The following is a 55,535-nucleotide window of genomic DNA, read 5'->3' as shown; positions in this document are numbered from 1 at the left end:
AACACCGATTTGCCCGACGCACCAACCCTCGACGCGCCGCTGTGTGCACACGCACATTGTTTCCCCAGGTCGCGAGCACGCGAAAAAGACCCCGCTCACCCGGAAGACGGGCAGAGCGGAGTCTTTTCACGCGGAAGGATTACTTCGGTGCGACGAACGGCTGATTGATCGTCGTGAAGTACTGGATCGCGGCGCCGATGGCGACCGGGGCGGTGATCAGGATCTGACCCGCGAGGGTGCCGAGCGCGCCGACGGCGATGATGCCGCCGAGGCAGCCGATGGCCGCCGCCGGGATGAACGCGCCGAACAGGCCGACGATCGCGGCGGAGGCGACGGTCGCGCCCGCGATGCCGCCGAGCACGCAACCGATGGCGCCGCCCGCCAGGCCGCCGACGAGCGTGCCGATGGTCGCACCGGCGGCGATCGTGCTGGTCAGACGGGTCCAAGCGGCGACCTCACGGTCGTACTCGGTCTTCCACGGCGCCTTGTCCTCGTACGGCAGAGCGACCGGCTTGTAGACCGCGTGTTCCCGGTCGAACACCGGCGTCAGCGTCGCGGTGCGACCGGAAATGGCTGCGGCGATCGGGAATTCGAAGTCGTCGAGCTGAAACCGCAGCGGCTGCGCGGCGAGCACGGTACCGTTGGAGGCCTTCACCTCGAGCACCTCGTTCTCGACCACCAGCGAGCCCGCGTCGATTTCGATGATCGACTGGGTATCGGTCGCGTGCGCGGTGAAATTGATTGCGCTTTCCGCGTTTTCTTCTGCCGGGGCGGCACCGGACGTACCAGCGGCCACTCCGGTCGCAATGGTCACCAGCGCCGCCACCACGGCGAGCTTCCTCATCCTCATGTCCTGCAATCCCTCATCTCAGGTGGAGCCGTACCAGCCAAAAGCATCGGGCACCGACTCTGCGATAACGAGGAAAAAACGCAGGGCGATTTCAAATAGGCAACCGGGGAGTTACGGTCACCGGACTACTTCGCTTTGGCTGCCGCTTTCGCCTGCTTCTTGAATTCCCTTACCTGCGCGAGGGATTCGGCGTCGGTAACGTCGGCAACCGAACGGCGCGAGCCCTCGTCGCCGTACGCGCCCGCCGCCGCGCGCCAGCCTTCCGGCCGCACGCCACGTTGCTTGCCCAGCAGGGCCAGGAAGATTTTCGCCTTCTGCTCGCCGTAGCCGGGGAGGTCCCGCAGGCGGCGCAGCACCTCCTTGCCGTCCGGGTCTCCCGCGGTCCAGATGTTCTCGGCCTTGCCGTCGTAGTGCTCGATGACGTAGCGAGCCAGCTCCTGGGCGCGCCGGGCCATGGACCGCCCGTAGCGGTGGATCGCGGGCGGGGTCGCGGCGAGATCCTCGAACTCCTGCGGATCGGCCTCGGCGATGCGCTGGATGTCGAAGCCGCCCATCCGGTCGGCGATCTTCTTCGGGCCGCGGAAGGCGTGCTCCATCGGATATTGCTGGTCCAGCAGCATGCCGAGCAGCGTGGCGAAATGGTCCTCGGTGAGTAGCCGATCCGCCTCGGCGTCCTGCGCCAGGCACAGCGTGCGCGTCACTGTCCCGCCTCTCCGTCTATTCGGGCAGTACCAGACTAGTCATCGACCATAGTGACCCACCTCACATCCCCTACGCGCGGGTAGATGACCTGCCGCGTAGGCTCCAGGCCATGCCTCAGACGACGGCGACACCGACCAAGACGACGGCAACGGCCAGGGATGGACACGGGCCCATGAACACCTACGCATTGCGCCCCGATCGGTTCGACCGAGCGGGTCAGGATCAGCTCGTCGACGTGCGCGACCTACAGGCCGCGCTGCCCGGTATCCGCCGCTTGCGCACCTGGGCGCACGAAGCGCTCGCGCTGCGGCCGGGCGAACACGCCGTGGACATCGGCTCCGGCACCGGGTCGGAGGTCATCACCTTCGCCGAAGCGGTCGGCCCGAACGGCAGCGCGGTCGGCGTCGAGCCGGACCCGCAGCTGCTCGCCTCCGCCGAGCGCCGTGCCGCTCAGGCCGGCTCGACGGCCAAATTCCACTCGGGGGATGCCTACGGCGTGCCGTTCGGCGCGGACTGCTTCGACGCCGTTCTGTGCGAGCGCGTCTTCCAGCACCTCACCGCCCCCGCCCGCGCGGCCAACGAGATCGCCCGCGTGCTGCGTCCCGGCGGACGCGTGGTCGTGGTGGACAGCGATTGGGGCACGGCGATCGTGCACCCCGGTGACCGGCGGGTTGTCCGCGAGGTGATCGACACACTCGTGTCGGCGACCACCAATCCGCTGTCGGGCCGTCGCCTGCCCGGCCTGCTCACCAAGGCGGGCCTGGTGGTCGACGACATCGGCTCGGAGGCCCTGGTGCAGGACCGCAGCGTGGGCGCGGGCTCGCTGATCACCAGGATCTCGGCGATGGCGGTCGCGCGCGGCGCGATCACCGAAACGGAACGCGATCAACTGCTCGCCGACCTCGACGCGGGCGCCGCCAACGGCGACATCCATCTCTCGGTGACGATGTTCGCCGTCCTCGCGCACAAACCGCGCTGACCCGGCCGATGGCCGTCGACGTGCTGACCGACGTCGTGATCAACCGATCGCGCGAACTGGTCGCCGCGTATTCGGCCGATCCGGGGCACGCTCCGGCCTGGTACTCGCGCATCCACAGCGTCACGTGGGAAACGGAGCCGCCGCTGCGCGTGGGCTCGCGGATGACGTTCGTCGCCCACTTTCTCGGCGGCAGGCTCACCTATACCTACGAGGTGGCCGACTACGCGCCCGGCCTGCGGCTGGTGATGCGTGCCGTGACAGGTCCGTTTCCGATGGAGACCACCTACACCTGGGCCGATACGTCCGAAGGCGGTACCCGCATGACGCTGCGCAACCAGGGCGAGCCGAGGGGCCTGCGAAGGCTGGCCGCGCCCGTGCTGGAAGCAGCGATCCGGCGGGCGAATCGCGCGGACCTGGCGAGGTTGAAGGAACTGCTGGAGACCGGGTAAGCGTCGGGCCTCGGTCAGGGTCCCGTTCGCGGCGCGGTTTCCGTCAGTGCTGCCAGCTGTGCGCGCGTCGCAGCACGGCTCGAAGCGGGCTCTTCGGCAGCGCAGCCAGCCGTCCCGCCTCGATCGGAACACTGTCTCCTTCGTTTCGGCCGCGCCTCCGGCGTTCGATACAGACGGGAACGCCCGGCACGAAATCCATGCCGGGCGATCAATCGTCGGGGTCTGCTCCTACTTGCCGAGCAGCCTCTCGGTGGCCGCCAGCAGCACGCACGTGGCCAGCCCGTCCATCGCCTTCTCCAGCTCGGGCAGCTTCGGGAAGCTCGGCGCGATCCGGATGTTCTTGTCCTCCGGATCGTTCCGGTACGGGAAGGCCGAACCGGCCGCGGTGAGCGCGATGCCCGCCTCCTTGGCGAGGGCGATCACCCGCGCCGCGGTGCCCTCGAGCACGTCGAGGCTGATGAAGTAGCCGCCCTTGGGCTCGGTCCAGGAGGCCACCTTGGAGGCGCCGAGGCGGTCCTCGAGGATCTTCAGCACCAGGGCGAACTTCGGCTCCAGGATGGCGCGGTGCTTCTGCATGTGCGCGCGCACGCCGTCGGCATCGCGGAAGAAGCGCAGGTGGCGCAGCTGGTTGATCTTGTCCGGGCCGATGCTCTTCTTCGAGGCGTGGCTCAGATACCAGTCCAGGTTCGCGGTGGAACCGCCGATGAAGCTCACGCCCGCGCCCGCGAAGGTGATCTTCGAGGTGGAAGCGAACACCAACGGGCGGTTCGGATTTCCGGCGGCGGCGGCCAGCCCGAGCACGTCGATCACCGGGGCCGCGGTGTCGGTGAGCGGGTGCACCGCATACGCGTTGTCCCAGAACAACCGGAAGTCGGGCGCTGCGGCGGGCATCGAAACGAGTTCGCGGACAACCTCTTCGGAGAAGACGACGCCGGTCGGGTTGGAGTAGTTCGGCACCGCCCACAGACCCTTGATCCGCGGATCGCTCGCCAGCAGCTCGGCGATGGCGTGGGTGTCCGGGCCGTCGTGGCGCATCGGGATCGGGATCATCTCGAAGCCGAGCGCCTCGGTGATCGCGAAGTGCCGGTCATAACCGGGGGCGGGGCACAGGAACTTCAGCGTGTCCTCGGCGGCCCAGCGGCGCTCGGAATCATTCGTGCCGTACAGCATCGCGTAAGTGATCACGTCGTGCATCAGCTCGAGGCTGGCGTTGTTGCCCGCGAGCAGGTTGTCCACCGGGATGCCGAGCAGCTCGCCGAAGATCGCGCGCAGTTCCGGGAGACCGTGCAGGCCACCGTAGTTGCGGCAGTCGGTGCCGGTGCCGTCACGGAAATCGCCGTCGCCGGGCAGGCGCAGCAGTTCGGCGGACAGGTCGAGTTGCTCCGGCGAAGGTTTCCCCCGGGTCAGGTCCAGCGTGAGCTTCTCGGTCTTGAGCGTCGCGTAGTTCGCGGTCTGGGTGTCGTGCTCGAGCACGAGCTCCTCATGGCTCATCAAACCGATCTGCGTTTGCCGGGGCATCCTGGGCAGCCTTTCAAGCAGCGAGGGGACGATGGGTTTGGCCGGACCGATGTGCGGCGGCGACCGAACAGTTGTCCGCGCAGACGCACGTGCACCCGCGGACGGTGTTCACGTTACCCGTGCAGCGGCCGGAATTGGAGGCGTTATCCGAGGGCGGGATGCAGAGGCGAAACCGAACCGCGCCCGCACCGGCCGGGCACCGCACGAGGCCAATGAAAGGGGACCCCGCGCACCCGGCAGAGCCCGTTGACCCTTGCTGCCTTCCGGCCCTGGGGGGATTCACAGGATGCGCGCCGCGCGGGATCCGTCGGCCAGTGTAGCGCCTCCGGCCCGCAAACCCATCTTCCGGGTCCACCACCCCCGATCGACCAGGCACTTCCCCCACGTCACCCCACCTATTTGGCGACCGGCCGGGGGCTACCGGTATGCTGCTCCACGGAGGATTCGCCTAGTGGCCTATGGCGCTCGCCTGGAACGCGGGTTGGGTTAACGCCCTCAGGGGTTCAAATCCCCTATCCTCCGCCGAAGAAAGGCCTGGTCAGGACGGTTTTACTCCGTTCTGACCAGGTCTTTTCTCATCGGTGGCCGAACGCATCGAAGAGATGTCGGCTCGGTCGTAGCGCCGCTGGAGGGTGACCCGGCGGGCAGATGCCGACTCCGTGACCTGCGTCGGTCAGCCTGTCCGACGAATAACGCGCCCCCACCTCCATTGATTCGGGCGCGGGCCGAATCGCTGTATCCGGTGTGCCGGCCTACTTCTCCAGCTTCTCCAACATCCACGTGCCGAGGGCGTACATGTCGTCGGCGGGGATGGTGCGCGTGTGGTGCAGGGGCGGGGTTATCCAGCGGAACCGACGCCACCCAATGGCCGGACGGATGACCCAACCGCCGTATTCGCGGTGAGGATGCCACTGGCCCTCACCGGTATAGCCGGGCTCGCGGGATTCACGCCGGAACCAGGCGTGCATGTGGCGGCGCAACAGAAACCAGCGAGTGGACCATGTCGGAGGGCCGCTAGTGATAACGAGCAGCTTCATCGGAGTGAACCTAGCACTGGAGGATGGCGGGCACGGTTTCTTCGCGCCGGCCATACTGCGTTGCAAGTGGTCGAGCAAACCGCGTCCGACCGTGTCGCGAAGAAGCTGGCGGGGGTGTACAACCGCACCGGGCAGTTCGTGACGGTGGGCGCGGTGGTCGAGCTCGCGCGTGAACGTGGTGTGCCGGTCGATGTCGTGTGGCCGAACGGCGCCGCACGGGACTGACACCGGTCGAGCTTTCAGATTCCCCTCGGGTTGCCGGACGAGCCCAGTTCGTCCGATCTGGGCTGTGCGACTGCCCATTCCGGTGGAATGATCTTCTCCGTGACTCAGTGGCTCCCGCTCTTCGGTTCTCTCATCGTTGCCATTGCGGCATTGGTCGGCGTGCTGGTCAACAACCGCACGAACCGTGCGGCGCTCACCGCCGCGGACGAGCGGAACCGGGTCACCTTGGACGCGGCGCAGCGCAATGTGGAGTCGACCAACGCGGCGGCCGAGCGGCGCGAGCACGACAAGTGGCGGCGGGAATCGGTGCTGACCGCGGTCTCGTCCGTGCTGTCCATCTCGAGCGACGTCCGCCAGCAGTTGCTGCATTGCGAACTCTGGGAGGCCGACGAGCTCGATGAGATCGATACGGAGATCCGGCAGATCATCACCGGCTCGCGAGGCTACATCAGCAACCTGCGCGTCGTGTCGCATCGCAAGATCCCCAATCGCTGCGAGGACCTGATGCGCACGCTCACCGCGGCGCTCAACATCAGTTTGCAGCGCCGCCGGATCGAATTCGACGGCGAGGCCACCGCCGAAGAGATCACCGAGATCCAGGCGCTGTGGTCGCGGGCGATCGAGAACACCGTCGAGGAGGAGCGCTCGGTCATCAACGCAACCCGGCTCGAACTGGATATCAAGATCTCCGCCGAAGTGCACCAGGCCGCGCCGCAGCCGGCCCTCGCCCGTTCTTGACCGGCGGGCTCGTCACACCGATGGCGACGCCGGAGCGGAGTCGACCCGCGTGAGGTGCGCTTCGAGCAGCGCGGCACGCAGGTGGGCGGCGTAGGCGTCGAGGTCGGGCAGCACCGCCGGGTCGGCGTGCAGGGAGATGGTGACGGTGTCGCCGAGTCCGTGCACGCCGTGGGTGAGATGCATGACGGAACCGAGGGCCGGGAACCCGGCCGTGAACCGTACCGCGCCGCCACCGAACGAAAGATCGGCTGGACCACGGTCGACACTCGAGACGACGGTGTGGCCCGCGATCGAGTCGGGCACGGCGTCGAGGGGGTAGCGATCCACGTCGCGGCGCAGCAGCGGGGCCGGCATGGCCGCGGTGACCCGGCCCTGCGCGGACAGCAGCGGGTGCTGGGCGCGGACGCGCCGGTCGGCGAGCGCCGCGGCGATCTTGTCGGCGCGCAGGCGCAGATCGGGCTCGTCGATGAACAGGTCGACGCCGAGACCGCGATAGTTGTTGCGTGCGCGGCCGGCTTCGGGAAGCGCCATCGGCACCTGCGCACCGAGCCGCTCCACCGGCTCGCCCACCTCGGCCAGGTAGCGGGCGAGCGCCAGCGACACCGCGGTCAAGACGACCACCGTGACGGTGCGGCCGGGCACCCGCAGGTCGGCGGAGGGGAACACCAGCATTCGAGCTTCGTGCCGCGAGATGCCTTGCGGTGAAGACCGATTCAGCACACTCGGCGGGAAACCGGCTGCGGGTGGCGGCACTTCACCCGATTCGGTCAGTTCCGCGAGCCGCCACTGCGCCCGTAATGCCTGGTAGCCGCGCACCGCGGTCGCCGCCACCCGGACCGGCGTGCGCAGCACACCCACCGCCGAGTCGACCAGCACCCCGGCCGCCGACACCGCCTCACCGATCGTTCGCGCCCGTGCCGTGACCTCCGGCCGCCGCGCGAGGGTCTCCAGCCGCGATCCGGGCGCGGTCCTGGCGTCCGCCGCCGAACCCGCCGCTTCGGGCGCCGCCGACGCCATCCGGCTTCCGTCTTCGACCGCGGGAGTCTCCGAGAACAGCGCACGCGCGATCGCTGAGGACCGCCGCCCATCGGCCAGGGCATGGGACATCTGGAGCACCGCCACCAGCGCGGGCTCGCCGCCCAGCCCCGGCGCGTCGGCGATGGCACGGAACACGTGCAGCCGCCACGGGTGCACGGCGGCATCGACTCCGGTGCCGAGCAGATCGCCGAGGACCTCCAGCAAGCACGACCAACTGCGCTCCGGCAGTTCGTGTTCCACGAATTGCTCGGCGCCGAATTCGCATCGGGTCCACATCGGGTAATCGATGTCCGCGGGCAGTTCGCGCAGCCGGACCCCAAGGTCGTCGATCCGCGCGCTCCGTTCGGCGACGGCGGCGCGCAGTTCAACCGTGGGCAGTCCACGATCGGCGAAGCAATACAACAGAAAAAGGTCGTTGCGCGTACGTTCGGACAACCAATACATCGTCGCGTCCTGCGGTGCCATCGCGCTCACAGGTAAAACGATATCGACTCGGGCCGGATCGCCTCCGGCGGGCCGGAGCAATGTGAATGATCTTGTTCCACAATTCCGTCCGGAAAATCCCATCGATTCCGCCACGCAGCTCTGCTACCGTCTGTAGTAGGAACGGATACCACTCACCCAGGCGGGGTGTCGGCCATGGCTATAGATCTAGCTCGCAGAATCGCCAACCAAGCCGATGAGGCGGACGAGCGATATAAGGCCGCCGCGTTCGTCAAGCGGTCGATCAACAAGGTGTTCCCCACGCATTGGTCGTTCCTGCTCGGCGAGATCGCGCTCTACAGCTTCATCATCCTGCTGCTGTCGGGCGTCTACCTGACACTGTTCTTCGACCCGTCCATGACGGAGGTCGTCTACAACGGCTCCTACCAGCCGATGCGCGGCGTGACCATGTCCCGGGCGTACGAGACGGCGCTGAATCTGTCCTTCGAGGTTCGTGGCGGCCTGTTCGTGCGGCAGGTGCATCACTGGGCGGCGCTGCTGTTCGCGACCTCGATCATCGTGCACCTGTTCCGTATCTTCTTCACCGGCGCGTTCCGCAAGCCGCGTGAGGCGAACTGGGTGCTCGGTTCACTGCTGCTGATCCTGGCGATGTTCGAGGGCTTCTTCGGTTACTCGCTGCCCGACGACCTGCTCTCGGGCACCGGCCTGCGGGCCGCGTTCTCCGGTATCACGATCTCGATCCCGATCATCGGCACCTGGCTGCACTGGCTGATGTTCGGCGGCGACTTCCCCGGCGACATCATCATTCCGCGGCTCTACATCGCGCACGTGCTGCTGTTCCCCGGCATCATCCTGGCGTTGATCGCCGCGCACGTGGCGCTGGTGTGGTACCAGAAGCACACCCAGTTCCCCGGCCCAGGCCGCACGGAGAACAACGTGGTCGGCGCCCGGATCGTGCCGGTGTTCGCCGCCGACCAAGGCGCGTACTTCGCCTTCACCCTCGGCATCGTGGGCCTGCTCGGCGGCATCTTCCAGATCAATCCGATCTGGAACCTGGGTCCGTACAACCCGTCGCAGGTGTCGGCGGGTTCGCAGCCGGACTTCTACATGATGTGGACCGACGGCATGGCGCGATTGATGCCGCCGTGGGAGCTGTACCTGGGCCGTTACACCGTGCCCGCCGTCTTCTGGGTCGCCGTGATCATGGGGCTGGTCTTCGTCGTCCTCATCGCCTATCCCTGGATCGAGAAGCGGCTCACCGGCGACATCGGCGCGCACCACAACCTGCTGCAACGTCCCCGCGACGTGCCCGTTCGCACGGCCATCGGCGCGATGGCCATCGCGTTCTACACGGTGCTCACGCTGTCGTGCGTCAACGACATCATCGCGTACAAGTTCCACATCTCGCTCAACGCGACGACCTGGGCCGGACGCATCGGCCTGCTGCTCGCGCCCCCGATCGCCTATTTCCTGGCCTACCGCATCTGCATCGGCCTGCAGCGCAGCGACCGGGCCGTGCTCGACCACGGGGTGGAGACCGGCGTGCTCGTGCGCCTGCCGCACGGCGAGTACATAGAGGTCCACCAGCCGCTCGGCCCGGTGGACAAGCATGGCCACCCGGTTCCGCTGGAGTACCAGGGCGCGCCCGTGCCGAAGAAGATGAGCAAGCTGGGCGCGGCGGGCAAGCCGGGCACCGGCAGCTTCCTGCGCGCGGATCCGCGGGACGAGAGCGCGAAGCACTTCGAGATCGAGCACGAAGAGGAACGCAAGCAACTCGCGGTGCTGCGCAAGGTTCAGGAACGGGCGAACGGCGACGGAAACGGTTCCGCCCACTGAACATTCGGCACCCGACCCGCCCGGAAAACCGCGAAGGCCCCGAGTCCGATACGACCCGGGGCCCGCTTTGCCTTGTTCAGGCGATTCCGGAGCAGTTCAGCCGCACCGGAATGCTCCCGTCGAGACCCCCACTAGGAATGCATCCCACTCACCCGGCGCAAACGCCAAGACCGGACCACGTCCACTGGCTTTGGTGTCACGAACCGCGACACGGCCGTCGACGAGAAAAGCTACTTCCACACACGCTCCATCCGGACCGCTGTATGTGCTCTTGCGCCATACAGCGCCCGTCCAACCAACCTCCACGGTACTAGCTCCTTTGCTGCGTCGAGAGCGAGATTTCTCCTGACATCGTTCCAGCTAGCAGCGGTATCCGACTGGAAAGCCGAATCCCGTGGTGCACCTTTTGCCGGAGCCCACTTTCCCGGTGCGTCGATATCGCACATCGAGTTCGAGAGGAAATTAACCTCGCGCGGGGCCCGTCCCCGCGCGGTAACACTAGCAGGTCCTTCGAAAGTTTGCCCGGCTCTTGCCTATTCAATCATCGCAACCACACACGTTTGCGAAGCAGCAGGGTTGCGGGAACATTGCCGACCCTAGGTATTCATTCCAAACACTGGCGTACCACAATGTTTTTAACGGATGTGATTGCTCTGTTATCGGCCGACAATTCCCCTCCGGCCGAGGGCAGCGTCGACGGCGGCACAGCGGCCGTGCATGATGGAACCTATGGCCGAACGCGATCGAGACGACGCAGGTCGCGCCCGTAATGCCCGTCCGCGCGACCGCCTTGGGCGTCCGCTGCCTCCCGGCAGTACCGGAGTTGCCCGAATTCCGGATGATCTCGATCTTCCGCCCCAGCAAACCTTGACCTTCGCCCAGCAACTGCTGGACGAGGGACTCGCATTCAATGCACACGAGGTTTTAGAGGCCGCATGGAAGAACGGATCGTTCGCCGAGCGGATGCTGTGGCAGGCGCTCGCGCAGTTCGCTGTCGGTCTGACGCACATACAGCGCGGAAATCCCAAAGGGGCGCGTACACTGCTCGCCCGCGCAGTGTCGCGGATGACGGCATACCGACCGGAGAGCGGGCGGGCGCCCTACGATATCGACCTACCCGGATTGATCGCCCACGCCGAAGCTCTGCTCGCGACGCTGGAAGCGGGCGGCGAACCGGCGGACGCCGACCTGCGGCCGCGTCTGCGCGGCTGATCGCCTCGCTTCTACCATGGCCGGGGTGCGCTTCTCATCGTCCATCAGACGAGCCCGTGCCTGAGCCGGGTGCGGGCCGGTATGCGCCGAGCCCGTCCGGGGACCTGCATCTCGGCAATCTCCGCACCGCACTGCTTGCCTGGGCATTCGCTCGTTCCACCGGCCGCCGCTTCCTGCTCCGGATCGATGACCTGGATCGAGTGCGGCCCGGTGCGGAGCAGCGGCAGCTCGACGATCTCGCCGCGATCGGCGTGGATTGGGACGGGCCCGTGGTACGACAGTCCGATCGGTTGCCGCAGTACGAGGCGGCCATCGAACGCCTCACCGCCGCCGGGCTCACCTACGAATGCTTCTGCACGCGAAGGGAGATACAGAAAGCAGCGACGGCGCCGCACGGACCGATGGGCGCCTATCCCGGAACCTGCCGCACCCTGATTCCCTTGGAGCGCGAGCGGTTGCGCGCGCAGGGCCGCCCGGCCGCACTCCGGCTGCGCGCCAAGGCCACCGAGTTCGAGGTGTACGACCAGTTGCACGGTCGCTACCGGGGCCCGGTCGACGACGTGGTGCTACGGCGCGGTGACGGCATCCCCGCCTACAACCTCGCCGTCGTGGTGGACGACGCGGCGCAGGGCGTCGACCAAGTGGTTCGCGGCGACGACCTGCTGCCATCGACCCCGCGACAGGCATACCTCGCGACGCTGCTCGATCTGCCTGTACCGCACTATGCCCACGTGCCGCTGGTGCTCAATTCGGAGGGGCGGCGGCTGGCGAAACGGGATGGGGCGGTGACACTCCGCGAACGATTGGCGCTCGGCAACACGCCGGAGGAAGTAGTCTCGGCACTGGCCGCTTCGCTCGGCTTCACCGCGACATCGTCGTCCGAGCTACTCGAGCGTTTCGACACCCGGCGGCTACCCCGTGAACCGTCGGTATTCGACGTGGACGGGTTGTTGCGAAGCAGCCCATGTCCGTAACGTACGCATCGTCCAACTACTGATCAATCGACGAGGACAAACAACTATGACAAGCGGTGGGTACGACCCCAACCAGTATCCGCAGGGCGGGCAGCCGTACGGCCAGCCGTACCCCCAGGGGGGCGACCAGTACGGCCAGCAGCAGCCGCAATACGGGCAACAGCCCCAGTACGGCCAACAGCAGCCGCAATACGGGCAACAGCCCCAGTACGGCCAGCAGCAGCCGCAATACGGACAGCAGCCGCAATACGGACAGCAGCCGCAGTACGGCCAGCAGCCCCAGTACGGGCAGGAGCCGCTCGGCCAGTACCCGCAGCAGCCCGGTTTCAACAGCTACGGCGGTCAGCCGGGTGACCTCGGCACTCGTATCGGCGCGCGTGTCATCGACGCGCTCATCCTCTACATCCCCTACATCATCCTGTACACCCTGGTCAACAACTCGCTGGGCCTGACCATCGGTCTCAGCGTGGTGTGGACTTTGGTCCAGCTCGGCTACTTCGTCGGCATGGAGACCTCGCAGGGCACCACGCTCGGTAAGAAGATCCTCGGTCTGAAGGTGCTCGCTCCGGGCGGCGCCGCGAAGATCGACCCGGCTACGTCGTTGAAGCGCAACATCTTCGTCGCGGCCAACATCATCCCGTGCCTCGGCGGCCTCATCTCGCTGATTATGGCGATCTACATCATGGTCACCATCTCGCAGGACCCGAACAAGCAGGGCTGGCACGACAAGTTCGCCGGCGGCACCCAGGTCGTGAAGGCCTGATCCGCCGCGGCGGCACGAACAAACAGGGGCGCACCCAATCGGGTGCGCCCCTGTTGCTTTCGAAGAACCGCGCCGCTACGCGCTGGTCGTCCCCGCGATGATCACGACGACGAACCACAGGATGGCGAGCACGATGGCGCCGACGCCGATCCAGATGCCCGCGAGCGCCATACCGCGGCCCTCCTGGCCGTTCTGCTTGATCTGGTTCAACGCGATCACGCCGAGGATGATGCCGACGATCGAGCCGAGCCCGCAGGTGACGAACCCGACCAGCGACGAGATCAGCGCACCGATCGCCATGCCGTTGGTGCCCTGCGCCGGGACTCCGTAGGGCTGGTACGGAGTCTGGTAGCCGTATTGCGGCTGCGGATACGGCTGCGCGGGCTGCTGGTAGGAGGGGTACTGCGGCTGCGGAGGCGGCGTCATCGGCTGCGAAGGCGGCTGCACCGGGTACTGCGGCGCCGACGGGTAGCCCGACGGCTGCTGCTCCGGGCTCGGGTATTGCGGGACCGAATTCTGTCCACCGGACTCCGGCGACACGCCTTGGCCACCGTACTGCTTCCACCACTCGTCGGAGTCCCCGGGATTCGTCATTGCTACAGCGTATTCCACAACCTGGTTGGATGATGCGGGTGAGTGAGTCGAAAACCACACAAGAGCACGGCGGGCCTGGACGCCCCGCGGACCACGCGGCATTTGCCCAGGTAGCGCGGGGGTACTACGCACCGATCGTGGCCCTTTTCACGGCAACCCTGATCATTTCCAACATCTGCGCCACCAAGGGGGTGGAGTTCTTCGGCGACCGATCGGTGTCGCTGGGGCCGCTGCAAATCCTTCCGATCGCCACCGACGGCGCATTCTTCCTGTTCCCGCTGGCCTACATCCTCGGCGACGTGCTGAGCGAGGTGTACGGCTTCCGCGCCACCCGGCGGGCCATCTACTACGGCTTCGCTGCCCTGCTGCTGACGGTCGTGTGCTTCGCCATCGCGATCCGGCTGCCCGCCGCGAGCTTCTACGACAACCAAGAGGCGTTCCGCACCGTCCTCGGGACGACGCCTCGGCTCGTCATCGCGGGCCTGGCCGGGTACTTCGTCGGCCAGCTGCTGAATTCCGCGACGTTGGTGCTGATCAAGGAGCGGACGAAGGAAAAGTACCTGTGGGCCAGGCTGATCGGATCGACCATCGTCGGCGAGTTCGCCGACACGCTGATCTTCTGCTCGATCGCCGCGGGCGCCATCGGCATCGATACCTGGCAGCAGTTCATCAACTATGTGATCGTCGGCTTCATCTGGAAGACCCTCTGCGAGGTGTTCGTGCTCCCGATCACCTACCGAGTGATCGCGTTGCTCAAGAAGCACGAACCGAGCTACTCGCCGACCGAAGTGGATCCGCTGCACACCTGACGAAATTCCCGGCAGACCCGAGAGGGCGCGGGCCACGAGAGACGATCGAAGACTTCGCGGAGTTACCGATCCACTTCGTGCCCCGCGCCCTTCTTACTTCTCCAGCGGCCCAGTGTCTGCGCCTTGTGTTCATCGAAGTAACCGCCCTCGATGCTCTCGCGGATCCGGTCGACCAGGCGAATCGTGAACCGCTCGTTGTGAATCGTGCACAGCGTTGCGGCGAGCATCTCCTTGGCCTTGAACAGGTGATGGAGGTAGGCGCGCGTGTAGTTGGCGCAGGTGTAGCAGTCGCAGTTCTCATCAATCGGGGTGAAGTCGCGACGAAAGCGGCTGGTGTTGATGTTGAACCGGCCGGTGTCGACGTAGATCGCGGCGTTGCGGGCGACCCGGGACGGGTTCACGCAGTCGAAGGTGTCCGCGCCGTTCTCGATGGCGGTGAAGATGTCCTCCGGCTCGCTGATGCCCAGCATGTGGCGCGGTTTGTCCTCGGGCAACTCGTCACAGCACCACCCGACGATGGCGCCCAGATTGTGCTTCTCCAGCGCGCCGCCGATGCCGTAACCGTCGAATCCCGTTCCCGCGTTTCCGCGAATCGACTCGAGTCCGCGGCATGCCTTTCGGCGCAGGTCCTCGTACTGCGCGCCTTGGACGACGGCGAACAGCGCTTGATACGGACGGTGCGTGCGCGCGGCGGTCAGCCGCTCGTGCTCATCGATACAGCGCTGCGCCCACTCGTGGGTGCGCTGCACCGATTGTTCCTGATAGGCGCGGGTGTTCAGCAGGGTGGTGAGTTCGTCGAACGCGAACATGATGTCGGCGCCGAGCTGGTGCTGGATGTTCATCGACACCTCGGGTGTGAAGCGGTGCACCGAACCGTCGAGGTGGGAGCGGAACGTGACACCGTCGTCGTCCACGGTGGCCAGCCGCTCTTTGCCGGGTGCGATCACGTCGTCGCTGCGTACGTCGACCGCTTCCATCGCGAGCACCTTCTTGAACCCGACGCCCAGTGACATCACCTGGAACCCGCCGCTGTCGGTGAAGGTCGGCCCCGGCCAGTTCATGAACGCGCCGAGCCCGCCCGCCTCGTCCACGATGTCGGCGCCCGGCTGCAAGTAGAGGTGGTAGGCGTTGGCCAGCAGCGCTTGGGCGCCGAGTTCCCGCATGGTCTCCGGCAGGACCGCCTTGACTGTCGCCTTGGTGCCCACCGGGATGAAGGCGGGCGTGGCGATCGGCCCGTGCGGCGTGGCGATCACACCGGACCGGCCGTGCCGCCCGTCCAGGCGCGTACCGACGGTGAAGGAGAAGGATTCGGGACCGGACACCCCGCTATCCTCGCAGTTCGGCAGACGCCGCCCGAACCAGGCCACCGCTCGCCCCGGCCCCGGCGCCGGTCAGTCGGATTCACCGAGACGCGACACTCGCTCGGTCTGCTCCTGGTGCACGCGCAGTGCGGTGCGCAGGAAGTCGAGCGCGATGTGCAGCTCGTCGGTGTCGAACCGAGTGAGAGCGTCGGCCCCCGCCATGCCGACGGGCTCGAAGATCTCTCGCGCCACCTCCTCGGCCCGCGCGGTGCCTTCCACCAGTATCCGCCGCCGATTGCCGGGATCTTGTGCGCGCGAGACGAATCCGGCCCGCGCCAATCGGTCGACGACGGTGGTGGTGGCAGCGGGACTCAGTCGCAGCGCGACGCTGAGCTCCCCCGCCGCCAGCGGCCCACGGCCGAGCACGATGTCCAGGCAGCGCAGGTCGGTGCGATTCAATCCCAGGCGCACCGCCGCGGCCTCGTCGAAGGCGTCGAAACTCTGCTGCAGCAGCCGCAACTCCTGCGCGATCGCATCGATCAATTCATCTTTCGACATTCGAAACTTTCGTCTATCGTACATTTCGATGTCCGAATCTTAGCATCGAAAGGCACGCTCCCATGAACACGACACTCGACCAGCGCCGCGCCGACGATCTAGCCCTGCGCGGCCTGTTCGACAAACTCATGCAAGCCTGGACCGATAACGACGCCGCCGCCTACGCTGCGCTGTTCACCGAGGATTCCGACTACGTCTCCTACGACGGCACCCGAGCCATCGGCCGCAGCGAGCATCAGGCCAACCACGCCAAGCTCTTCCGCGGCGTCCTGGCCGGTTCGGCACTGGTCGGCGATCTCGAGTCGATCCGCATCATCACCCCCGACGCGGCGATCCTGCACGGCACGGCATCGGTCCTGATGCCCTGGCGTTCCCGGCTGCCCGAACGCCGCCTGTCCCGCCAGACACTGGTGACCGTCCGCACCGACCACGGCTGGAAGATCACCGCGCTGCACAACGGCCGCGTCCGCCCGGTACGCATCCCCGAACCGGATTCCTTCCCGTCGAGAATGTCCCAGCTCATGGCCCGCCTGGCGCGACGCCTCGGTTTCGGCAACAAGCGATCGTAAGAGCCGGTTCACGAACCAGGCCGCTCAGCGCCGCGCTGGAAATCACCAACCGCACCGCGCGGGCGCGACCCCCACAACAATCCTCGGACGCCCAACCGACAGCCGCCCACTGCGAATCGCATGCACCGAAGTAGCGGACTCGAACGCCGACGCGCCCAGCGCACCGCAACCACGTCTTTCGAGCGCAGCGAGACCGAGCATCCGCCGTTCGCGGCCCGGCTCGCGTCCGAGTGACCGCCGCGTAGGCGACGAAGGAGCAAGCGGCGGTCGCTCGGACACGAGCCATAAAGGGGCCGCGAACACGCCGCGCCGAAGGCGCGGCCAAACTACACTGCGCCTGCGAACTGGGCGTTGTACAGGCGGTAGTACGCCCCGCGCTCGTCGAGCAAGCGTTCGTGCGAGCCGTGTTCCACGATTCGGCCCGCTTCCATGACGACGATCAGGTCGGCGTCGCGGATGGTGGACAGGCGGTGGGCGATGACGAAACTGGTCCGGTCGCGGCGCAGGGCGGCGGTGGCGTGCTGCACGAGCAGTTCGGTGCGGGTGTCCACCGAGCTGGTCGCCTCGTCCAGGATGAGGATGGACGGCTTGGCGAGGAACGCGCGCGCGATGGTGATCAGCTGTTTCTCGCCGGCGCTGACGCCGGAGCCCTCCTCGTCGATGATCGTGTCGTAGCCGTCGGGCAGCGCGTGCACGAAGCGGTCGACATAGGCGGCGCGCGCCGCGGCGAGGATCTCCTCTTCGCTCGCGTTCGGGTTGCCGTAGGCGATGTTCTCCCGGATGGTGCCCTTGAACAGCCAGGTGTCCTGCAACACCATGCCGATGCGCGAGCGCAGGTTGTCGCGGGTGATCTCGGTGATGTCGACGTCGTCGATGGTGATGGTGCCGGCGTCCAGTTCGTAGAACCGCATGAGCAAGTTCACCAGCGTGGTCTTGCCCGCGCCGGTGGGGCCGACGATCGCGACCACGTGCCCGGGCTCCGCCACCAGCGACAGCCGCTCGATCACCGGCTTGTCGGGTTCGTACCGGAACGAGACGGCCTCGAACTCCACCCGGCCGCGGTCGACCGGGCGCGCGTCGGCCATCACCGGGTCCGGGCTCTGCTCCTCGGCGTCCAGGATCTCGAAGATCCGCTCGGCCGAGGCGACGCCGGACTGCAGCAGGTTGGCCATCGCACCGAGCTGGGTCAGCGGCTGGCTGAACTGGCGGGAGTACTGGATGAACGCCTGCACCTCGCCGAGCGAGAGGCTACCCGTGGCCACCTTCAACCCGCCGACGAGCGCGACCAGCACGAAGTTCACGTTCCCCAGGAACATGATCGAGGGCATGATCAGGCCAGAGATGAATTGCGCTTTGAAGCTCGCCTGATACAGCTGTTCGTTGCGCTCATCGAATGCCTTGCCGACCTCGCGGTTGCGGCCGAACGCGGTGACCACCTCGTGCCCGGTGTACGCCTCCTCGACCTGGGCGTTGACCAGGCCGGTGTACTTCCACTGGTCGACGAAGTGCGGCTTGGACCGTTTCGCGATCTGCGCGGTGACCACGATGGCGGCGGGCACGGTGAGCAAGGCGATCACCGCGAGCTGCCAGGAGATCCAGAACATCATGACCAGGATGCCGAGCACCGAGAACACCGAGATGAGCAGCTGGCTCATGGTCTGTTGCAGGCTCTGCGAGACATTGTCGACGTCGTTGGTCACCCGGCTGAGCACGTCACCGCGCGGCGCGGAGTCGAAGTAGCGCAACGGAAGTCGGTGGATCTTGTCCTCGACCTCGCTGCGCAGCCGCTTCACGGTCCGGTTGATCACGATGTTGAGCAGGTACCCCTGCAACCACCCGAAGACGGCCGCACCGATGTACAGCGCCAGCACCAAGGCGAGGACCCGCCCGACCGCGCCGAAGTCGACCCCCACCCCTGGCACCACGTCCATGGCGCTGAGCATGTCGGCGAAAGTGTTGTCGCCCTTGGCTCGCAGGGCTTCGATCGCCTGGTCCTTGGAAACGCCGGGCGGCAGCTGTTTGCCGACCACGCCGTCGAAGACCAGGTTGGTCGCCTTGCCGAGAATGTACGGGCCGACGGTGTTCAGCACCACCGAGACGATGACGAGCGCGATGATCAGCGCGACCTGTAACCGCTCCGGCGCGAGCCTGCGCAACAGTCGTTTCAGCGAGGGCACGAACGATTTCGCCTTGGTGCCCGGCGCACCGGGCGTTGGCATTCCGGGTCTCATCGCGCCTCCTCGGCACTCAGTTGCGACTCGACGATCTCCCGGTACTCCGAGCACTCCCGCAGGAGCTGCTCGTGCGTGCCGATGCCCGCTATCGCGCCGTCTTCGAGCACCACGATCTGATCCGCGTCCCGGATGGTCGCGATGCGCTGCGCGACGATGACAACCGAGGCGTCCGCTGTCTCCGGCTTCAGCGCCTCCCGCAGCCTGGCGTCGGTCGCCACGTCCAGCGCGGAGAACGAGTCGTCGAACAGATACACCCTGGGCTTCTTCACCAGCGCTCGGGCGATGGCCAAGCGTTGACGCTGGCCTCCGGAAACGGTGGTGCCGCCCTGCGCGACGGGGGTCTGCAGACCCTCCGGCATCTCGCGGACGAAGTCGGCGGCCTGCGCGATCTCCAGCGCGCGCCACAGCTCCTCGTCGGTGGCGTGCGGATTGCCGTAGCGCAGGTTGCTCGCGACCGTGCCGGAGAAGAGGTACGCCTTCTGCGGCACCAGGCCGATCTGCGAGCGCAACACCTCCAGGTCGATGTGGCGCACGTCGGTGCCGCCGATATAGACCGCGCCGTCGGTGACATCCATCAGCCGGGGTATGAGGTTGACCAGCGTGGTTTTGCCCGCGCCGGTGGACCCGACGATCGCGGTGGTGGTGCCGGGGCGCACCTCGAATCGAATGGCTTTCAGCACCGGCTTCTCCGCGCCGGGGAAGGCGAACTCGGCGAACCGGAAATCCACGACAGCCGGGTCGTCGGTGAACGGCTGCGGCAGGCGCGGCGGGTGCACCGAGGACTCGGTGTCGAGCACTTCACCGATCCGGTCGGCCGACACCGCGGCGCGCGGCGCCATCATGGCCAGGAACGAGGCCATCATCACGGCCATCAGGATCTGCATGATGTAGGACAGCATCGCGGTGAGCGAACCGATCTGCATGTGCCCGGCGTCGATCGCGTGCCCGCCGAACCAGATCACCGCGACCGCGGTGACGTTGCTGATCAGCATGACCGTGGGGAACATGAGCGCCATCAACCGGCCGACCCGCAGCGCGGTGTCGGTGAGTTCGGTGTTGGCCAGGCCGAACCGCCAGGTCTCCTGCCGCTCCCGCACGAAGGCCCGCACCACGCGAATACCGGTGATCTGCTCGCGCAGTACCCGGTTCACCTCATCGATCCTGGCTTGCATGTCGCGGAAGCCGGGCACCATTTTGGAGATCAGCACGGCCATGGACAGGCCGAGCGCGGGCACCGCGATCAGCAGCAGCCAGGACAGGCCGAGATCCTCGCGCAACGCCATGATGATGCCGCCGACGCACATGATCGGCGCCATCACCAGGATGGTCGCCGACATCACGATGAGCAGCTGAACCTGCTGAATGTCGTTGGTATTGCGGGTGATCAGCGAGGGCGCGCCGAACATGCCCACTTCGCGCGCGGAGAAGGTGCCGACGCGGTGCAGCAGCGCGCCACGCAGATCGCGGCCCGCGCCCATGGCCGCCTGCGCGCCGAGATAGACCGAAGCGGCCGACGCGACGATCTGCACGCCCGTGACCGCGAGCATCCACAAACCGGTGCTCCAGATGTAGCCGAGATCACCTTTGGTGACGCCGTTGTCGATCAGGTCCGCGTTGAGGCTGGGCAGATACAGCATCGCGATCACGGAAATCAGCTGAAGCACAACGACCCCCGCGAGCTGGGTGCGGTAGGGGTACAGATGCGTGCGGAGCAGTTGGGTCAGCATGATGAATCGCAGGCTACCGGCTGTCGGCGCGATACGCCGTGAAGATTTCTGACCTGCATGAATGCTCTCCCGTCGGGGTCTGCGGAGCTAACGGCGCGCCCAGGCGCCTTGGTCTTCGGTGAGCGTTTCGACGAATCCGGGCAGCCGGTTGCTGGCGATGTCGGCGATGGTGACGTTCTCCAGCACCGCGCGAATATTGACCCGCAGCGCGATCCACACCCGCTGCAACGGCTCGGCCGCACCGGCATAGCGGACGTCCTCCGGCCGCGCGCCGCGCACCGACGCGAGCGGGCCCTCGATCGCGCGGATCACGTCGGCGATGGAGATGTCGGCGGCCGGCCTGGCCAGCCAGTAGCCGCCGTCCGGGCCGCGCCTGCTGATCACGAGTTCCGCGCGGCGCAGTTCGCCGAGCACGGACTCGAGCACCTTGGGCGGAATCCGCTGGGCGGTGGCGATCGCTTCGGCCTTGACCACCGGCGCGGCCTGCACAAGGGGTGCGCCGAGTCCGACCGCCGACTGGTCCAGCCGCGGCGCACTGGCGATCTCGAGCAGCGTTCGCACCGCGTAATCGACCTTCGCGGTGATGTGCACAGCAGCGACTCCTGGCGTCGAGGGGATGGCTCGAATCTACGCGGCGCCGCCGCCCGCGAGCACACAGGTCGCGGCGTCCAGCAGTGACGATTCCACCAGCGAGTCGTCCGCACCAGGCACGAGTTCCTTGGACACCAGCGCAACACCGATCACCTCGAGCGCGGCGCAGGCGCGCAGGTGCGCCTCCTCGGTGGCGTCCGGTCCGGCCAGCCACTCGCGCAGCGCCTTGCTGGTGTTCATCAGATCGGGGTAGCGGTCGGCCATGGCGTTGATGATCGCGACCGTGTCGCGCACGACCAGCGCCCCGGCGTCTCGGTGATGGATCAGACCGCGCAGATACGTCCGGAGCACCTGGCGGATGCCTTCGGCATCGTGCGGCACCCGGTCGAGATCGTCCACCACCGAACGCATGAGATCGACGATCGGATCGATGATCGCCAATAGCAGATCGAGCTTCGACGCGTAGTGATAGTAGAGCGACGCCTTTGTGATTCCTACCGCATCCGCGACCTCGCGCAGGCTCGTCTGCTCGAATCCTTTGGCTCCGAACAGCTTTACCGCGGCGTCCCGAATCGCGATTTTAGTGCTTCCACCTGCGGCGACAGCGCCGGGTGCGTCACGCACGGCCATTCGACGATCCTCTCATCACCTTCGCATCGAGCGAAGATCACCCGTAAAATTGAGGTTGTACCTCCGCTTAGCTCCTGGGTAGTCTACCTACCGCACGGTAGGCAGAAAGCGTCAGTGGAGGCGGAGGCAGGCAGGGCACCTCCGCGAGTGCTGTCTACACGCAGAACCAGCACGATCCCAGTCATCGCTAGGAGTAACCAGTCGTGTCCGTTTACCTGTACAGATGGGGGAAGTTCGCCTTCCGCCGGAAATGGATAGTGCTTCCCGTCTGGCTCGTCTTGTTCGTGCTCCTCGGTGGCCTGGGCGCGCAGCTCAGCAAGCCGATGAGCAACGACTTCAGCATGCCCAACCTGCCCTCGGAGCGTGCCAACGAAATCCTCGACAAACACTTCCCCGGCGCCTCCGCCGCGTACAAGTTCGACGCGGTCACCGGCACCTACGTCGCCGCCGCGCCGGAGGGTCAGACGCTGACCGATCCGGCGAACCGTGCGGCGCTGGACGCGTTCATCGCCAAACTCGGCCGGCTCGACATCGTCGACCACGGCAAACCCATCACCAACCCGGTCGAGGCGACCGAGAAGATGGGCTGCCTGAGCAATCCCGATCCCGCGCAGTGCAGCGCCGCCCCGCTGAACGTGCTGAGCAAGACCGCGCCCGCGACCGTGGCTGTGATCAATGTCCCGTTCACGATCGCGAAGGTCACCGACGTGACCGACGCCCAGCGGGAAACGGCCTACGACGTGGCCGCCGACGCGCGCAACGCCGGGCTGACGGTCGAGATGAGCGGCTCGATCGCGCAGAAGCAGGAAGCGCCCAGCGGCAAGTCCGAGATGATCGGCATGGCCGTCGCGCTGGTCGTGATGGTCGTGGCGTTCGGCGCCATCGTCGCGGCGTTCGTGCCGATCGTCACCGCGATCATCGGCCTCGGCGCGGCCACCTCGCTGATCATGCTCGGCACCTCGGTGATCGAGATCCCCAGCTTCACCACCTTCCTCGCCTCGATGATCGGCATCGCGCTGTCCATCGACTACGCGCTGTTCATCGTGTCCAGGTACAAGCATGAACTCGCGGTGCAGGATTCGCCGGAAGAGGCCGCCGGCACCGCGCTCGGTACGGCCGGTTCCGCCGTCGTGTTCGCCGGTCTGACCGTCATCATCGCGCTGGCGGGCCTGAGCATCGTCGGTGTCGAGTTCATGACGTTCATGGGTCTGGGCGGGGCCATCGCCGCCGGTTTCGCGGTGCTCACGGCGATCACGCTGATGCCTGCGCTGCTCGGCGCGTTCGGCCGGTTCCTGTTCAAGCCGAAGCTGCCGGTGGTCGCACAGCACGATCCCGAGGACGAGAACTCGGTCACCAACGGCATGCGTTTCGGCCGCCTGATCGGCCGCGCGCCGTGGGTCGCGCTGATCCTGAGCGTCGTGGTGCTCGGCGCGCTCGCCGCCCCCGCGGCCGGCCTGAACCTGGGCCTGCCCGGCGAGGACAGCATGCCGAAGACCTCCACCATCCGGAAGGCCTACGAGCTGCGGACCGAAGGCTTCGGCGAGGGCAGCAACGGCGTGCTGAACGTGGCCGCCGACCTGAGCGCCGTCCCCGCCGAGAACCGGGACGCCGCGGTGAAGGCGCTGCGCGACAAGCTCGCGTCCTACCCCGACATGGACTACGTGACCGAGCCGCAGTGGAGCCAGGACCAGCAGGGCGCGCTGCTGAACGGCGTGCCCAAGTCCGGGCCCAACAACCAGGCCACCAAGGATCTGGTGCGCGACGCCAGAGAGGCCGAGGGCCAGCTGAAGGCCGAGTACGGCATCGAGTACGGCATCACCGGCACCACGGCGATCTTCGCCGACGTGGACCACGTGCTGCTCAGCAAGATCGTGCCCTACCTGGCGATCGTGGCGGGCGCGGCGTTCGTCCTGCTGATCCTGGTGTTCCGGTCGATCCTGGTGCCGCTCACGGCGGCGCTCGGGTTCCTGCTGTCGATGGCCGCGACCTTCGGCGCGACTGTGCTGATCTTCCAGGAGGGCAAGCTCGGCCTGATCGAGGACCCGCATCCGCTGGTCAGCTTCATGCCGATCATGCTGATCGGCTTGGTGTTCGGCCTCGCGATGGACTACCAGGTCTTCCTGGTGACCCGGATGCGCGAGGAGTTCGTGCACGGCAGGTCGGCCAGGGACGCGGTGGTCGCCGGCTACCACCACGGCGCGCGCGTGGTGACCTCGGCGGCGATCATCATGATCTCGGTGTTCGGCTCGTTCCTGCTGGAGACCGACGTGACCGCGAAGTCGTTCGGTTTCGCCCTGGCGGTTGGCGTGCTGCTGGACGCGTTCATCGTCCGCATGGTGCTGATTCCGTCGCTGCTGGTGCTGATGGGCAAGTGGTCGTGGTGGATGCCGAAGTGGCTCGACCGCATCCTGCCCGATATCGACGTCGAGGGTACGAAGCTGCGTGAGCTGCAGCGGCGTTCCGCCGAGACGGCGAAGGTGCCGGTCGGCGTCAGCTGATCCGAAGGCCATGGCTCGGCCCCGCATCCGGACTCCGGATGCGGGGCCGAGTGCGTTTCACCGGCTCGGTTGCGGCAGTTCGCAGTCGCCGACCTTCGGATCGACGCCGACATAGTTGAGCGGGCCCGCGAGGGCGGTGAGACCGATCGTGCCCCAACCGGCGCAGTTCAACGGCGGCCCGCTGTCGAAATAGTGCCGCTGCCCGGCCGCGAGCAGGCCGATCGCCAGCCAGGCCAGCAGCAGGAACCCGAGCACCCGGGAGCCTATGCCCGGGCCGCGGCCGGCACGCGCACGACGTTCGTAATCACGCTCACGACGCCCGTAATCACGCATCTCCTCGGTTCCTTCCGTGCTCCCCGTCGAGGGGGGATACCCGGCCACACCGACAGTTACCCAATAAGCCCGAGGTAGTGTGGATCGAATCGCGTCTCAGCAAATGTTTGGTTCACGGCCCGCGCAGACGAAAAGCGGACAGCCGGGCGGCATACCCACCCGGCTGTCCGCGGTTACTCGATCGAACTACGGGCTCGGTTGCGGGACATTGCAATCCGCGACCTTCGGGTTGACGCCCATGTAGTTGAGCGGTCCCGCGATCACCGTGACGGCGATGGTGCCGAAACCGGCGCAGTTGACCGGCCCGCTGTCGAAATAGTGCCGTTGTGCTGCGGCGACCACGCCGATCAGCAACCAGATCAAGACGATTACACTTCCGATTCTCATGTTTCTCTCGCGCATCGTTCCCGCGCGGATTGTCCGACGGCGCATCTGGCATCGCGTCCTTCCCCGCACTTGCGTATCGGGCGTATACCCGCGATCACGTCGGTTACCCCTCATGAAAAGGACAATTTTCACTCCGGTTCTACGGGACTGCCGGCTGGTACCTTCGGTGGCATGGCGGCGCTGTTCCAGTGGACGATTCCAGGCTGGGTGATCCTGCTCGTGCTGGTGGCCGTCTACGAGTTGACCGTGAACAAGCGCCGCAGGCGCCGCCGCACACCGATCTCCGGCACGTTCACCGACGAATTCACCGCGCTGTTCTACTCGACCAAACGCATGGAGCTCGACCATCGCGAATCGGTGTCGATGTTGCGCGACGAGCAGGACCAGGGGGCACCGCCGCTGATCGGTGTCGACCTGGCCGGTCGCAAGGTCGTATTGCGCAGGGTCGGTAACGAGTAGCGCTGCGCGCCCGTGATTCTCAGCGAAGGTGACCGTCGTCGGACAGAATGAGGCCCATGCGCGGCTCGATGAGTGAGAAATGGCAGCTGTTCGGCGAGCATCTCGAGTCCGCCCCGGGGCGGCTGTCGAGCCGGGTCCGCCGGGCGCTGCGAGCCAGAGCCGCCGGGACAGCCGACTCCGGCCAGGACGTTCCCGCTGAACTCGCCACGTTCGCGGACCTGGTGGCCGACCGCTCCTATCGGGTCACCGAGCAGGAGATCACGGCGCTCAAAACGGCCGGGCACACCGACGACGAGATCTTCGAGGCGACCGCGGTCGCCGCCTACGGCGCGGCCGACCGGCGCCTGCGCGCCGCGCGCCTGGCTTGGGAGGGGTACTGAGATGTGGCTGGAGGCAGTGCGTTCCGGTCACGACCGGCCGACCAAACTCGTGTTGTGGACCATGCGGCGGTTCAGCGGCGTGGAGGTTCCCGCCGTGCTCAAAGTGTTGTTCTACCGGCACAGGTTCTTCGGGTCGCCGCTGTCGGAGCTGATCCAGGACATCATGCGCGGACCGTCGTACTGGACCGTCGCCGAACGGGAGATCTTCGCGACGCATACCTCGCGGGCCAACGAGTGCCCGTTCTGCGCCACCTCGCACGAGGCGATCGCGGGCGCCTACGTCGACGCCGACGTGGTGACCCGCGCCTTGGCCGGCGGCGCGGACTCCCCGCTGCGTCCCGAGGCGCGCGCGATGCTGGCCTTCCTCGCGAAGATGGCTCGTGACCCGGGCGGGTTGACCGCCGAGGACGCCGCGCTGGTCCGGCTGGCGGGCGTCTCCCGGGAAGCGTTCGACGAGGCCGTCTGGGTCGGCACCTGCTTCAATGTGATCAACCGGATGATGAACACGGTCGGAGCGGGCCCGCTGGAGGACGCGCAGCGCAGCGTGAGCGCCCGATTCATCAAACTCGCCGGCTACCGTATGCCGCCTCCGGTGACATTCTTCTCGCGCGGCGTCTGACCGCATTTTACCCGATCCGCTCGCATGCCGGATCCATGTGTGTTTTCCTCGAATGGTGAGCCAAGTCCACTTGGGGCACATTTTCCACATCGCCGGAAGTCCCGCAGCCGGCGATGCGGCCGACGCGTTGGCCGATCTGCCGGACGGTGCGCTGATAATCGGGGAAAGCGGCCGGATAGTATTCTGCGGACCGCGCTCCGATATCCCGGCCGAGCACCGCGCCGGAGAAGTGTTCGATCATCGTCCAGGATTCCTGCTTCCCGGATTCGTCGACACGCATATCCACTTCCCACAGACCTTCGCGGGCGATGCCTACGGCGGCGGCCAACTGCTGGAGTGGCTCGAATTATGTATGTACCCCGCGGAATCCCGTTATGCCGATCCAGAATTCGCGCTATCGGCGGCCACCGAGTTCTGCGCACGGCGCATCGCAGCGGGGACCACGGCGGCGATGGTCTTCGGCTCGGCGTTCCCGCATGCGCAGGACGCCCTGTTCACCGAGACCCGGCGGCGTGGTCTGCGGATTGTCGCAGGCCGGGGAATCCAAACGACCGGAGCGGATGCGGCGGCGCCGCTGATCACCACCGAAGACGACGCCATCCGATTGACGAGCGAAGAGATCGACAAATGGCATGCCGCCGACACCGGTGACGTGGACACGGCGCTGCTGCACGTGGCGGTCGTGCCGCGATTCTCGCTGGCGGTTACTCGCACGACGCTGAAAAACCTGGGCGATCTCTATGATTCGGTACGCGAACGCGGCGTCTATTTCCACAGTCACCTCAACGAGAACAACCGCCCCGGCACCGGCGAAGTCGATGCCACCAAGCAGGCGTACGACGTGGCGACCTATCTGGATACCTACGACGGGAAGTTCCTGCCCGGGTCAGCGGTGGGCGGCAAGAGCATGCTCGGCAAGCGCACCATTCTCGCCCACTGCGTGCACTGCCAGGACGACGAACTGCGGCGGATGGCCGAAACCGGCACGTCGGTCGCGCACTGCCCGGTATCGCAGCAGTTCCTCGGTTCCGGCACGATGCCGTGGAAGCGGACGCTCGCCTCCGGCGTCACGGTAGCCGCGGGCACCGATTACGGCGGTGGCGACGAATGGCTTATTCCACAGGTACTTTCCGCCGCGTTCAAAGTGCACATCTCCGAGCCGGGCGAGCAGGGCGTGTCGATGCATCCCGCGGAAATGCTCTTCACCGGCACGCTGGCCGGTGCGCGTGCCTTGGATATGGAGAACCGTTTCGGGAATTTCGACGTCGGTAAGGAAGCCGACTTCATCGTGGTCGAACCGGCGCGTGTTCCAGCGCTGGAAAGCACGCTGGTATACGGCGTTCGCTCCGACGACCCCGTACTGGCCCGGGATCAGACACTGTTCGCCTTGCTGATGGGTATCCGAGAGCCCGCGATCACCGAGGTCTACGTGCGGGGCCGTCGCGTCGACGTCGTGTAGCGCCGATGAATGCCGCGGCGACCGTCGTAACGGTCTTTCACCGACCGGCGAACGACGCGGCCTTCCGGGACTGGCTGGCGCGGCTGACCGAAATCGCCCGCACGATGCACGGGTTCACGCATTCCTCCGTCGCGGTGACCGAGAGCCCGATGCTCGAACCGGGATTCAGCGTCACATTCCGATCCGAGCCATTGCTGCACGAATTCCTGGACTCGGCCGAACGGGCAGCCACCGTCGCCGACGGTGAAGCGCGCGGCTTCCATTGCAAGAGCGCCGATCTGATCATCGTCGAGGGAGAGTCGCCGCCGCCGGGCGTCTGCGTGTTCCGGCACAGTGTCGCACGCGACAAGGAATTCGAATTCGAGGCGACCGAGGCGCAACTCGTCGCGGCGAGTTCGAGATTTCCGGGATTCGAGGGCGCCGCCCTTTTCCCGGCGGACGGCGGCCGCTGGTTCTCGCTGCTCCGATTCCGGACACAACGGCAGTTGACGGAATGGCTGGGCTCGGACGAACGCGCCGCCGCGCTACCGGAATTGCGTTCGAAGCTGACCGAGGACTTCACCGTGGACGCGCACACCACGCCGTTCGGATCTACCGTCCGCACGGTCGACGGCGAGACCAGGATGACACCGACCTGGAAGACCGCCATGCTGGTGCTGCTGGTGCTGTATCCGACGGTGATGGTGCTGTCCCGATTCCTCGGTCCGGTGCTCGACCGGCTCGGCGCGCAGCCGTGGCTGGCGTTGTGGCTCAGCCAGATCGTGAGCGTGGGCGTGATGAGCTATTTCCTCTCACCCGCGGTCGCACGCCGGTTCCGCCGGTGGCTGGACCCGGTCGACGGCGCGAGCCCACGGATCAGCATCGTCGGAGCGGCGGTGGTCGTCGTCCTCTACGCGCTGACACTGCTGCTGTTCGCGTCGGTGCGCTGGCTGCAGTACTGGGACTACGACTGAAGCTCAGGACAGGTCGAGGTGCCGGTTCATCGACATCGCCGCCTCGGCGAGGTCGGCGAGCTCGACCACCGTGACCCCCGCCTGCCGCAGTTTCTCCACGCCCACGCAGTTCGCCACGAATGTCGACGGCTCGCGCCACGCGATCACCACGACCGGAATACCGGCCCGCAATATCCGGTCCGTGCACGGCAGCCGATCCTTCGACCCCCGCTCCGAGCAGGGTTCCAGCGTGCTGTAGATCGTGGCACGCGCCAGCCGGAGATCGGCCGGGTCCACCTTGCGGAGCGCGGCCTCCTCGGCGTGCTCCTTGGGATCGGACTCACGCGAATAGCCGGTGGCGATCTCCGCACCATCGGCGACGATCACCGCACCCACCGAGAACGCGCCCTCCGCCACCGGGCACAAGCGCGCGAGTTCGATGGCCCGGTTCATCCAGTAATCGTGGTCGGGCTCGGTCACCGGAATCAATCTCCTTCGGTTTGCCATGGAAGATGAGAAACCCTTTCACCTGCGCAAACAGATGAGGCTAGAGCATTGGTGTAGAGATTTGACCCTCCGCCACCGCCATAACCAGAACATATCTCGCGAATGCTGACCAGACTAATGTCCTCATGCACTCACATCCCAGATCGGAGACTACCTTGACCGGAGTCCTTGTAGATTCCTGCCTCCGACATCCCTGGCCAGGTGAACGTACTGCAGGCGAGCCGTGATGTGCTGACGCCGCAGTGCGTGCGGCTCGGTGCTGCTCTGTATTCCGTTCCGAGTTCCTGGCTCGGGAAATTCGGCGGGTGTACCTGAGTGTAGGCCATAGGAGGGCATTCGCAGCTTCCCAGCTCGGTGTGGATCCGTCGACATCGGTGCTGAGCAGGTTCATCTGACACCTGAGCCCCGCAGTCGGGCTGCCGCTCCACGAGACAGACCAGCCCGCGCGAGGTGTCTTCCAAGTAGCTATCCTTGCCAGATCGTGATACTGAATTCTGCGGGAGTTTGCACCGATCCTATGTCGACCGTCTTTGTGAATGTGACTGCGGCGACGACGGATTTGCCGACATAGCAGATCACGTCACCTTCGGCAGGAGCATACGCGGATCTAATGAATCGCGTGTTCTTTTTGCATGCGTCATAACTGGCCGCAGAACTGTCCAGTTTTGCCAAGGTCGATCTATCATCAACCACCAACGCCAGCGAATTCCATCCGACACCAAGCCCATTCTCCTTAGTGGGGAATGGACATTCATTTGCCTTGCCGATAGGCAGATTGTAGCCACTGGCGAGCACAATGGGGCAATTAGCGATCAGGGCGGTGCCCGGTACAACAGCGGGCACACTTGTAGTCGCTGGGATTGTCGCTGCTGCTGGTCCGGCCGGAACCGTCACGGACGGCTGACCCGCGGCCTGCGAGGTATTCGGCGCTGTTGCCCTACCAACGAACACCCCCGCCCCTGTGAGAGCCACGATCAGTGTGGAGATCGCAGTGATCCACGCCGGTCCGAAATCTCGGATCCCGGTTCGCCTCGCGGCTTCAGGTTGGGTTGGCGCTCCATCTGGTTGCGGTGGCTGTTGTCTGCCTGACTGATTCGTACCAGCGCCCCCAGTGGGCGGGTTCTGCTCGCTCACGCCGCAGAGTCTATGGCGATGTGACCACCATGCCCAGTGATGGTCTCCCGCCGCCCAACCCGACGCGACCAGCCGCAGGTCCATCTGCGGCCACAACCCATTCCTCGGCGAGGCACTCCACGAACTTTGCCCTGGGACCGCTGCATTCGATCTGGCGCAGGCGATTCACCGGCCGCGCTCCATTCCCCGGCTCCGTTCTTGGCTGTGCCAATAACCACGCTGTGCCTGCGGCGACGTACCCGGAGGTTCTTTGACCGCCGCAGACGGCGGGTGCGCTTGACCGAGCCCGAGAAGCTGCACCACTTCCGGCGGAATCCCCTGCGCCTGCAACCGCACCAGTTGTTCCGCGCGCTCCTTCTCCGCCGCCTCACGTGCCTTGAATGCAACCTCTCGTTCCCTGTCGACTGCCGCACGCGCCTCGCCCCCCGCGCGCTCGACGCTGGCAGCCTCCGCACCTTCTCGCACCGACTGTTGCCCGGTGTCGACGGCTTCGCGTTCCTGGTACTGGTTGGGCACTGGGAATTCCTGCGCCACCCGTTCGGCAGCCGCCCGCTCAATCTGTGCCCGCTCATCGACTCCGCGTGCTTGCCTGGCTCGCTCGGCTTCTTCTCTTGCTTGCCGGTCGTGTTCGACCCGCTGCGGGGCTTCGGCCCGGCCGCGTGTAGCACCATCGCGGAATCTCAACATGTTCCGGAATTTCTCGGCCCGGTCGCGTGCCTTTTCCGCCAGCTCCGCGGCTTTCGCCCGGTGCTCGCGCTGCTGCTCCTTTTGCTGCCGCGCCTTCTCACCGACACCGGGCAATTCGAGCTGCTTTCCTGTTTCTCTTTGCAGTCCGATCGCCCATATCTCGCGGGCAACGTGGCGGGGTATGACCTGGTGCGTAAACTTTTCCTTGAAGTCGCGGACCAGACCGTCGATAAGCTTCTGCACTTCCGGCGACCTGTACTCACCTTCGACGGTCCGCAGCACGTGTTGCTGGATCACACCCTTATCGAGGAGTGCGCGTACCACCTCGAGTTGCTTCTTATCCTTCTTCGAATCGATTCTGCCGGACTTTTCTTCAATAGTGTAGATCAGGCCACGGTCTTCTTTGATCTTGTCGAATCGTACATTACCAACATTCGGGACCCTGAAAATCTGCGACTGCTGGACGTAGCCGTTTTCCCGGTCGCGGAAGTACTGAGCTGCGCCGTTTTCAAATATTCTGCCCCGCGTGTTGTTGTCGTAGTCATGACGGTCGCGGTCGTACTCGGGCATTGCCGCCCCCCGAGGCGTCGGTTTGTAGAATAGAGGCGAACGACTACGTTAAGCGGAAAGAGTGTTAGGCGTATTTCTCGTTATGGTAGCCCGCATACTCACGTATGGTCGCGGCCATGTCCGAAAACATCCCGTCGCGTTCTTCGGCGTCGTATCCGACCATACTGTCCATCAGATACCACGCCGTCATTTCATCTTCATCGTCGGTGTCGAATAGAAGTGCGGGATTCACGTCTTCATAGAATGTGTACTCCCTGCCGGGCCACTCGTATTCGATCCATTCAGCGCCCGCGAACTTGATGAAACACTCGCCGATGAAACAAATGAAAGCGTCGGCCATGTCGGCGTTCTCGGGGGCCATCGCGGTAGCCATGTCCGGGAACAAGTCCGCGACGATGGGGTTCAGCCGTTCCACCTCCGCCGAGCCTTCCGGCCACGGTTCCGAAGGCAGACGGCTTATGCCCGCATAGTCCATGAATTTCTGGGCTTGCGCCTTGCGACGGTCGGGGTCGACCCATTTCCCCCATTCGGTCTGCTCGACCGGTACGCCGAGATCCATGGTCAGCTGCTCGTCATTCCCCACGCCTAGCTCCTTCTCGTCATGGTCCGAACAGGTCAGTGTCGCGCGTGCACGGTCGGCGGGCAAGGAACCCACATCATCGCTCGATATACAGCCGTTCACACGGCAACCTGGGCCAGCGCTCAGCACTATCAGGAAGCACGTGCACAGCGTCGACGTAGTGCCGTTTCCGATGCCTCTTGCACGAACAGAACAGCGGCGGTGAGGCAGGCCGCGAAGTCGAACCGTGCGCCGTGCAGGAACACCGACAGATGCACATCCGGATCGTTCGGCAGCGGAGAAGTCATCACATGCCCCGCTCCCGAAACCACCGGTAGTCGTCGCGGGTCACGATTTCCGCCGTGACCAGTGTCGAACACTGCAACGGGTCGCAACCCTTGTGCGCGTCGAGTGCCTTGTCAGCGGCGTCGCGGCTCATCAACGGCAAGGTCGGGTTGCTGTGCGAAGTCAGCCGGTCATGCAGCCGCGCCAACGCTGCCTCAACGTCGAATCTGCCCGACTTGCCGCCCTGAAGCAGTAGCAGCGCGGGACGTTCGGGCTCGTCACTGTCCGGCATAAGCCAGTACCCGCCGCTGCGCCCGCTTCGCTGCCGCAATGTCCCGTATCGCCCGCACTATCAGCCAACCCGAAGGGCGAACGTGGCTGTCCGGGCGCACGATCCACGCCCGGAACGCGGTCCCGCGATCGGCTGGACTCGGCAACCCGATCGTTCCGCCGTCGCGCACGATGGACACGTTGAACCGGAACATCTCAGCGAACAACGGCACGTCATCGGGCACGTCCGGCCGGATGATGAACGTCCAGCGCTGCGACCGTGGATGCGAAAGGATTGGTCCCAGCTTGTAACCCTGGTTCTGCATCCACACCTTCACGTCGTGCCCCAGCACGGCGGGCATCGTGATCGCCCACACCGAGCCGCAACGGGCCACGATCCGGCCCACATGCGGAGGGTCGACTCGCGCGGGTATATCGCACACGTTCCGGTAGTAGTGGCATCGAGACATCGGTGTGTCCCCGAACGCTTCTCGGCGCATCGTGCTCCCCTGCTCACACTCGTCGGAATAGGCGCGCCCGGCCCCGACAACCCCCTGATCGGTACCCGGGACAGGAGCGGACTGCGGTAAGGGGCTCGCGGTTCCGTACTCCATGCCGGACGCCTATTCAGATGACCACGGAACATGCACCGAGGAACGAGATCGGCGTCCACAGCGCATCCACAACTAGCTGTACGCGGGTCCGTGACCGGCTAGATTCGGCGGTATGGACGGTCACGCCGCTATCGTCGGTGCGCAGCTCCGAGCAGCCCGCGAAGCCGCTGGAGTGTCCCTGGCCGCACTATCTGCTCAGATCCACTACAGCAAGTCTGTGCTTGCCTACTACGAGACCGGAGAACGCACACCGACGTCCGATGTCATAGCGTGTTACGAGAAGCATTTCGGTCGCATCCAAGACCCAGTAGCGAGCTTGCTCAACCTCGGAAAGGCTGATGTGGAACGGCGCTCTTTCCTACGTGTCGGATACTCCACAGCACTCAGCGCGTCCGTCCTGCTGCCCGGGTGGCTCGACAACGCGGCCGCCCTTCCACGCAAGGAATCCCGAGTCCGCTACGTGGGGGAAGCCGACGTAGCCGCTGTCCGAGATGTGATGCTCCTCTTCTCGCAGATAGATCAGCGACTCGGCGGCGGGCATGGACGAACAGCCGTCGTCCAATATCTGACCAACGAGGTAACCGGCTATCTGAAGGGTTCCTTCGCCAGCGAGACCGTCCGTCGCCAAATGTTCTCCGCAGCAGCGGAGATGGCCTACCTCGTCGGGTGGATGGCGTTCGACAACGACGAGCACGCAGCCGCACAACGCTACTTCGCCACATCGACCCAGTTCGCCGCCGAAGCGGAAGATGCGCCGCTGGCCGGTCACGTGCTGCGCGCAATGGCGCACCAAGCCGTGGATTTAGGACACCCCGAGCAAGGCCTACAGCTGGCTGAAGCATCCATCAGCGGCGCTCGCTACCAATCGGCCTGCCCCCGCGAGCGCGCACTGCTGAAGGTCGTGCACGCGAAAGCATTGAGCGCGGCCGGTCGGTCCGCCGAGTCAGCGAAAGCCCTCCTCCAGGCCGAGCAGGATCTCGCGGCAGTCGCCGACTCCGATCCCGAACCCACTCGGGTGTTCTTCTTCTCCGAGGCGAGTCTCGCTCATGAAACTGCGTGCGCACTGCGGGACGCGGGCAACCTCACCGGGGCCGCTGACCAATTCCAGCTCAGCGTCCGCAAGCGCAAGGCCACCGCGTTCACACGAACCCATGCCGTGACCCTCGGTTACCTCGGCACGGTGCAGGCCCGCAGCGGCGAAATCGAGCAGGCCTGCGCCACCTGGCGTTCCGCACTCGACGCGATGGGCGGAGTGCAATCCGGACGCACCCGGACCGTGGCCCGCGACATACGCTCGACGCTGGCACCGTACCGCAGCCAGTCCATTCCCGGTGTCCGCGAGACTGACGAGCAGGCAGCCGAGTATCTAGCCGTAAACAGGAAGTAGGACAGGGTCGTATGGCTGAGGAAGTGTTCGAGGTAGTGCCGGTTGCGCACGTCGTAGGTGGACGGCGTGAACCGACCGATGATCACTGGGGTGGCACCGAGGCGATCATTCGCGTCGACGACCCCCGGTTCACCGAGGAGTCGGTGCAGGGGTTGGAGGAGTTCAGCCACCTGGAGATCGTGTTCCGGTTCCACCTCACCGACCCGACGGACCTGCACTTCGGTGCGCGCAGCGCACGCGACAATCCCGAATGGCCGAAGGTCGGCATCTTCGGGCACAGGAACATGCGGCGCATCAACTGGCTCGGCGTCTCGCGGTGCCGACTGCTCCGAGTGGACGGCCGCGACCTGCACGTTGCCGAACTCGACGCCGTCGACGGCACGCCCGTGCTGGACATCAAACCCTGGTTCGCGGAGTTCGGCCCACGAGGAGACGTCCAGCAAGCTGCGTGGTCCACGGAAATGCTCAAAAACTATTTTTAGTCACCAAGCCGCTGCCTGAGGCAAGAAAATAGCCCCTCACCTGTGCGAACAGATGAGGGGCTTTGGCGGTGGCGGAGGGATTTGAACCCTCGGAGGGGGGTTACCCCTCACACGCTTTCGAGGCGTGCTCCTTAGGCCGCTCGGACACGCCACCGCCGACAACCATACCGGACCGGTGCCGGATCACTAAATCGCCTGTAGACCTGGGGTGGGTGGGCTCAGCGCTGGGTGCGGAAGAACTCGTCGAGCAACGCCGCGCATTCGTCCGCGAGCACTCCGCCGCGTACCTGCGGCCGGTGGTTGAGACGGCGGTCACGCACCACGTCCCACAGCGACCCGACGGCGCCGGTCTTCGGCTCCCACGCACCGAAGATCAGACGGCCCACCCGCGCGAGCACCAGGGCGCCAGCGCACATGGTGCACGGCTCCAGCGTCACGGCGAGCGTGGCGCCCTCCAGCCGCCACCCGTCACCGTGGACCGCGGCGGCGCGACGCAGCGCCAAGATCTCCGCGTGCGCGGTCGGATCGCCCAGCGCCTCCCGCGCGTTCGCGGCTCGCGCGAGTTCCATTCCGGCGGAGTCGAACACGACAGCGCCGACGGGTACGTCACGCTCCCCGGCGGCCGCCGCGGCGGCGATGGCCGCCCGCACCATATCGGCGTCGGCGGAGAACGGGTCGTCCGGGAGAACGCGCACGTCAGCGCGGCAGTTTATCCAGCACCGCGGCGAATTCACCGGCGAAGCCGAGACGCTGGGCGATCATGCCGAGCTGCTCATCCGGATAGAGATCGGTCTCTGCGAGGATGACGCTCAGCACCGGTTCGGGCAGGCCCAGATCGGCGAGCACACCGAGGTCGCCCTCCTCCCACGGCTCCACGTCGTCCAGTTCATCCGGATCGATATCGGGGATTTCCACGTTCAGGGCCTCTAGGACGTCCGCGGCGATGTCGTAATCGATCGCGGCCGTGGCGTCCGAGACGAGCATCCGGGTTCCGCTCGGCGCGGGCCGGAGCACGATGAAGAACTCGTCGTCGATGTCGAGCAATCCGAACACCGCTCCGGAGCTGCGCAAAGCCTTCAGTTCGTTTTCCGCGGCGGACAAATCGGTGAGCGCGTCCCGGCTCAGCGGACTGCACCGCCATTTGCCTTCTTCGCGGACAACCGCCACTGCGAACCCTTCCACGTCGTCGTAATCGTCCGACGCCGCCCTGTTCGTGCCCGAGCGCTGTGCTGCCATGGCCGCAACGGTAGTCTGCTCGAGCGGAAATGTTGAAGTCGTATGCCAATCTGTTCGGGTGACTTCGGCGAAGAAAGCACCCGTGTGCGTCCTCGGGACCGGTTTGATCGGTGGGTCGCTGTTGCGTGCGGCCGTCGGCGCGGGCTACGACGGCTGGGGATACAACCGCTCCGCGGTGGGTGCGCAGGCCGCCCGTGCCGACGGATTCGACGTCACCGAAGACCTACCTGCCGCGCTGCGGCGCGCCGCGGAGACCGACGCGCTGATCGTCGTCGCGGTGCCGATGCCCGCGGTGGACCACATGCTCTCGGCGATCGCCGACTACGCGCCGGAATGCGCGCTCACCGATGTGGTGAGCGTGAAAGGGCCGGTCGCGGCGGCCGTACGCGAACACGGACTCGCCGAGCGGTACGTCGGCGGCCATCCGATGGCCGGTACGTCCGAATCCGGCTGGGCCGCCACCGATCCCACGTTGTTCCGCGACGCGGTGTGGGCGGTCGGCGTCGACCAGGGCACGCGGGTCGACCCGTGGAGCCGCGTAGTGCGCCTGGCGCTGGATTGCGGCTCGGTGGTTGTACCGGTCGTGGCCGCGGAACACGATCGCGCCGTGGCCCGCATCTCCCACCTTCCGCATGTGCTCGCCGAGGCACTGGCCCTGGCGGGCGCCACCGGAGGTGAGCTCGCGCTGGGACTCGCGGCCGGGTCGTTCCGGGACGGCACCCGCGTCGCGGGCACGGCGCCCGACCTGGTTCGTGCGATCTGCGAACCGAATTCCGCGGCGCTACTGGAAGTTCTGGACGAGACACTCACCGTGCTCGGCGCGGCGCGCGACAGCCTGCGCGACAAGCAATCCCTCGCGGACCTGGTCGAAGCCGGGCACGACGCGCGACAGCGCTATGAATCCGCGCGCCGCTGGGAGATCACGGACATTCGTCCCGGCGACCGCGGTTGGCTGGAAGAACTGCGGGCCGCAGGCGAGCGCGGTGGGGTCATAACCCGGCTGAACTGACCGCGCGAGAACCGTCCCCTCCCAGACATTCCAGAGTCGGTCCGGCCGCTGCTGATCGCGGGTGAACACCTCGCGACGTTTTCTCCGGCGGAGATCCATCCGCGTCGAGGTGCGCGAGCCTGGGCAGCTCCGACGACACTGCCTTCAGTAGTCGCAGCGCCGAGAGACCGGCCGCGGGTGTCGACCCGGAGCGGCCTTCGGTGGCAGGCGCGTTCCCGGAGCTCCGGTGGCGATTCTGGAACCTCGGGGCTCGACGACCCGGTCCTCGGCACGAAAGCCTCGACTCGCGCATGCCAGCTCGTGGGCCGTCGCGCGGTGCCGCGTCAGATCCGTTCGGCCAGCCCCGGGTAGTCCAGCAGAAAGCCGTCGGCGTCCACCGTGACCGTCGCGCTGGAGACCGGCGAAAGCACGCTGATGCCGTCGGCGGCGCTGCTGTAGATCAGCGTGGCCTCTTGGACGAGCAGGTCGGGCAGGCGGACGTAGACCACGGGGACCTGGACGTCCTCGACCGCGTGCTGCAGGTCGTAGCGGCGGATCGGCAGGGTGTTGAAGAACGGGCTGAGCACCACGTCCACGTCGAGTGCTCCGGCGAAGGTGGAGCGCACGTGGTTGCCGCCCGCGTCGACGAGCCAGTAGTTCTCCTCGTCGCGGGCGATGGAGGCGTGCCGCTCCCCGGCGGCCGTCGTGGTGCGCAGCGACAGCCGCTTCGTCACGCCGTTCTCGTCGGTGACCAGGTCGTACGACGCGCTGAACGCGGGGTGGTCGGCGCCGGCGCCGCCGATCATCCGCCCGGTGGCGCGGATGCGGTTGCCATTGAGCTGTACCCGCACCGACTCCATCCGGGTCGCGTCGTGGGCGCGCCAGGTGAGGATCGCCGGCCACCGGGATTCCTGCGTGTTCGCGGCGGGGCTCTCGGGGTCGGAGGCTGGGGTCGTCACGTATCTACCGTAAGCGACGTCCGGCCCCCGCCCGTAGAACCGCCGCTCATCACACGAGCGACTCCCGCCACGCCGCGTGCAGGTCGGCGAACCGGCCGGTCCCCGCGATCAGGGCATCCGGCGCGCCGTCCTCGACGATCCGGCCGGACTCGAGCACCAGCACCCGGTCCGCGATCGCCACCGTGGACAGCCGGTGCGCGATGATCACGGCCGTGCGGCCGCGCAGCACGGTCTCGAGCGCCCGCTGCACCAGCCGTTCGCTGGGGATGTCCAGGCTCGACGTGGCCTCGTCCAGCACGATCACGGCGGGATCGGCCAGGAACACCCGCGCGAACGCGACCAGCTGCCGCTGCCCCGCCGAGAGCCTGCCGCCGCGTTTGCGCACGTCGGTGCCGAAGCCCTCGGGCAACGCCTGCACGAAGTCGTACAGACCGACCGCGCGGGCCGCCGCGAACACCTCCGCGTCGGTGGCCTCCGGCCTGCCCAACCGGATGTTGTCGGCCACCGAACCGGAGAACAGGTAGGACTCCTGGGTGACCATCACCACGTTGCGGCGCAAATCGGCGTCGGACAGCAGGCGCAGGTCGACGCCGTCCAGGGTGACCACGCCGCCGGACGGGTCGTAGAACCGCGTCAGCAGCTTCGCCAGCGTCGACTTGCCCGCACCGGTCACACCGACCAGGGCGATGATCTGCCCGGCCGGGATGTCCAAGGTGAACTCCGGCAGCACCGGTCGCGTCCGGCGATCCGACCGCACCGGCGAATCCGCGGACGGTACCGGCAGGGCGTCGGCAGGCGCGTTCGACTCCGCCGCGACGGCGCTGCTCGGCGAGCACCCGCCGACACTCGTGGACGCACCGGGCAGGACATGGGAACCGGCCGACGGCTTGCCGGTCGCGGCCAGGCCTCGCACATCCGACGGGCTGTCCGGTTCGTCACCGGTCGGGGCGCCGCCCGGCCGGACCGCCGAATCACCCACCGCGCCGGCATGACGGCCGCCGTCGTCCAGCCGGACGGCATCCGACTTCTCGGATGCGCCGCTGTCGGCCGTCGAACCGGCCGCGTAGCCGAACCACACCTTCTCCATCCGCACCGCGCCGGACGCCTTCGCCAGGGGGATCGGCCGCGCCGGCTCCGGCACGGACGGCTCCTCCTCGAGCACGCCCGAGATCTTCTCCAACGCGGCCGCCGCGGACTGGTAGGCGTTGAACACCTGCGCCAGCTCGTCCAGCGGCCCGTAGAACTCGTTGAGGTACAGCAGGTAGGCCGCGAGCACGCCGACCGCGAGATCGCCCTCGATCACGCGCCAGGCACCGACCACGATGATGGTCACCGTGGTGAGGTTGCCGAGCAGTTTGGTCAAACCCGCGTAGTCGCCCATGCCGCGCATGGCCGCGGTGGTCGCCTGGCGGTATTCGGAGTCCTCCACCGCGAGCACCGACTCGTTGCGCTGCTCCCGGCGGAACGCCTGCACCGCCCGCATGCCGCCCATCGACTCGACGAACTGCACGACCACCTTGGCGATCGCGGCGCGCGTGCGCCGGTAGCCCGCTCGCTGCCTGCGCTGCGCCCAGCGGGTGACCAGCGCCAGGGGAACGAATCCGATCAGCACGATCGCGGCGAGCGCCTGGTCCAGGTAGATCAGCAGCGCCGCGATGGTCAGCACCGACAGGATCGCGCTCAGCGCCTGGTTGAGCGCACTCTCCAGCAGTTCCTGCAGCGTCTCGATGTCGCCGGTGAGCCGCGCCACCACCTTGCCGGAGGTGTACTTCTCGTGGAAGGCGACGCTGAGCCGCTGCACATGTGTGAACGCGCGCACGCGCAGGTCGAACAACACGCTCTGGCTGAGCTTGCCGGTCACCCGCAGGAAGGAGTACGTACAGATCGAGCCGAGCAGGATCGAGCCGACGTAGCCGCCCACGGTCCTGGCCAGCGGCGCCCAGTCGCCCGCGACACCGCGCGCGATGCCGGTGTCCAGCGCGTGCGCGACGAACAGTGGCGCGGACACCTTCGCGATGTTGTCCAGCACGATGAGCACCAGCGCGAGGCCGGTGAGCTTGCGGTAGGGCCTGACCAGGTCGAGCAGCAGCCGCCGGGAGCGTCCGGCCAGCACCAGGTTCCCGGTCTCGGTGACCTCCTTGTCCTCGCCCGCGATGCCGCGCCAGTCGGCCGCGCCTTCCGCACGGGTCGGATCAGTCTGCGGCGCTTCGTCTTCCGAGACAGTGGTCGCAGTACTCACAGCTACTCACCTCCCATCAGTTCGCGGTAGCTCTTACTGGTGCGCAGCAATTGATCGTGGGTGCCCTCCGCGACGACCCGGCCGTCGGCGAGCACCGCCACCCGGTCGGCCAGCGCGGCCGTGGACGGACGGTGCGCGACGAGCAGCGTGGTCGCGTCGGCCAGCACGGTGCGCAGGCGTTCCTGCACTCGCTCCTCGGTCTCCACGTCGAGCGCGGACAGCGGGTCGTCGAGCACCATGATCCGGCTGCGCCTGCCTCCGCCCGCGCCGGTGAGCACCGCGCGAGCCAGCGCGAGGCGCTGCCGCTGACCACCGGACAGGCTCAAGCCCTGTTCACCGATCCTGGTGTCCAAGCCCCAGGGCAGGTCGTCGACGAACGCGGTGGCCTGCGCGACCTCCAGGGCGCGGCGCACATCGGCGTCCGTGGCGGACGGGTCGCCGAGCGCGACGTTCTCCCGCACACTCGCCGAGAACAACACCGGTTCCTCGAAGGCGACCGACACCAGCGATCGCAGGTCGGCGACCCGCATCGCCGCGATGTCGATGCCGTCGATGGTGATCGCACCGCCCGTCACGTCGTACAAGCGCGGGATCAAGTTGAGCAGCGCCGTCTTGCCGCTTCCCGTCGCGCCGACCAGCGCCACCGTCTCGCCCGGGCGCACCCGCAACGACACCTCGCGCAGCACCTCGTTCTCCGCGTCGGGAAAAGCGAAACGCACAGCCTCCAACCGCAATTCACCACGGATGCGGTCCGGCAAGCGCACCGGATCGGCCGGATCGGTGATGTCGACCGGGGTGTCGACGATCTCCCAGTATCGGTCGGCAGCGGTGCGCGCGTCGTTCAGTTCCGCGAGCAGGAAGCCGGTCCAGATGATCGGCCACTGCAGGAAGGTCGCCAGCGTGATGGCGGCGATCAAGGTGCCGAGCGTCATCGTGCCGTGCGCCACCGCGTACCCGCCGTAGCCGAGAGCGAACGCGATGGCCAGTTGCGGAATGCTCAGCATGCTCGACCACAATGTCGCGTCCAGGCGCGCTTTCAGCAGCTCGGTCTGCCGCAATACCTGCGCCTGGGCGGTGAAGCGGCGGCCGAAGAACACGCCTCGCCCGAACGCCTTGAGCACCCGAACGCCCTGCGCGGACTCCTCGGCCGTGGTGGCCAGGTCCCCGGACTGGTCCTGCGAACGCCGCGAGGCCACCGCGTACCTGCGCTCGAAACGAATGCAGATGAACACCAGCGGAATGGCGATCACCGCGAAGATCAGCCCGATCTGCGGGCTCAGCCCGATCAGCACGAGCAGGCCTACCGGAATGATCACGCAGTGGATGAGCAGGAACGGTCCCGCGAACGAGACGAACCGGCGCATGGTGGCCAGGTCCTCGATCGCGCGGGACAGCAGCTGACCCGACTCCCACGCGTCGTGCCTGCCGATCGACAACGCTTGCAGCTTCCGGAAGATCTTGGCGCGCAGCGTGATCTCGATACGCGTCGCGGGGGCGGCGATCAGCCAGCGGCGTCCCCACACGCCACCGGCCTCGACCAGGCCGAGCGCCAGGACCAGGGCCACCGGCCCGAGCGCGCCCGCGAGATCGCGGTGGGCGACCGGGCCGTCGATGATCCGCGCGATCATCAGCGGGATGACGACGGCCGTCAGGCCGGACAGCAGCGCCAGTCCGCTGGCGGCGAGCAGAATGCGGACGTGCGGACGCAGGTACGGCCAGAATCGGCGCAGGGAATGCAAGCGGCCCGTGGCGGCGGGCCGCTCCGTTCTGTCGGCCTCCGATTCGGCCGACGAAACGTCCAGCGTGACAGACAAGACTCCCCCTGTAGGTATGTGACTGGCGGCGGAGAACGAGACCCACGGTGATGTTCGCAGCAGGGTCCGACATCTCAGGGTCGCACCGGAACGCGCGTCGACCAACCGATTTTCGGCCGCCGCCGGACATCCACGGCTCGTCGCGGCGACGGATTCGGCACTCATTCGCCCAGTTCACAACCTCTAGCGAACTCGAGGTCAAGTCGCGCGGATCCGGGCTCCCGGCTGCTCATCGCCGGATACCCGCGGGTCACCGATCGCGACCGCTACCTCGAGACCTAGCTCTAGCCGACGCCCGCGGTCTCCGACTCCCACTCTTGCGGCGCGTCCGGGAAAGCCTGCTGCTGGTGGCCGCCGCGCAGCGTGCCCTCCAGATAGGCTGCCCGGCAGGCGCGGCGGGCGATCTTGCCGCTGGAGGTGCGCGGGATCGACCCCGCGGGCACCAGCAGCACGTCACGGACCATGACGCCGTGGCGGCGCGCGATCGCGGCACGCACCGTGTCGGCGACCGGCTCCGGCTCGAGCTTGCCCGCGCGGGCATTGCGCTCCGCGACGATCACCAGCTGCTCGGAGGTGTCCTCGGCATCGAACCTCAGACCGGACTGGCTGCCCTGCTCGAAGACCAGCGCGGGCAGTTCGTTGGCGGGTACCGAGAACGCCGCGACGAAGCCGGGGCGCAACGCCGTGCTCGATTCCTGGGCCGAGAACTCCAGATCTTGCGGATAGTGGTTGCGGCCGTCCACGATGACCAGGTCCTTGACCCGTCCGGTGATGTACAGCTCGCCGTCGAGGTACGCGCCGAAGTCGCCGGTGCGCATCCAATTGGCGTCCTGCGGCGTGCCCTCCGCGTGACTGCCCTCGGGCAACCGAGCGGTCAGCTCGGCACGGAAGGTGGCGGCGGTCTCCTCGGGACGGCCCCAATACCCGGTGCCCATGTTCTCGCCGTGCAACCAGATCTCGCCGACCTCGCCGTCACGCCTTTCTGTGCCGCGCTCCGGGTCCACGATCACCGCCCACTGCGACCGCGCGACGTATCCGCAGGACACCTGTGCGATCGCGTTGACCGCGTCCGCCGCGACCTCGACCATCCGCCCGGCGTTCAGCTCGGCCCGATCGACATAGACCACCTTCGCCTTGTCCTCGGCCCTGGTGGCGGAGACGAACACCGTCGCCTCGGCCATGCCGTAGCACGGTTTGATCGCCGTCTCCGGCAACCCGTACGGCGCGAACGCCTCGTTGAACTTCTTCATCGACGACACCGACACCGGCTCGCTGCCGTTGATCAGCCCGATCACATTCGAGAGGTCCAATTCCTCGCCGGGCTTGGGTCTGCCGCGCGCCGCGGCGTGCTCGAACGCGAAGTTGGGTGCGGCGGCGAAGGTTCCGGCGCCGTCCGACGCGGCGGCCAGTTCCTTGATCCAGCGATAAGGACGGCGCACGAACGCGCTCGGCGACATGATGGTGATGAACCCGCCGCCGACGGTCGGCAGGATCACGGCCAGCAGACCCATGTCGTGGAACAACGGCAGCCAGGTGACCCCGCGCGAATTCTCGGTGACGCCGATGGCGTCGATCATCTGCAGCAGATTCGTGCCCACCGCGCGGTGGGTGATCTCCACGCCCGCGGGCGTCCGGGTGGAACCCGAGGTGTACTGCAGGTAGGCGACGCTGTCGATGTTGATGTCCGGGCGCACCCACGAAGCGCCGACACTGTCCGGGATGGCCTCCACCGCGATGATCCGCGGACGCTCCTGCGGCGGCAGGTGCCGGAAGAATTTCCGCACACCGCTCGCCGCCGAGCCCACCGTGAGGATCGCGGCGGGCTTGCAGTCGCCGAGCACCGCGTGCAGCCGGTCGGTGTGGCCCTGCTCCTCCGGATCGAACAGCGGAACCGCGATATTCCCCGAGTACACCGCGGCGAAGAGCGCAACGACGTAGTCGAGTCCTTGCGGAGCGAGGATCGCCACCCGGTCGCCCGGGCGCGTGACCTGTTGCAGCCGGGCCGCCACCGCGCGCAGGCGCACACCGAACTGCCGCCAGGTGAGCTCTAGATATTCGCCGTCCCGCTCCCGGGAGTAGTCGATGAAGCGGTAGGCGAGGTCGTCGCCGTTCTCCACGCTGTGCTTGTCGACGAAGTCGATCAGGGTCTTGTCCCCACGAATCTCGATATTGCCCTGATCGTCCAGATAGTCGTCGAAAGTTTCGTCGATCATCGCCTTATCCTTTTCCAGCGCACAGACACTCGGGCCGTGCAATGACACCGAACACAGGTCGATAACGAAGCGTCGGGAAGGCTAGCAGGTGTCCCGGCCACCTGGCCCTCAGTACCGGCCGAAGGCGAGCGCGACATTGTGCCCGCCGAAACCGAACGAATTGTTCAAGGCGTAATCGATACGGCCCGGCCTGCTTCCGCCGTGCACCACATCCAGATCGATCTCGGGATCTTGATTGTCCAAATTCAATGTGGGCGGAATGATTTCGTCCCGCACGGTGAGTACCGTGAGCACCGATTCGAGCGCGCCGACCGCGCCGATGGAATGCCCGAGAGCCGATTTCGGCGCGTAGACCGACGCATGGGTGCCAACGGCCTCGCCGATCGCACGCGCCTCCGCCGTGTCGCCGATGGGAGTGGCGGTCGCGTGCGCGTTGACGTGCGTGACATCGGACTTGGCCAGGCCTGCCGTCCGCATCGCCCGCGACATCGCGCGCGCGGCGCCGGTGCCCTCGGGATCCGGCGCGACCAGATGGAAGCCGTCGGAGGTGACGCCCGCGCCCATCAGCCGGGCGTGAATGGTCGCGCCGCGCGCTTTGGCGTGCTCCTCGGTCTCCAGCACCATCAGCGCGCCCGCCTCACCGAAGACGAAGCCGTCGCGGTCGGCGTCGAAGGGACGGGAGGCGCTCTTCGGCGCGTCGTTCCTGGTGCTCATGGCGCGCATCATGGTGAACGCCGCGATCGCGAGCGCCTGGATGGAACCCTCCACGCCGCCGGTGACCATCACGTCGGCGTCGCCCATGACGATCATCCGCCATGCGTTGGCGATCGCCTCCGCACCGGAGGAACAGGCCGAGACCGGCGTGCTCACCCCGGCCCGCGCACCGATCTCCAGCGCGACGCAGGCCGCCGCGCCGTTCGGCATCACGGCCTGGACCGTGTACGGCGACACTTTGCGGTAACCGCCGTTGTGCAGCTTGTCCCGAGCGTGGATGATCGCCTCCGCGCCGCCGAGCCCGGTGCCGATGGACACCCCGAGACGACGCGTGTCCACCTCGGGGCTGCCCGCGTTGCGCCAGACCTCACGCCCGAGCACGACGGCCAACTGCTCCACGTAAGCGAGCCTGCGGGCCTCGGCGGCGTCCAGATACGCGGCGGGCGGCACCTTCAGATGCCCGCCGATGCGGACCGGCAGCTCGAATTCGTCGATGAACTCGTCTTCCAGGACGTCGATACCGCTGTCGCCGTTGAGCAAGCCTTTCCACGTGGAATCCACGTCACCCGCGATGGACGTGGTCGCCGCCAGGCTGGTGACCACGACCGAGGGAAACTGTCCGTTTTTAGTGGAAGGCATCTGCATGTTTCGCTCACTTTCCCTAGCGTCGCTCTGGAACTTCGTCGAGCAAAAGCAATGCGCGAGCGCGCCACCAGGATCGTGGGCGGCCCGCGCGGATGGCACTGGAGCGCAGGCGGATCGGCCGGTCATCACGTCCGGGTGCGACCACCCTTGTGCATTATTGGAAAAGCGCACCGATCGCACGGCGTGACACGCGGACCGTACCAGGTGCCGGGGACGATGGTCGCGATGTTCGGGGAACGCCTCGGACGACTCGAGTAACCTGCTCCCCGGGCACAGGACGCGCGGGCGGCGTCCGGTGTGGACGCGAGAAAGGGAAGGTCGTTGACGGGCGCGCGGATGGTCGGGCTGTTCGCCGGGATCGGCGGACTCGAGCTCGGCCTCGGCAGGCACGGCTGGCACACCGAGTTGCTGTGCGAGATCGAGCCCGGAGCCCAAGGCGTGCTCGCCGCCCGTTTCCCGGACGTGCCGCTGCATTCCGACATCACCAGACTCCGCGCCATCCCGGCGGGAACGGAACTGGTCGCGGCGGGATTCCCGTGCCAGGACCTCTCCCAGGCGGGGCGCACCGCCGGTATCACCGGCACGCGCTCGGGTCTGGTCGACGAGGTGTTCCGCCTGGTCCGCCGGAAGCGGGGCCCACGCTGGCTGCTGATCGAGAACGTGCCGTTCATGCTGCAACTCGGCCGCGGCGCGGCCATGCGGCACATCACGGGCGCGCTCGACGAGCTCGGCTACACCTGGGCCTACCGGGTGGTGGACGCCCGGGCGTTCGGCCTGCCCCAGCGCAGGCAGCGGGTGCTGATGCTGGCCTCCCGCACCGAGGACCCGCGCGGGGTGCTGTTCGGCGAGGACGCCGGTCCCCGCGCGATCGGCGATCCCGAGATCGATCCGTGCGGCTTCTACTGGACCGAGGGGGTGCGCGGACTTGGCTGGGCGGTGAACGCGGTTCCGACCCTGAAGGGCGGCTCCGCGCTCGGCATCGCCAGCCCGCCCGCGGTGCGGCTGCCGTCCGGGGAGATCGTCACGCCCGGCATCGCCGACGCCGAACGTCTGCAAGGTTTCGACGCGGGCTGGACGGCGCCCGCGACCGACGTGCCCGGCATCAGGAAGGGCCACCGCTGGAAACTGGTCGGCAACGCGGTGAGCGTGCGAATGGCGGCCTGGGTCGGGTCCCGGCTGGCCGCTCCGCTCGCACCGATCTCCGGCGAGCAACCGCTGTCGCCGGGCACTCCGTGGCCGGTCGCCGCATGGGGACACAACGGTGCCGCCTATCGGGTGCCGGTTTCCACCTGGCCGGTGCACGAGCCGTACGAGGACCTGGCCCACTTCCTCACCGACGCGCAGTTGCTCTCCGCCCGCGCGACGGCCGGATTCCTGCGCCGCACCACCATGGGCAGTCTGCGCTTTCCGCCCGGCTTCCTCGCCGACGTGGAAAGCCATCTCGATCGGATGGGTGGATGGGCGGCATGACCCGCAGGCCCACGACCGACGCGGTGACCAGCGCGAGGATGGCGCGTCAACGGCGCACCGGAACCGATCCGGAGCTGGCGCTGCGCCGGGAACTGCACCGGCGCGGGTTGCGCTACTTCGTCGATCGCGCGCCGATCCGGGGACAGCGCAGGCGCGCCGACCTGGTGTTCCCGCGCAGGCGCATCGCGGTCTACGTGGACGGATGCTTCTGGCACCGCTGCCCGCAACACGCCACCGACCCGAAGAACAACGCCGAGTGGTGGGCGGCCAAACTGGCGGGCAACGTGGCCAGGGACCGGGCCACCGACGCGGCGCTCATCGCCGCGGGATGGCACGTGGTCCGCGTCTGGGAGCACGAAGATCCCGTCAGTGCGGCCGACCGCGTGCAGGCCGCGCTGTCAGCGGTGTCGCACCCGCACGAGTGAACGCGGAGCGTGGGCGGCCAGATAACCCGACGCCACCATCACCGTCATGACCGCGATTCCGGCGGCGGCAGTCGCGAAACCGAGCATGGGGACCTCCTCGAGTTGCAGCTGTCGACCAGCGTGCCGGGCGAAGCTGACAAGACCCTGTGTGCCGGATGGTAATGACGTGTGCGGCCCGCCGCTGTCCGGCGCGCTCGAGCGACCAGCAGAATGAAGGCGTGACGAGTGGCCCGAAGATCGCTGTTCGGCGCGTACGACCGGCGATGGTGCTGGTCGCCGCGGCGATCGCGATCGCTGGGATCTGCTACTCCTCCTGGGTGCTGCAGTTCGTGCTCGGCATCGACCTCGACCCGGTCGACACGTTCCTCAGCGAACTGGACGCGGAGGGCAAGCCGTACCGGGAGGTGTTCGCGACCGCCGACCTGATCGTCGGGGTGGTCCTCGCGCCCGCGGCGATCGCGGGCCTGGTGTTGTTCCCGCGCCGCAGACTGACCAACGTCGGCTGGATCGCGCTGTTCTGCTTCGGCGCGGCGACCGTCGCCGACGTGCTGCTGCCGCTGCACGACTGCGTCCCCGGTGAGAGCGGGTGCGGCGGCCCGAGCGAACTATTTCCGCAACTGCATCAGCCGCACGCGCTGACGAGCACGCTGGCGGTCACCTCGATCGCGGTCGCCGCCTTCGCCTTCAGCCTCGCCGCGTTCCGCTATCGACGCTGGCGGGTGCTGCGCGAATCCGGGCTGGTCGTGCTGGTGATCGGCTCGCTGGCGACGGTATGGATGCTGGTGGCCGACAACCTGCCCGGGAACTACGCCCTCGGCATCGCCCAGCGGATCCAGGTGGGCGCGATGTCGCTGTGGTTGATCGCGCTGGCCGCCGCGGTGATCGTGGAGGGCCGGGAACCTGCGCATGGCCGCGCCGAGCGCCGTGGAATGCTGTCGCCCATGAATGATCGCGTGAACATCGCATCGGGTTCGGAGTTCGAAGACATCGTCGGCTACTCGCGGGCGGTCCGGCTCGGCGATGTCATCGCGGTCAGCGGCACGACCGCGTCGGCCCCCGGCGGCACGGCGGTCGGCGGCGACGACATCGGCGAGCAGACCAGGGAAACGCTGCGGCGCATCGCCGCGGCGCTGGAAGAGGCGGGCGCGAGCCTGGCCGACGTGGTGCGCACCCGCATCTTCGTCACCGACATCGCCCGCTGGCCCGAGGTCGCCAAGGCGCACGCCGAGGTCTTCGACGAGATCCGTCCCGCGACGGCGATGTACGAGATCAAGGCGCTGATCACCCCGGCCTTGCTGGTCGAGATCGAGGCCGACGCGATCGTCGGCGGGTAGATCGCCGAGCGGGCTTCCAGGCCGCCGTGGTCTGTCCGGCTACCTGCCGAACTGGCGAGCCGTCATGCCGCCGAAGCGGATGGATCGTCGCGCGAAACGAGCGGCGATCGCACTCATCCCAGATCGCCCCAGCCCGCTGCCAGTCCTGGGCGGAATCACGGTTTGTCGCCCACGACGGCGGCACGCCGGAGGTTCACCGCCCTGCACCGAAACGCCCGGGGTCCGGCGATCTCCCCTCGAGTGCGACCACGGAGTTGTCGGATGTCGGTGCTGCGGGCTTCCATGCAGCGCCGGCGTTGAGCCCCTGTCGGAGCCGACGCCATCCGGTGTCCAGTGCGTCATCCAGCGCCGACGACACCGGTAAAGACCGACGGCACACACGCAGGCCCACAACAGTTCCGATGACAGGTCCGGCCCGTCGTTCGCGGCGGACCGGGTCTCGCATCGCTAGGGTCGAAACCGTGACCACCGCCTCGCAGACTCCCGTGCACCTCGACACCGTCGCCGAGGCGACCGCACGCCTGCTCGACACCATCCGCGGCCTCGACGAGCACGCCGTCACCGAGCCCTCCCTCCTGCCCGGCTGGACCCGCGGCCACGTCCTCGCGCACCTCGCCCGCAACGCCGACAGCTTGGTGAACCTCCTGTTGTGGGCGCACACCGGCGTCGAAATCCCGCAATACGCCAGCCCTTTCCTGCGCGACGCCGACATCGAGGCGGGCGCACCCCGTCCACTCGCCGAACAGCTCGCCGACAACGACGTCGCCGCGACCCGTTTTCTCGGCCTCGCACGCTCCCTCACCGACGACGCATGGCGAGCACAGGTCCGCACCCGCCAGGGCCGCCCCATCCCGGCAACCGAAGTCCTGTGGATGCGCTTGCAGGAGGTCGAAATTCACCACGTAGACCTGAACGCGGACTACCACCCCGCCGACTGGCCCGCCTCATTCGTAGCCCGCATCCTCCCCCAGGCCACCGCCGACCTCACCCGCCTCACCGCCGACACCCCCCTTGCCATCACCATCCAGGCCACCGACACCGACTTCACCGCCCCCATCGGTCCCTCTCCCACCGACACCATCTCCGGCCCAGCCGCCTCCCTCGCCGCCTGGCTCCTCGGCCGCGCCCCCGGCACCGACCTCACCGGCCCCCTCCCCACCCTCCCCGCCTGGAAGTAACCACGAGTGGCACACCACTGCGGCATCGCCCGAGAAGCCGTCTCCTTGGTGTGCCACTCGCGAGCGTCACCTACATGGATGTAATGCGAGAAGGCCCCTCCGCTGCTACCGGAGGGGCCTTCTACCTGCGTGCGCCCGAAGGGATTCGAACCCCTAACCTTCTGATCCGTAGTCAGATGCTCTATCCGTTGAGCTACGGGCGCATGTGTTATTCAGTTGTACCCGGTTTCCCGGGTGTGGCGGAGGCGAGAGGATTTGAACCTCCGGTCCCCGTGAAGGGACAACTCATTAGCAGTGAGTCCCATTCGGCCGCTCTGGCACGCCTCCTGGAGCCTTCTCTTCGAGGGCACCGGTCCTTTCGAACCGCCGAGCAGAAAGGTTACAGGAGCTACCGACCAGATCACAAAACGGCTGGTCAGCGTAGGTTGCTGTCGAACCAATCGAAGATTCTGGTCTGCGAATCGACCGCGTCGCCGTCGTCCGCCTCGAAGGTGTCGGCCCGGTGGTGCAGGCCGGAGTAGGTGACCACCAGGCTGGCGACCGCGGCGCGGGCGGTCGCGTCGCGTAGCTCGTCCACCTGGGCGGGCGGGGTGGATGGGTCGTCGACGCCGAACAGGCCGAGCCACGGCGCCTGCAGGTTGGGCGCGGCGCGCACGAGGGCGTCGGCCTGCTCGGTAAGCGGCTCGGTGATGCCGTGCGCCGCGACGCTCACCGCGGCGCCGATCGGGCGATTGGTCGCGACCAGGAACGCGGCGGTGCCCGCGGAGTCGAACCCGAGCACGCCGATGGTGTCGGGGAACACCCCCCGCCGGGTGAGCCAGTCGAAGCAGGCGTCGAAGTCCGCGAACAGCTCGTCGCCGAAGACCCCGGCGCCGGGTTCGCCGTCGCCCCGATGGAAAAGTTTGGGCGCGACCACCGTCCAGCCCTCGCCGGCCAGCGCGTTCATCAGGTCGCGTAACGCGCCGGAGAACTCGCGCGACTCGTGCAGCAGCACGATGCCGCCGCGGGCGTTTCCATCCGGCTCCACCACCGTGATGGGCACCTGCCCACCGCTGGCCGGCCGCTCGTCTTCCTGGTCGCTCGCCCGCAGCGGGGCCAAATCGTCGTAGGTGCCCGACATGAAACCAGCGTAGGGCGAGTTGCTGAACTTCGGTAGAAGTTGCACGTGAGGGGCTATATCCCAAAGAATTTCCGGTACGCCGATCGGGCTTTTCCGGCGCCGATTAGGGTTGGAGTGTGACAGCGCAGATCCGGCCGGACCTCGAATCGATCCCGGCGTACACCCCCGGCCGCAGCAATCCCGGCGCGGTCAAGCTGGCCAGCAACGAGACGACCGTCGGTCCGCTGCCCGCCGCCGCCAAAGCCATCGCCGAAGCGGCCGAGCTGGCCAACCGGTATCCGGACAATCAGGTGACCGAGTTGCGGACGGCGCTGGCCGAGTTCCTCGGGGTCGGCTTCGAGAATGTCGCGGTCGGCTGCGGCAGCGTGGCGCTGTGCCAGGAGCTGGTGCAGATCACCTGCTCGGCACCGTCGGACGAGGTGCTGTACGCGTGGCGCTCGTTCGAGGCGTATCCGATCGTGACCAAGGTGGGCAACGCCACCGCGGTGCAAGTGCCGCTCACGGCCGGTCAGGTGCACGATCTGGACGCGCTGGCCGACGCCGTGACCGAGCGGACCAAGTTGATCTTCGTCTGCAACCCGAACAACCCGACCGGCACCGCGGTAGGCCGAACCGAGCTGGTCCGGTTCCTCGACGCCGTGCCGTCGCACGTGCTGGTGGTGCTCGATGAGGCGTACTACGAATACGTCCGGCTCGCCGACCGCCCCGACGGCGTCGAGATCGGCCGGACCAGACCCAATGTGGTTGTGCTGCGCACCTTCTCCAAGGCATACGGCCTGGCCGGGTTGCGGGTGGGCTACGCGGTGGGCGATCCGGCCGTGATCACGGCGCTGCTGAAGGTGCACATCCCGTTCAGCGTGAGCAGGATCGCGCAGGCGGCGGCGATCGCGTCGCTGGAGTCACGCCACGAATTGCTGGATCGCACGGACGTTCTGGTCGTCGAACGCGAGCGGGTGCGCGACGCGCTGGTGGCGGCGGGATACCCGGTGCCGCCGAGTGAGGCGAACTTCGTCTGGCTGCCGCTCGGCGCGCGCAGCGCCGAGTTCGGCGAGGCCAGCGCGGCGGCCGGGGTGCTGGTGCGGCCGTACGGGACCGACGGGGTGCGCGTCACCATCGGCGACCCGCACGAGAACGACCTGTTCCTGAGCTTCGCCAGCGCCCCGGAGGTGCTCGCCCGGTTCCTTGGTTAGCGGACGCCTATCGCGGGCGCGATCGTGGGCCAGGAGAGGGCGAGCTCGTCCTCCCAGTACGGCCAGGAGTGCGTGCCGGTGGCCCGGAAGTGCGCGGTGACCGGGATGCCGAGCGACCGCAGCCGGTCGGTGAGCCGCCGGGTACAGGCGTTGGTGGCGGCCTCCAGCGGGCCGCCGAACGTGATGGCGCTGGGCAGGTCGACATTCGGCGTCCCCGGCACGTCGTGCACACCGGGCAGGCCGCTGCCGACCGACAGGTAGATCGTCTTGCCCCGCAACGCGTCCGCGTGCAGGGTGACGTCGTGCGCCAGCCAGTCCGGGTCGTCCTGCTTGCCGAACATGTTGTCCGGCTCGCCCATGTAGGTGGCCACCACCGCCCGCGCCTGCGCCTGGCCGATGTCGGTGCCCATCGAGAAGCAGCCGCTGTGCGCCCCGATGGCTTTGTAGAGCGTCGGCTGCCGGAACGCGAGCATCATCGCGGCCTCCGCACCCATCGAGACGCCCATCACCGCGTTGGTGCCGTTGCCGTCGAACTTCGCGTCGATCAGCGGAGGCAACTCCTTGGTCAGGAATGTCTCCCACTTGTTGGTGCCGAGCACCGGGTCCGGCTGCTGCCAGTCGGTGTAGAAGCTGGCCGGCCCGCCGACGGTGAGCACGACGTTGACGTCCTTGTCGGCGTAGAAACGGTCGGCGTGCCCGAGTTCGGTCCAGTTGTTGCTGTCGGGGCTCGCGCTGCGGCCGTCGAGCATGTAGACGGTGGGACGCGGGCGCGACTGGTCGCGTGGCAGCAGTACCTGCACCTCGACCACCCGGCTCATCGCGGGCGAGGCGACGTAGACCCGCAGCCACCGATCGTTGATCGGTTCGATGCGCTCGATTCGCGGCGTCGAGGGCTGTTTACTGGTCGGCTCCGCCGGGCCGGGACCGTCCGACGATCCGGTGTTGACCGGCGGCGGATTGCCGGGCGCCGCCGTGACCTGGGGTGCACCGAATGACACCACACCGGAAACGAGTGCGGCACTGATCAGAGCGCTGGAGAGCCAACGCCGCACCCCGCGACACAGCATGCCGACCATCCTGCCAGAGATGTCGATGGCCGCAGGAAGGCCGTCGCCGTGTCGAAGACCACGCACCGTGCTCACCGTGCGGGCAGACCCTCCTGCCAGCGCCGCTCCACGCCGGCTAAACGCCACACCGCGACGGCGACCGCCCAGGTGAGCACGAACAGCCCGACGATGATGAACCCGAGATCACCGAGGTCGAGATTTCCGATCCAGGCGACGACGCCCGATCGGACCTCGAGCCGCTCTGCGAAGATCGAGACGATCTCCTGCCCGCCGATCAACAGCGCCACGGCCACCGACAGTCCGGTGATCACCAAGTTGTAGTAGATCTTCCGCACCGGCTCGGCGAAGGCCCAGTCGTAGGCGAAGCTCATGAACGAACCGTCCAGCGAGTCGAACAGCGCCATGCCCGCCGAGAACAGCACGGGCAGTACCAGGATGGAATACCAGGGCAGCCCGGTCGCCGCCGCGCCGCCCGCGATCACGAGCAGCCCGACCTCGGTGACGGTGTCGAAGCCGAGGCCGAACAGCACGCCCACCGGATACATGTGCCGCGGCCTGCGGACGAGGCCGAGCACCGGTCGCAGCAGCCGGTTGAGCAGGCCCCGGCTGTCCAGCTGCCGTTCCAGCTGCGCCTCGTCGAATTCGCCGCGGCGCATCTGCCGGAACACGCGCCAGATGCCGACCAGCGACGCCAGATTGAGCAGACCGATCAGGATCAGGAACGTGCCAGAGACGCTGGTGCCCCACAAGCCCGTCCAGCGTTGCAGGGCCGAATCCTCGTCCGCCAAGGTGGACGCCAGCGCCCGCACACCGAAGGCGAGCAAGGCCACGAGCACGAACACGACCGTGGAGTGGCCCAGCGCGAACCAGAAGCCGACTGTCCGGACCTTTTGCTTCCCGCTCTCCGCCACCAATTTTCGAGTGGTGTTGTCGATGGCGGCGATGTGGTCGGCATCGAACGCGTGCCGCATGCCGAGCGTGTACGCCGTCACCCCGAGACCGATGCCGAACACCGAACCGTCGATCACATAATGGTTCGGCGCGACGAACAGCAGCAGCGTCCCCCAGCCGAGGACGTGCAGAGCCACGACGGTGATGGTCATTCCGATGACACTGCGCACGAGCGAACCCCTCGACCCCCGAAATGCAGACACGTCAACGATACTCGACCGCACCGACATCGGTCCGCGTCTCGGGGCGATCCAGCAAATCCAGCAAATCGCGGCACACCATCAGCACACCCGCCGTACGCTGAGCGCCGAGCCTTTTCCGGGTATCGAACTAGGACGGGCATGATCGCGCATCCACACTATCGGCGCCGAGGTCACCGCACTGCGCTGCACGGCACCGTGCGGACCGGCCGCCCGGTTCACAGTCGCGACGGCCCCTGTGTCTCCTGAGTTGGCCTCGAGTGAAAGCTAATCCGTGGCATCTGCCATGCGCGGGCAACCCCGACGAAGCGGTGCCCGCTGCGCTTCCCGCGCGAATTCTCTGCTCGATTCGTCTGTTTCATCGCAGCACCTATGCCCGACCGGAGAAAACCGTGAATCCAGTGTCGCCCGTCTCCTCGATCGAGAACGAACCGGACACAAATCCTTTCCTG

At 67.0% G+C, this 55,535-nt stretch carries 56 protein-coding genes, 4 tRNA genes, 1 other RNA gene and 1 pseudogene; 27 read left to right on the top strand and 35 right to left on the bottom strand.

The window, feature by feature from the left end:
• Positions 1-139: 139 nt before the first annotated feature.
• Together ACIHAX_RS29400 and ACIHAX_RS29395 are read right to left on the bottom strand one after the other, a co-directional pair.
• A complete protein-coding gene (locus ACIHAX_RS29400; RefSeq protein ID WP_397280797.1) occupies positions 140-850 on the bottom strand; it encodes a hypothetical protein in 711 nt (236 codons plus the stop codon).
• 125 nt (positions 851-975) lie between these two features.
• Positions 976-1,551 carry an HhH-GPD-type base excision DNA repair protein gene (locus tag ACIHAX_RS29395; protein ID WP_356963408.1) on the bottom strand — a complete coding sequence of 192 codons (576 nt, stop codon included), beginning with the start codon at positions 1,549-1,551 and terminating at the stop codon, positions 976-978.
• 173 nt (positions 1,552-1,724) lie between these two features.
• On the opposite strand from ACIHAX_RS29395, the gene ACIHAX_RS29390 reads away from it, so the two are divergent.
• Positions 1,725-2,531, top strand: a complete 807-nt coding sequence (locus ACIHAX_RS29390; protein ID WP_397280865.1) for a methyltransferase domain-containing protein — start codon at positions 1,725-1,727, stop codon at positions 2,529-2,531.
• Positions 2,532-2,539: 8 nt separating this feature from the next.
• Positions 2,540-2,980, top strand: a complete 441-nt coding sequence (locus ACIHAX_RS29385) for an SRPBCC family protein (RefSeq protein ID WP_364435954.1) — start codon at positions 2,540-2,542, stop codon at positions 2,978-2,980.
• A 228-nt stretch (positions 2,981-3,208) separates the two neighbouring features.
• Here ACIHAX_RS29385 and ACIHAX_RS29380 read toward each other — a convergent pair whose 3' ends face one another.
• Together ACIHAX_RS29380 and ffs are read right to left on the bottom strand one after the other, a co-directional pair.
• Positions 3,209-4,498, bottom strand: a complete 1,290-nt coding sequence (locus ACIHAX_RS29380) for an aminotransferase class I/II-fold pyridoxal phosphate-dependent enzyme (protein ID WP_397280795.1) — start codon at positions 4,496-4,498, stop codon at positions 3,209-3,211.
• A gap of 214 nt (positions 4,499-4,712) precedes the next feature.
• Positions 4,713-4,807: signal recognition particle sRNA small type (gene ffs / locus ACIHAX_RS29375), an RNA gene on the bottom strand.
• A 128-nt stretch (positions 4,808-4,935) separates the two neighbouring features.
• Between ffs and ACIHAX_RS29370 the strand changes: the two genes are divergently transcribed.
• Positions 4,936-5,020: transfer RNA gene (locus ACIHAX_RS29370), tRNA-Ser, on the top strand.
• Between the two features lie 230 nt (positions 5,021-5,250).
• Here the strand turns inward: ACIHAX_RS29370 and ACIHAX_RS29365 are convergent.
• Complete coding sequence (locus tag ACIHAX_RS29365) at positions 5,251-5,535, bottom strand: hypothetical protein (RefSeq protein ID WP_397280792.1); 285 nt, start codon at positions 5,533-5,535, stop codon at positions 5,251-5,253.
• A 66-nt stretch (positions 5,536-5,601) separates the two neighbouring features.
• Here ACIHAX_RS29365 and ACIHAX_RS29360 point away from each other — a divergent pair, with 66 nt between their 5' ends.
• Positions 5,602-5,760: a hypothetical protein gene (locus ACIHAX_RS29360; protein WP_364435963.1), complete on the top strand. Its 159-nt coding sequence runs from the start codon at positions 5,602-5,604 to the stop codon at positions 5,758-5,760.
• 30 nt (positions 5,761-5,790) lie between these two features.
• Complete coding sequence (locus tag ACIHAX_RS29355) at positions 5,791-6,498, top strand: hypothetical protein (protein WP_397280790.1); 708 nt, start codon at positions 5,791-5,793, stop codon at positions 6,496-6,498.
• 12 nt (positions 6,499-6,510) lie between these two features.
• Here ACIHAX_RS29355 and ACIHAX_RS29350 read toward each other — a convergent pair whose 3' ends face one another.
• Positions 6,511-8,001, bottom strand: a complete 1,491-nt coding sequence (locus tag ACIHAX_RS29350) for a WS/DGAT domain-containing protein (protein WP_397280863.1) — start codon at positions 7,999-8,001, stop codon at positions 6,511-6,513.
• A gap of 174 nt (positions 8,002-8,175) precedes the next feature.
• Here ACIHAX_RS29350 and ACIHAX_RS29345 point away from each other — a divergent pair, with 174 nt between their 5' ends.
• Positions 8,176-9,816, top strand: a complete 1,641-nt coding sequence (locus ACIHAX_RS29345) for a cytochrome bc complex cytochrome b subunit (RefSeq protein ID WP_397280787.1) — start codon at positions 8,176-8,178, stop codon at positions 9,814-9,816.
• Positions 9,817-9,912: 96 nt separating this feature from the next.
• Here the strand turns inward: ACIHAX_RS29345 and ACIHAX_RS29340 are convergent, their stop codons facing one another.
• Positions 9,913-10,122 (bottom strand): DUF397 domain-containing protein, encoded by a 210-nt coding sequence (locus tag ACIHAX_RS29340; protein WP_356963395.1) that lies wholly within the window; start codon positions 10,120-10,122, stop codon positions 9,913-9,915.
• Positions 10,123-10,545: 423 nt separating this feature from the next.
• Between ACIHAX_RS29340 and ACIHAX_RS29335 the strand changes: the two genes are divergently transcribed.
• Genes ACIHAX_RS29335 through ACIHAX_RS29325 form a run of 3 tightly spaced genes read left to right on the top strand, consistent with a single transcriptional unit; the run spans position 10,546 to position 12,765 of the window.
• A complete protein-coding gene (locus ACIHAX_RS29335) occupies positions 10,546-11,028 on the top strand; it encodes a DUF309 domain-containing protein (RefSeq protein ID WP_397280785.1) in 483 nt (160 codons plus the stop codon).
• A gap of 56 nt (positions 11,029-11,084) precedes the next feature.
• Positions 11,085-12,002 (top strand): tRNA glutamyl-Q(34) synthetase GluQRS, encoded by a 918-nt coding sequence (gene gluQRS / locus ACIHAX_RS29330; protein WP_397280782.1) that lies wholly within the window; start codon positions 11,085-11,087, stop codon positions 12,000-12,002.
• Between the two features lie 46 nt (positions 12,003-12,048).
• A complete protein-coding gene (locus ACIHAX_RS29325; RefSeq protein WP_397280780.1) occupies positions 12,049-12,765 on the top strand; it encodes an RDD family protein in 717 nt (238 codons plus the stop codon).
• A gap of 75 nt (positions 12,766-12,840) precedes the next feature.
• On the opposite strand, the gene ACIHAX_RS29320 is transcribed toward ACIHAX_RS29325, so the two are convergent.
• A complete protein-coding gene (locus ACIHAX_RS29320) occupies positions 12,841-13,359 on the bottom strand; it encodes a DUF4190 domain-containing protein (protein ID WP_356963390.1) in 519 nt (172 codons plus the stop codon).
• Between the two features lie 29 nt (positions 13,360-13,388).
• Here ACIHAX_RS29320 and ACIHAX_RS29315 point away from each other — a divergent pair, with 29 nt between their 5' ends.
• Complete coding sequence (locus ACIHAX_RS29315; RefSeq protein ID WP_356963389.1) at positions 13,389-14,168, top strand: queuosine precursor transporter; 780 nt, start codon at positions 13,389-13,391, stop codon at positions 14,166-14,168.
• Positions 14,169-14,230: 62 nt separating this feature from the next.
• Here ACIHAX_RS29315 and tgt read toward each other — a convergent pair whose 3' ends face one another.
• Entirely contained in the window at positions 14,231-15,490 is a 1,260-nt protein-coding gene (gene tgt, locus ACIHAX_RS29310) for a tRNA guanosine(34) transglycosylase Tgt (protein WP_397079209.1), read from the bottom strand.
• Between the two features lie 69 nt (positions 15,491-15,559).
• Entirely contained in the window at positions 15,560-16,027 is a 468-nt protein-coding gene (locus tag ACIHAX_RS29305; RefSeq protein WP_397280776.1) for a MarR family winged helix-turn-helix transcriptional regulator, read from the bottom strand.
• 62 nt (positions 16,028-16,089) lie between these two features.
• Between ACIHAX_RS29305 and ACIHAX_RS29300 the strand changes: the two genes are divergently transcribed.
• Positions 16,090-16,596 carry an SgcJ/EcaC family oxidoreductase gene (locus ACIHAX_RS29300; RefSeq protein WP_397280774.1) on the top strand — a complete coding sequence of 169 codons (507 nt, stop codon included), beginning with the start codon at positions 16,090-16,092 and terminating at the stop codon, positions 16,594-16,596.
• A gap of 326 nt (positions 16,597-16,922) precedes the next feature.
• On the opposite strand, the gene ACIHAX_RS29295 is transcribed toward ACIHAX_RS29300, so the two are convergent.
• From ACIHAX_RS29295 to ACIHAX_RS29280, 4 genes are all read right to left on the bottom strand, one after another.
• The gene (locus tag ACIHAX_RS29295; RefSeq protein ID WP_355073006.1) at positions 16,923-18,827 is read right to left on the bottom strand and encodes an ABC transporter ATP-binding protein; all 1,905 of its coding nucleotides are present in this window, start codon (positions 18,825-18,827) and stop codon (positions 16,923-16,925) included.
• The gene (locus ACIHAX_RS29290) at positions 18,824-20,557 is read right to left on the bottom strand and encodes an ABC transporter ATP-binding protein (RefSeq protein WP_397280772.1); all 1,734 of its coding nucleotides are present in this window, start codon (positions 20,555-20,557) and stop codon (positions 18,824-18,826) included. The genes ACIHAX_RS29295 and ACIHAX_RS29290 overlap by 4 nt, the downstream gene beginning before the upstream one ends.
• A gap of 87 nt (positions 20,558-20,644) precedes the next feature.
• Complete coding sequence (locus ACIHAX_RS29285) at positions 20,645-21,148, bottom strand: Rrf2 family transcriptional regulator (RefSeq protein ID WP_364437504.1); 504 nt, start codon at positions 21,146-21,148, stop codon at positions 20,645-20,647.
• 36 nt (positions 21,149-21,184) lie between these two features.
• Positions 21,185-21,778, bottom strand: coding sequence for a helix-turn-helix domain-containing protein (locus ACIHAX_RS29280; RefSeq protein WP_355073012.1), 594 nt, complete (start codon positions 21,776-21,778; stop codon positions 21,185-21,187).
• 203 nt (positions 21,779-21,981) lie between these two features.
• Between ACIHAX_RS29280 and ACIHAX_RS29275 the strand changes: the two genes are divergently transcribed.
• Positions 21,982-24,276 carry an MMPL family transporter gene (locus ACIHAX_RS29275; RefSeq protein WP_355073014.1) on the top strand — a complete coding sequence of 765 codons (2,295 nt, stop codon included), beginning with the start codon at positions 21,982-21,984 and terminating at the stop codon, positions 24,274-24,276.
• Positions 24,277-24,333: 57 nt separating this feature from the next.
• On the opposite strand, the gene ACIHAX_RS29270 is transcribed toward ACIHAX_RS29275, so the two are convergent.
• On the bottom strand, positions 24,334-24,609 hold the full coding sequence (locus tag ACIHAX_RS29270) for a hypothetical protein (RefSeq protein WP_355073016.1): 276 nt from the start codon (positions 24,607-24,609) through the stop codon (positions 24,334-24,336).
• Between the two features lie 186 nt (positions 24,610-24,795).
• The gene (locus tag ACIHAX_RS29265) at positions 24,796-24,996 is read right to left on the bottom strand and encodes a hypothetical protein (protein WP_039794406.1); all 201 of its coding nucleotides are present in this window, start codon (positions 24,994-24,996) and stop codon (positions 24,796-24,798) included.
• A 171-nt stretch (positions 24,997-25,167) separates the two neighbouring features.
• Here ACIHAX_RS29265 and ACIHAX_RS29260 point away from each other — a divergent pair, with 171 nt between their 5' ends.
• The 5 genes from ACIHAX_RS29260 to ACIHAX_RS29240 all read left to right on the top strand — a co-directional run bounded on the left by ACIHAX_RS29260 (position 25,168) and on the right by ACIHAX_RS29240 (position 28,866).
• Positions 25,168-25,455, top strand: a complete 288-nt coding sequence (locus ACIHAX_RS29260) for a DUF6191 domain-containing protein (protein WP_355073018.1) — start codon at positions 25,168-25,170, stop codon at positions 25,453-25,455.
• A gap of 68 nt (positions 25,456-25,523) precedes the next feature.
• Positions 25,524-25,835: a hypothetical protein gene (locus ACIHAX_RS29255; protein WP_397280769.1), complete on the top strand. Its 312-nt coding sequence runs from the start codon at positions 25,524-25,526 to the stop codon at positions 25,833-25,835.
• 1 nt (position 25,836) lies between these two features.
• Positions 25,837-26,454 (top strand): hypothetical protein, encoded by a 618-nt coding sequence (locus ACIHAX_RS29250; RefSeq protein ID WP_397280767.1) that lies wholly within the window; start codon positions 25,837-25,839, stop codon positions 26,452-26,454.
• 52 nt (positions 26,455-26,506) lie between these two features.
• Positions 26,507-27,913, top strand: coding sequence for an amidohydrolase family protein (locus ACIHAX_RS29245; RefSeq protein ID WP_397280765.1), 1,407 nt, complete (start codon positions 26,507-26,509; stop codon positions 27,911-27,913).
• 5 nt (positions 27,914-27,918) lie between these two features.
• Entirely contained in the window at positions 27,919-28,866 is a 948-nt protein-coding gene (locus tag ACIHAX_RS29240; protein ID WP_397280763.1) for an antibiotic biosynthesis monooxygenase, read from the top strand.
• 3 nt (positions 28,867-28,869) lie between these two features.
• Here ACIHAX_RS29240 and ACIHAX_RS29235 read toward each other — a convergent pair whose 3' ends face one another.
• The 6 genes from ACIHAX_RS29235 to ACIHAX_RS29210 all read right to left on the bottom strand — a co-directional run bounded on the left by ACIHAX_RS29235 (position 28,870) and on the right by ACIHAX_RS29210 (position 33,264).
• Positions 28,870-29,325 (bottom strand): deaminase, encoded by a 456-nt coding sequence (locus ACIHAX_RS29235; protein WP_364437487.1) that lies wholly within the window; start codon positions 29,323-29,325, stop codon positions 28,870-28,872.
• 492 nt (positions 29,326-29,817) lie between these two features.
• Positions 29,818-30,195 carry a hypothetical protein gene (locus tag ACIHAX_RS29230; protein ID WP_397280761.1) on the bottom strand — a complete coding sequence of 126 codons (378 nt, stop codon included), beginning with the start codon at positions 30,193-30,195 and terminating at the stop codon, positions 29,818-29,820.
• Positions 30,196-30,651: 456 nt separating this feature from the next.
• Complete coding sequence (locus ACIHAX_RS29225) at positions 30,652-31,743, bottom strand: hypothetical protein (protein ID WP_397280759.1); 1,092 nt, start codon at positions 31,741-31,743, stop codon at positions 30,652-30,654.
• Between the two features lie 64 nt (positions 31,744-31,807).
• Complete coding sequence (locus tag ACIHAX_RS29220) at positions 31,808-32,326, bottom strand: hypothetical protein (RefSeq protein ID WP_397280757.1); 519 nt, start codon at positions 32,324-32,326, stop codon at positions 31,808-31,810.
• Between the two features lie 283 nt (positions 32,327-32,609).
• A complete protein-coding gene (locus ACIHAX_RS29215; RefSeq protein ID WP_397280755.1) occupies positions 32,610-32,879 on the bottom strand; it encodes a hypothetical protein in 270 nt (89 codons plus the stop codon).
• A complete protein-coding gene (locus ACIHAX_RS29210; RefSeq protein ID WP_397280753.1) occupies positions 32,866-33,264 on the bottom strand; it encodes a DNA-directed RNA polymerase subunit beta in 399 nt (132 codons plus the stop codon). The genes ACIHAX_RS29215 and ACIHAX_RS29210 overlap by 14 nt, the downstream gene beginning before the upstream one ends.
• 319 nt (positions 33,265-33,583) lie before the next feature.
• Between ACIHAX_RS29210 and ACIHAX_RS29205 the strand changes: the two genes are divergently transcribed.
• Together ACIHAX_RS29205 and ACIHAX_RS29200 are read left to right on the top strand one after the other, a co-directional pair.
• On the top strand, positions 33,584-34,858 hold the full coding sequence (locus ACIHAX_RS29205; RefSeq protein ID WP_397280751.1) for a helix-turn-helix domain-containing protein: 1,275 nt from the start codon (positions 33,584-33,586) through the stop codon (positions 34,856-34,858).
• A gap of 11 nt (positions 34,859-34,869) precedes the next feature.
• A complete protein-coding gene (locus ACIHAX_RS29200) occupies positions 34,870-35,340 on the top strand; it encodes an SAM-dependent methyltransferase (protein WP_397280749.1) in 471 nt (156 codons plus the stop codon).
• Positions 35,341-35,403: 63 nt separating this feature from the next.
• Here ACIHAX_RS29200 and ACIHAX_RS29195 read toward each other — a convergent pair.
• The 3 genes from ACIHAX_RS29195 to ACIHAX_RS29185 form a co-directional block, all read right to left on the bottom strand.
• Positions 35,404-35,494, bottom strand: a tRNA-Ser gene (locus ACIHAX_RS29195).
• 64 nt (positions 35,495-35,558) lie between these two features.
• Positions 35,559-35,993 carry a nucleoside deaminase gene (locus ACIHAX_RS29190; protein ID WP_356963511.1) on the bottom strand — a complete coding sequence of 145 codons (435 nt, stop codon included), beginning with the start codon at positions 35,991-35,993 and terminating at the stop codon, positions 35,559-35,561.
• A 43-nt stretch (positions 35,994-36,036) separates the two neighbouring features.
• Complete coding sequence (locus tag ACIHAX_RS29185) at positions 36,037-36,576, bottom strand: tRNA adenosine deaminase-associated protein (RefSeq protein WP_195079751.1); 540 nt, start codon at positions 36,574-36,576, stop codon at positions 36,037-36,039.
• A 58-nt stretch (positions 36,577-36,634) separates the two neighbouring features.
• Here ACIHAX_RS29185 and ACIHAX_RS29180 point away from each other — a divergent pair, with 58 nt between their 5' ends.
• Positions 36,635-37,585, top strand: coding sequence for a prephenate dehydrogenase (locus ACIHAX_RS29180; RefSeq protein ID WP_397280747.1), 951 nt, complete (start codon positions 36,635-36,637; stop codon positions 37,583-37,585).
• A 323-nt stretch (positions 37,586-37,908) separates the two neighbouring features.
• On the opposite strand, the gene ACIHAX_RS29175 is transcribed toward ACIHAX_RS29180, so the two are convergent.
• The 5 genes from ACIHAX_RS29175 to ACIHAX_RS29155 all read right to left on the bottom strand — a co-directional run bounded on the left by ACIHAX_RS29175 (position 37,909) and on the right by ACIHAX_RS29155 (position 46,148).
• Complete coding sequence (locus ACIHAX_RS29175; protein WP_356963376.1) at positions 37,909-38,523, bottom strand: putative glycolipid-binding domain-containing protein; 615 nt, start codon at positions 38,521-38,523, stop codon at positions 37,909-37,911.
• Positions 38,524-38,572: 49 nt separating this feature from the next.
• Positions 38,573-40,762 carry an ABC transporter transmembrane domain-containing protein gene (locus ACIHAX_RS29170; RefSeq protein WP_397280744.1) on the bottom strand — a complete coding sequence of 730 codons (2,190 nt, stop codon included), beginning with the start codon at positions 40,760-40,762 and terminating at the stop codon, positions 38,573-38,575.
• 2 nt (positions 40,763-40,764) lie between these two features.
• Positions 40,765-42,576: an ABC transporter ATP-binding protein gene (locus tag ACIHAX_RS29165; RefSeq protein WP_397280742.1), complete on the bottom strand. Its 1,812-nt coding sequence runs from the start codon at positions 42,574-42,576 to the stop codon at positions 40,765-40,767.
• Positions 42,577-42,860: 284 nt separating this feature from the next.
• A complete protein-coding gene (fadD32, locus tag ACIHAX_RS29160; RefSeq protein WP_397280740.1) occupies positions 42,861-44,789 on the bottom strand; it encodes a long-chain-fatty-acid--AMP ligase FadD32 in 1,929 nt (642 codons plus the stop codon).
• Between the two features lie 108 nt (positions 44,790-44,897).
• Complete coding sequence (locus ACIHAX_RS29155; RefSeq protein WP_397280738.1) at positions 44,898-46,148, bottom strand: KasA/KasB family beta-ketoacyl-ACP synthase; 1,251 nt, start codon at positions 46,146-46,148, stop codon at positions 44,898-44,900.
• A 336-nt stretch (positions 46,149-46,484) separates the two neighbouring features.
• On the opposite strand from ACIHAX_RS29155, the gene ACIHAX_RS29150 reads away from it, so the two are divergent.
• The 5 genes and pseudogenes from ACIHAX_RS29150 to ACIHAX_RS29130 all read left to right on the top strand — a co-directional run bounded on the left by ACIHAX_RS29150 (position 46,485) and on the right by ACIHAX_RS29130 (position 50,555).
• A complete protein-coding gene (locus tag ACIHAX_RS29150; RefSeq protein WP_356963509.1) occupies positions 46,485-47,618 on the top strand; it encodes a DNA (cytosine-5-)-methyltransferase in 1,134 nt (377 codons plus the stop codon).
• Entirely contained in the window at positions 47,615-48,043 is a 429-nt protein-coding gene (locus ACIHAX_RS29145; protein WP_355073042.1) for a very short patch repair endonuclease, read from the top strand. Before ACIHAX_RS29150 ends, ACIHAX_RS29145 begins: the two co-directional genes overlap by 4 nt.
• 155 nt (positions 48,044-48,198) lie before the next feature.
• Positions 48,199-48,858, top strand: a pseudogene (locus ACIHAX_RS29140) (DUF998 domain-containing protein); the annotation flags it as partial.
• Between the two features lie 126 nt (positions 48,859-48,984).
• The gene (locus ACIHAX_RS29135; RefSeq protein ID WP_364437514.1) at positions 48,985-49,377 is read left to right on the top strand and encodes a RidA family protein; all 393 of its coding nucleotides are present in this window, start codon (positions 48,985-48,987) and stop codon (positions 49,375-49,377) included.
• Between the two features lie 461 nt (positions 49,378-49,838).
• A complete protein-coding gene (locus tag ACIHAX_RS29130) occupies positions 49,839-50,555 on the top strand; it encodes a maleylpyruvate isomerase family mycothiol-dependent enzyme (RefSeq protein WP_397280736.1) in 717 nt (238 codons plus the stop codon).
• Positions 50,556-50,685: 130 nt separating this feature from the next.
• Here ACIHAX_RS29130 and ACIHAX_RS29125 read toward each other — a convergent pair.
• The 3 genes from ACIHAX_RS29125 to ACIHAX_RS29115 form a co-directional block, all read right to left on the bottom strand.
• Positions 50,686-50,758: transfer RNA gene (locus ACIHAX_RS29125), tRNA-Arg, on the bottom strand.
• Between the two features lie 34 nt (positions 50,759-50,792).
• Positions 50,793-50,882, bottom strand: a tRNA-Ser gene (locus tag ACIHAX_RS29120).
• Between the two features lie 88 nt (positions 50,883-50,970).
• Positions 50,971-51,675, bottom strand: a complete 705-nt coding sequence (locus ACIHAX_RS29115) for a dienelactone hydrolase family protein (RefSeq protein WP_355073048.1) — start codon at positions 51,673-51,675, stop codon at positions 50,971-50,973.
• A 116-nt stretch (positions 51,676-51,791) separates the two neighbouring features.
• Here ACIHAX_RS29115 and hisC point away from each other — a divergent pair, with 116 nt between their 5' ends.
• On the top strand, positions 51,792-52,865 hold the full coding sequence (gene hisC, locus ACIHAX_RS29110) for a histidinol-phosphate transaminase (RefSeq protein ID WP_364437249.1): 1,074 nt from the start codon (positions 51,792-51,794) through the stop codon (positions 52,863-52,865).
• Here hisC and ACIHAX_RS29105 read toward each other — a convergent pair.
• Positions 52,862-53,998: an alpha/beta hydrolase family protein gene (locus ACIHAX_RS29105; RefSeq protein WP_355073051.1), complete on the bottom strand. Its 1,137-nt coding sequence runs from the start codon at positions 53,996-53,998 to the stop codon at positions 52,862-52,864. The two genes, hisC and ACIHAX_RS29105, sit on opposite strands and share 4 nt — an antisense overlap.
• Before the next feature lie 5 nt (positions 53,999-54,003).
• Entirely contained in the window at positions 54,004-55,035 is a 1,032-nt protein-coding gene (locus tag ACIHAX_RS29100) for a HoxN/HupN/NixA family nickel/cobalt transporter (RefSeq protein ID WP_397280733.1), read from the bottom strand.
• A 308-nt stretch (positions 55,036-55,343) separates the two neighbouring features.
• Between ACIHAX_RS29100 and ACIHAX_RS29095 the strand changes: the two genes are divergently transcribed.
• A partial coding sequence (locus tag ACIHAX_RS29095) for a hypothetical protein (RefSeq protein WP_364437242.1) occupies positions 55,344-55,535 on the top strand: 192 nt, incomplete at its 3' end.

The organism is Nocardia sp. NPDC051929, from assembly GCF_044548645.1.
GTDB lineage: Bacteria > Actinomycetota > Actinomycetes > Mycobacteriales > Mycobacteriaceae > Nocardia > Nocardia sichangensis.
The sequence above is the reverse complement of the archived record's forward strand: the minus strand, read 5'-3'. Positions and strand labels throughout refer to the sequence as shown.

Bases quoted from the DNA above. Each gene is read 5' to 3' on its own strand.
- ACIHAX_RS29400 (WP_397280797.1), bottom strand. From the start codon at position 850: ATGAGGATGAGGAAGCTCGCCGTGGTGGCGGCGCTGGTGACCATTGCG.
- ACIHAX_RS29390 (WP_397280865.1), top strand. From the start codon at position 1,725: ATGAACACCTACGCATTGCGCCCCGATCGGTTCGACCGAGCGGGTCAG.
- ACIHAX_RS29385 (WP_364435954.1), top strand. From the start codon at position 2,540: ATGGCCGTCGACGTGCTGACCGACGTCGTGATCAACCGATCGCGCGAA.
- ACIHAX_RS29380 (WP_397280795.1), bottom strand. From the start codon at position 4,498: ATGCCCCGGCAAACGCAGATCGGTTTGATGAGCCATGAGGAGCTCGTG.
- ACIHAX_RS29365 (WP_397280792.1), bottom strand. From the start codon at position 5,535: ATGAAGCTGCTCGTTATCACTAGCGGCCCTCCGACATGGTCCACTCGC.
- ACIHAX_RS29350 (WP_397280863.1), bottom strand. From the start codon at position 8,001: ATGGCACCGCAGGACGCGACGATGTATTGGTTGTCCGAACGTACGCGC.
- ACIHAX_RS29345 (WP_397280787.1), top strand. From the start codon at position 8,176: ATGGCTATAGATCTAGCTCGCAGAATCGCCAACCAAGCCGATGAGGCG.
- ACIHAX_RS29335 (WP_397280785.1), top strand. From the start codon at position 10,546: ATGGCCGAACGCGATCGAGACGACGCAGGTCGCGCCCGTAATGCCCGT.
- ACIHAX_RS29325 (WP_397280780.1), top strand. From the start codon at position 12,049: ATGACAAGCGGTGGGTACGACCCCAACCAGTATCCGCAGGGCGGGCAG.
- ACIHAX_RS29320 (WP_356963390.1), bottom strand. From the start codon at position 13,359: ATGACGAATCCCGGGGACTCCGACGAGTGGTGGAAGCAGTACGGTGGC.
- ACIHAX_RS29315 (WP_356963389.1), top strand. From the start codon at position 13,389: ATGATGCGGGTGAGTGAGTCGAAAACCACACAAGAGCACGGCGGGCCT.
- ACIHAX_RS29305 (WP_397280776.1), bottom strand. From the start codon at position 16,027: ATGTCGAAAGATGAATTGATCGATGCGATCGCGCAGGAGTTGCGGCTG.
- ACIHAX_RS29300 (WP_397280774.1), top strand. From the start codon at position 16,090: ATGAACACGACACTCGACCAGCGCCGCGCCGACGATCTAGCCCTGCGC.
- ACIHAX_RS29295 (WP_355073006.1), bottom strand. From the start codon at position 18,827: ATGAGACCCGGAATGCCAACGCCCGGTGCGCCGGGCACCAAGGCGAAA.
- ACIHAX_RS29290 (WP_397280772.1), bottom strand. From the start codon at position 20,557: ATGCTGACCCAACTGCTCCGCACGCATCTGTACCCCTACCGCACCCAG.
- ACIHAX_RS29280 (WP_355073012.1), bottom strand. From the start codon at position 21,778: ATGGCCGTGCGTGACGCACCCGGCGCTGTCGCCGCAGGTGGAAGCACT.
- ACIHAX_RS29270 (WP_355073016.1), bottom strand. From the start codon at position 24,609: ATGCGTGATTACGGGCGTCGTGAGCGTGATTACGAACGTCGTGCGCGT.
- ACIHAX_RS29265 (WP_039794406.1), bottom strand. From the start codon at position 24,996: ATGAGAATCGGAAGTGTAATCGTCTTGATCTGGTTGCTGATCGGCGTG.
- ACIHAX_RS29260 (WP_355073018.1), top strand. From the start codon at position 25,168: ATGGCGGCGCTGTTCCAGTGGACGATTCCAGGCTGGGTGATCCTGCTC.
- ACIHAX_RS29255 (WP_397280769.1), top strand. From the start codon at position 25,524: ATGAGTGAGAAATGGCAGCTGTTCGGCGAGCATCTCGAGTCCGCCCCG.
- ACIHAX_RS29250 (WP_397280767.1), top strand. From the start codon at position 25,837: ATGTGGCTGGAGGCAGTGCGTTCCGGTCACGACCGGCCGACCAAACTC.
- ACIHAX_RS29245 (WP_397280765.1), top strand. From the start codon at position 26,507: ATGGTGAGCCAAGTCCACTTGGGGCACATTTTCCACATCGCCGGAAGT.
- ACIHAX_RS29240 (WP_397280763.1), top strand. From the start codon at position 27,919: ATGAATGCCGCGGCGACCGTCGTAACGGTCTTTCACCGACCGGCGAAC.
- ACIHAX_RS29225 (WP_397280759.1), bottom strand. From the start codon at position 31,743: ATGCCCGAGTACGACCGCGACCGTCATGACTACGACAACAACACGCGG.
- ACIHAX_RS29215 (WP_397280755.1), bottom strand. From the start codon at position 32,879: ATGCCGGACAGTGACGAGCCCGAACGTCCCGCGCTGCTACTGCTTCAG.
- ACIHAX_RS29205 (WP_397280751.1), top strand. From the start codon at position 33,584: ATGGACGGTCACGCCGCTATCGTCGGTGCGCAGCTCCGAGCAGCCCGC.
- ACIHAX_RS29200 (WP_397280749.1), top strand. From the start codon at position 34,870: ATGGCTGAGGAAGTGTTCGAGGTAGTGCCGGTTGCGCACGTCGTAGGT.
- ACIHAX_RS29190 (WP_356963511.1), bottom strand. From the start codon at position 35,993: ATGGTGCGGGCGGCCATCGCCGCCGCGGCGGCCGCCGGGGAGCGTGAC.
- ACIHAX_RS29185 (WP_195079751.1), bottom strand. From the start codon at position 36,576: ATGGCAGCACAGCGCTCGGGCACGAACAGGGCGGCGTCGGACGATTAC.
- fadD32 (WP_397280740.1), bottom strand. From the start codon at position 44,789: ATGATCGACGAAACTTTCGACGACTATCTGGACGATCAGGGCAATATC.
- ACIHAX_RS29155 (WP_397280738.1), bottom strand. From the start codon at position 46,148: ATGCAGATGCCTTCCACTAAAAACGGACAGTTTCCCTCGGTCGTGGTC.
- ACIHAX_RS29150 (WP_356963509.1), top strand. From the start codon at position 46,485: ATGGTCGGGCTGTTCGCCGGGATCGGCGGACTCGAGCTCGGCCTCGGC.
- ACIHAX_RS29145 (WP_355073042.1), top strand. From the start codon at position 47,615: ATGACCCGCAGGCCCACGACCGACGCGGTGACCAGCGCGAGGATGGCG.
- ACIHAX_RS29135 (WP_364437514.1), top strand. From the start codon at position 48,985: ATGAATGATCGCGTGAACATCGCATCGGGTTCGGAGTTCGAAGACATC.
- ACIHAX_RS29115 (WP_355073048.1), bottom strand. From the start codon at position 51,675: ATGTCGGGCACCTACGACGATTTGGCCCCGCTGCGGGCGAGCGACCAG.
- ACIHAX_RS29100 (WP_397280733.1), bottom strand. From the start codon at position 55,035: ATGACCATCACCGTCGTGGCTCTGCACGTCCTCGGCTGGGGGACGCTG.